This is a genomic window from Streptomyces sp. NPDC004111, assembly GCF_042874215.1.
Taxonomy (GTDB): Bacteria; Actinomycetota; Actinomycetes; order Streptomycetales; family Streptomycetaceae; genus Streptomyces.
Genome location: NZ_JBIAMU010000012.1, coordinates 113160 through 170830 on the forward strand (window position 1 = coordinate 113160; position 57671 = coordinate 170830).

Consider the following 57671-nt stretch of genomic DNA (forward strand, 5'->3'; position numbering starts at 1 on the left):
CGCCGATCACCACAATCCGTGCCATGCAGGTGACCCTATCGGCCCCCGCGGGCCGCCCCGGCAGCTCAGCCCGGAGGGCGCACACCCGCCTCCGCCAGGCGTTTCTCCGCCCGGCGCTCTGCCCGCCGGCGCCAGAACCGGCGGATCCGGCCGGCCAGGAAGAGCAGTATCGCCAGACCCGCCACCAGCAGCACCGCCACGACGACGGCCGCCGCGACCGGATGGAATATGGCGAAGGTGATGACCGCCGCGACGCCCAGGTCCTCCAGGACGCTCACCGCGATGTTGCTGAAGGGTTCGGGCGAGGTGTTCACCGCCATCCGCGTACCGGCCTTGATCAGATGGCTGACCAGCGCGGTCGAGCCGCCCACCGCGCCCGCCGTGATCTCCGGCAGCGACCCGTTCTGCCCCGCCAGCAGCGCGCCGACCACCGCGCCCGCGACCGGCCGGACGACGGTGTGCACGGCGTCCCACACCGAATCCAGGTACGGGATCTTGTCGCTCACCGCCTCGATCAGGAAGAGGACGCCCGCGACGACCATGACGTCGGTGCGCTGCATCGCGGCAGGCACCTCGTCCGAAAGGCCGGTCGCGCCGAATATGCCGAGGAGGAGGACCACCGCGTAGGCGTTGATCCCGCTGGCCCAGCCGCTGGTGAAGACAAGGGGGAGTACGGACACGGACGCGATCGTAACCAGTCGTGTCCTCGCGGGGATGGGGTTGAGCACACAGGTCTGAGTATCCGTACCTAGAAGGAGAGATGAGTAGGTGTGCGGATGGGCCCCACCAGCGCAGACGGAAGAGTGGGGGTCACGGAAGGGGCACCGCGCCGAGACCGCCGACACGGGGCGGCGGAAGCGGCGCGGGACCCCGGACACAACGGGGAGCACGGGGGAAACGCACCGGTGGGGGGGGGGGGGGGGGGGGGGGGCGGCACCCCCCCCCCCCGGGGCGGGGGCGGGGCCGGGGGGGGGGGGGGGCCCGGGCCCCGGCCGGGGCCCGGCGCCCCCGGGCGGGGGGGGCCGCCGGGGGGGGCGCGCGGGGGCCCCCGCCCCGGCGGGGGCCCCGGGCCCCCCCCCCCCCCCCGGGGCCCCGGGGCCCACCCCCCGGGGGGGGGGGGGGGGGGGGGCCCCCCCCCCCCCCCGCACCGGTGTTCCTCATGTCCGGACCGGGGGCCGGAGCCTTCCGGGCCCAGGGCCGGGACCGCGGCCCGCCGGGCCGGGGGCCGCGAGCCCCCGTATCCCGGCCGGGCGTTCAGCGCAGGTCGCCGCCCACCCGTCCGTGCAGCAGCCGCGACAGCGCCGAGTGGACGTCGTCCAGCGAGCGCTCGCTCTGGAAGGCCTGCCAGTCCAGCGCCGCCACCAGCACCATCCCGACCAGTGCCGCCGCGGTCAGCGGGATGTCGATCTCCTCGCTCAGCTCGCCGTCCGCGACGCCCTCCGCGAGGACCGTCTCCACCACCGCGACCGCCTGCTGACGCACCACCAGCAGTGTGGACTGCCACGCCCGGTTGGTGCGCCACAGCTCGGCGACGTACAGCTGGGTGAAGGCCGGGTAGCGGTGGATGAACTGCAGGCCCGCCCTGATCATCGCGTCCAGGGACTCGACCTTGCTGCCGCCGCCGGCCCTGGTGGCGTCCGCCGCCTCCTGGAGGGAGGCGGTCAGCAGGCCGACGCCGTACCGCAGCAGCTCCTCGAAGAGCTCGCTCTTGCTCTTGAAGTTGTAGTACACGGTGCCCTTGGCGACCCCAGCCCGCTCGGCGATCTCCTCCACGGTGGTGGAGGAGAAGCCCTTCTCCGCGATGAGAGTCACGGCCGCCTCGTAGAGCTTCTGCCGGGTGTTGCGGCGCCGCGTGCTGCTGCTGTCCATGGCGTTGATTCTCACAGGCTGAGCTCGGGGTGGAGTCTGTCCAGCGTCCAGACCTGCTTGCGGCGCGCGGACAGCGCGGTGAGGGCCAGCGCCCCGGCGGTGAAGGCGGCCAGCACGACGCTGCCCGTCCAGACCGGTTCCAGACCGCCGCCCGAGATCAGCCTGCGCAGCCCCTCGACGACGTACGTCATGGGCAGGAACGGGTGGATCGCGTTGAAGAACGTCGGCGACGTCTGCACCGGGTACGTGCCGCCCGCCGACGTCAGCTGGAGCATCAGCACCGCCAGCACCAGGATCCGGCCCGCCGCGCCGAACCGCGCGTTCAGCCATTGCACGATCGCCGAGAAGCAGCAGGTCACCAGGGCGAGGAAGGCGATGGTGCCGGCCGGGCGGGCCATCTCCAGCCCCAGGGCGAAGTGCAGTACGGACATCAGTGCCGCGATCTGCAGCAGGCCGAGCGCCGCGACCGGCAGCCAGCCCGCGAAGGCGATCCGCCAGGCGGACGCCCCGGCGGCCAGGGCGCGCCGGTTGAGCGGCTGGATCAGCATGTACGCCACCATCGAACCCACCCACAGGGACAGCGGGATGAAGTACGGGGCGAAGCCGGTGCCGTAGTTGGGCGCCTTGTGCATCGACTGCGAGGCCAGCTTGACCGGGTCGGCCATCACCTCGGTGCGCTTGTCCCGGGAGTCCTTGTCGTAGTCCGGGATCCTGTCCACGCCGTCGTGCAGACCGCCGGCCAGCTTGCCGCTGCCGTCGGCGAGCTTGAACAGCCCGCCGTCCAGGTCGTTGGCGCCGGTCCGCAGCTTGCCGACGCCGTTGTCGAGGTCGCTGGCGCCGGTACGGGCGGAGCCGAGGCCGGTGTGCAGCTTGGCGGCGCCCTGGGAGACCTGCTGGGCGCCGGAGTTCAGCGCGTTGACCTTGGTGACGGCGGCCTTGAGGTCGTCGTCCAGGTGCGGGGCCTCCTTGACGAGGGCCTGCGACTTGGACTGGAGGTCCGCGAGCCGGGTGTCCAGGGTGGCCAGCTCGCCCTTGCTGTCCCTGACCATCGCGTTGACGTCCTCGGCCACCTTCGCGGCGTTCTGCGCGGCGGTGACACCGCGCGCGAGCACGGGGCAGGCGCGCGCCTTGAGGGCCGCCTCGGCGGCGGCCGGGTCCGGTGCGTCCGCGGCGGCCCCGTCGGCGGACGGCGCCTTCGGGGCACTCGCCCCGCCGCCCGCGCTCTCGCAGAACTGCTTGTGCACGGCGGCCAGGTCCTGGGCGCCCTTGCGGGCGTCGGCCGCGGCCACCGGGGCGCCCTTGACCAGGGTGTCCAGGTGGTGGCGGGCCGCCTTGGAGGAGTCCGCGACCAGTTGCGCGGCACGGGCGATCGACTTGCCGTCGTCCTTCAGGTACGGGCGGACCTGACCGGCCACCCCGTTGACCTTCTGCGCGAGCTGCTTCGTACCGTCGGCGACCTTCTTGGAGCCGGCCGCCAGGTCGGCGGCGCCGGTGTCCAGCTTCCGGATGCCGCCGGACAGGTCGCCGCTGCCCTTCTTGGCGTCCTTCAGCCCGTTGGCGAGGTCCTTGGAGCCCTTCTTCGCCTTGCCGATGCCGCCGTCGAGGTCCTTGGCGCCCTTGGCGGCCTTGGCGGTCGCGTCGTGGATGTCGGAGAACGAGATGAAGATCTTGTCGAGGAAGCCGCGCGAGGCGTTCGTGGAGGCCGCGGTGCGCACCTCGGAGAACACCGAGCGGGAGATCTGCCCGACGATGTAGTTGTTGGAGTCGTTGGTGGCCACCTGGAGCGCACCGGTCTCCGGGGAGTCGCCGGAGCTGGAGGCGATCCGCTTGCTGAAGTCGGAGGGCATGGTCAGCGACAGGTAGTAGGCGCCGCTCTCGACACCGTCCTTGGCGTCCTTCGCGTTCACCTCCTGCCAGTCGAAGACCTTGCTGTCGAGCAGCTTCCCGGTGATCTCGTCACCGGCGGTGATCTTCTTGCCCCCGGCGGTCGCCCCCTGGTCCTCGTTGACGAGCGCCACGGGAATCTTGTCGAGCCGCCCGTACGGGTCCCAGAAGGACCACAGGTACAGGGCGCCGTAGAGCAGCGGCAGCAGCAGGAGCGCCACCAGAGCGGCCCGCGGCAGCTTCCCCCTGCCGAACCGCTTGAGCTCAAGCGCGGCCAGTTTCGGCGAGCGCATCGGCCGCCCCCTCCTCGGTCGAGTCCTTCTTGCTGTCCTGCGTCATGTCCTGCTTCGTTTCCGGCCCGCCCGGTACGGGCCCGCCCCCGGGCCCCGTCCCGGTCCCCGGCTTCCCGGCCGCCTCGCGTACGTCGCCCAGGCGGACCCGCAGCGCGTCGGCGGGCGGTTCGCTGCACACCGCGACGACGGTCGTGCCGCCGGCCGCCACCGACCGCAGCAGCTCCCAGGCCAGCTCGCGCTCGGCGTCGGACAGCTTCAGGTCCGCGTCGTCCACGGCCAGCAGCCGGGGCGAACCCATCAGCGCCAGTCCCACCGACAGCCGCAGCCCCTCCAGCCGCTCCAGGTCGCGCACGGAGGTCCGTCCGCCCTTGGGCAGGGTGTCGAGGTCCAGGCCGACCGCCTTCAGCGCGGTGTCGATCCGTGCCCGCGCGGCCGCCCGGCGCGCGGAGGGCCGCTGGAACAGGGAGCGCAGCGGGCCGTCCAGGCGGCGCTGCAGCAGCGCGCGTTCGCGCAGGTGCTCGTTCACGGTGAAGGCGGGGTCCAGTTCGCTGACCGAGGTCACCGGGCCCAGCGCGCTGATCCGGCGCACCCCCGCCATCTTCTTCGGCAGCCGCAGACCGCCCACCCTGGCGTGTCCCTCGGTGGCACGCATGCGTCCGGCCAGGGCGAGCAGCAGGCAGGTGCGGCCCGAGCCGGAGGGGCCCTCGATCGCGACGAACGACCCTGCCGGAGCGGAGAGGTCCACGCCCCGGAAGGCCCAGCCGCGCGGCCCCTTGAGGCCGAAGTTCACGGCGTCGACCGCGGCCCCCTCGGCGGTTGCTGTCCCCGTGTGCGGGCTGTCCACGCACCCTCCCCACTTTTGAACTGACCGGTCAGTTCAAAAGTATGCCCTCCCTTCCCGGGACCAAAGACCCAGCTCAGGGCCGATTGTCAGTGGCGTCCCTCACAGTGGGCACATACGGCCACAGCGCCGTTACCCGACGATCAGGAGGCTCGTCATGACTCGCGCTGGTGTCCACGCCGATGTCCACCCCGTACTGCGCCGCGCCTCGGCGCCGCCCGCGGCCCTCGACCTGCTCGCCCAGGCCCGCGCGGGCCTGGAGGAGGCCGCGGTCACCGAGGCCGCCAACGAGCGGTACGCCACCGCGCACCTGGCCGCGCTGCGCACCGCGGCCGCCGTGCTGGCCGCCCGGGGCCGCCCCGAGACCACCCCGCGCCGCAGGCAGCGGATACGCAGCGCCTGGGAGGTGCTGCCGGAGACCGCGCCCGAACTGACCGAGTGGAGCGCCCTGTTCGCCTCCGGAGCCGAGCGCAGGGCCCGTGCGGAGGCGGGGATACGGGGCGCCGCCAGCGCCCGGGACGCCGACGACCTGGTGCGCGACGCGGCGATGTTCCTCCGGCTGGTCGAGCGGATGCTCGTCCTGCAGCCCGTGCTGCCCAGGGCCCGTGCCGAGGACCCGGCGCCACCCGCCCCGGCGGCGTCCGCGACGCCGTCGCCGGGCCCCGCCGCGACCCCGGCCGCACGCCCCGGGCCGCCGCCGCACGGGGAGGGCGGACCGGGCCCCGCGCAGGCGGGATGACCTGGGCGGGGTCCGGGGGCCATTAGGCTGGGCGGAGCCTTGTCAGCGGGCTCAGGCCCGCACCGTTCCCCGAGGAGTCAATGCCGTGTCGGAACCGATGCGCCCCCGCGCCTCCCTGCGTACCGCCGTGGTCTGGGAGGTCCTCAAGGACGCTCTCGACCAGCGTGCCAAGGAGACCGGCCGCGACACCCTGGACATCCTCGACACCGGGGGCGGCACCGGGAACTTCGCGGTGCCCGTCGCCAGGCTCGGCCACCGGGTCACCGTGGTCGACCCCAGCCCCAACGCCCTCTTCGCGCTGGAGCGCCGGGCGGCCGAGGCCGGGGTCGCCGACCGGGTCAGCGGAGTCCAGGGCGACGCGCTGGGCCTGTTCGACGTGGTCGAGCGCGAGGGGTACGACGCGGTGCTCTGCCACGGCGTCCTGGAGTACGTCGACGACCCCGCCGAGGGACTGGGCAACGTGGTGGCGGCGCTCCGCCCCTCCGGCACCCTCAGCCTGCTCGCGGCCGGCAGCGGCGGCGCCGTGCTCGCCCGCGCCCTGGCCGGCCACTTCAACGAGGCCCGCCAGGCCCTCACCGACCCGGCCGGCCGCTGGGGCGAGGGCGACCCGGTGCCCCGCCGCTTCACCGCCGAGCAGCTCGGCGCCCTCGCCGACGGCGCGGGCGTCGAGGTCGGCGCCGTGCACGGCGTCCGGGTCTTCGCGGACCTGGTCCCCGGCGTCCTGGTGGACACCGAGCCCGGTGCGATGGAGGCCCTGATGAAGCTGGAGGCCGCGGCGGCCGAACTGGCCGCCTTCCACGCGGTGGCCACCCAGCTGCACGTACTGGGCGAGAAGCGGGCCGAGGGCAAGGGCCGCTAGCCCCCCGGCCCGTCCGGAGCAACGGCCGCCGACCGGACCCACGACCCCGCCACGGCGGCTGATCAGGGACGAGGGCGGGTAGGTGAGGGGCAAGGAGTCCGCCGCCGGCCCCCCGATCAGCCTCCGGGCCCCGTATGATCGAGGGACACCGTCGGCATGACGGGTCGGCCGTTGGGGAATGCACGCTTCAACAGCCAAGCCGGCACGGCGGCCCGGATTGGCGAATTGGCGTAGAGGGCGGGTTTCACGGGGGCGATTCCCTGCCTATTCTGAAAGGGCCGCATCCGGTCGCCCCCCGCGACCGACGAGTAGGAGGACTCCGTGCCGCTCTCGGAGCACGAGCAGCGAATGCTCGAGCAAATGGAGCGAGCGCTGTACGCCGAAGATCCCAAATTCGCGACAGCGCTTGAGGGAAGCGGGCTGCGTACGTACACCCGGCGACGGGTCTACCAGGCGGTCGCAGGCTTTCTGGTGGGTATCGCGCTCCTCATGGCCGGCATGGTCGCCCAGGAAATCTGGGTGAGCGTCGTCGGTTTCCTTGTCATGCTCGGTTGCGCCGTCCTCGCGGTCACCGGATGGCGCAAGGCTCCCAAACCGGGTGAGCAGCCCGTTCCCGGCATGGCGCCCGCGGGCCGCCGTCAGCCCAGGCAGCGCCGCTCGGTGATGAACCGCATAGAGGAACGCTGGCAGCGCCGGCGCGACGAACAGGGCGGCCAGTAGCGCGCGAGTGCGCCGACGTCTCACTTTTACGCGCGAGGGGCGACCACCTGAGGGGTGGTCGCCCCTCGCGCGTACGTGGGCGTGTGCGCCGCCGCGGCTTGGAGTGGCGGGCCCTCCTGGGGCGGGTGCGGAGGCGCGGGTGCGTCACGGTTGCTCGCGCGGGTCCCCGCGCCCCTGAATGCGGCCCCCGGGGGCGAACAGCTCCGCGCCCCTGAACGCGGCCCCAGGGGGGGCGAACAACGCACCCCAACCCACCCCCGCCTCACCCCCGCTGGCGCGACACCCGCCTCAGCAGCGGGCCCGACCAGCGCCCCCACTTCCCGCTCCACCGCTCCCGCACCGCCGAGGCGCGGCCGGAAATCGCCCACACCACCCGCACGGCCGAGCGGGGCAGCAGCAGGGCGCGCAGCCTGGTCCGGCCCCTCGCCGCGTCCCGCAGCCCGGCCCGTACCCGGTGCACGTCGTCCACCAGCGAGCCGCTCGCCTGCGGCACCGGTGCGTACAGCACCTGCTCCACCGCAGAGGCGGTCCGGTGCACCGCCTCGGCGGAGGGGCCGTCCAGCGAACCCAGCCGGACGATCCGTGCCGCGGTCCTGCGCGGTGTCTGGGAACCGTCGGGCGCGATGCCCAGGTCCCACGCCGAGTCGTTGATCTCCCGCCAGGCCGCCAGCGTCCGGTCCGCCGCGTCCGACGGCGTACGCCCGCCCGAACCCAGCCGCCGCGCCCGCACCCTGGTCCGCCACAAGAGGGGAAGCAGGGGCAGCACGAGGAGCACCAGCACGCCCGCGGCGACGGCCACGACCGTACCGGTCGGGGTGCCGCGGTCGGTCGGGTCGACCGGACCCGCCTGCGCCTCCCGGCCGCACTCGCCGAGCCTGCGGTCGGCGGCCGAGCACTTGTCGGTCGGCTGCGGGGAGGCGGTCGGCTCGTTCGAGGCACCGGTGGTCGGCTGCGCCGAGTCGCTCGGGTCCTGCGACGGGGTTTCCTGCCGGGTGTAGTCGGGGGTCGAACCACGGGTCGGGGTCGGCTCGAAACGGGTCCAGCCGAGCCCCTCGAAGTACAGCTCGGGCCAGGCGTGCGCGTCCCGCAGACCGACCGACATGGTGCCGTCCGACTTCGCCGTACCCGGGGTGAAGCCCACCGCGACCCGCGCCGGGATGCCCAGCGTGCGGGCCATCGCCGCCATCGAGAAGGAGAAGTGGACGCAGAAGCCCTCCTTGTCCTTCAGGAAGCGGGCGATGGCCTCCGAGCCGGTGCCCGACTTCACCTGGGTGTCGTACGTGAAACCGCCGTCGGTGGAGAACCAGTTCTGGAGCGCGACCGCCCGCTCGTAGTCGTTGGAGGCGTCCTTGGTGACCTCCAGGGCGGTCCGCTTCACCACCGGCGGGAGGTTCGCCGGCACCCGGGTGTACTCCTTGCGGAGGTCGGCGGGTGCGGCCGGGGCCGCCGCCAGCTGCTCCCGCGTCGGCTGGACGGCCAGGCTGCGGACGTCGTAGCGGGCGCCCTTGGTGGTCTGCCCCCGGTCGCCGACCAGGGTGCGGCCCTCCGGCTCGAACCGCCAGCGCCCGCCGATCTTCACCTTGGTCGCGGGGAAGGGCAGCGGCAGCCAGTTCTGCTCGTAGGACCGGTCGGCCAGGATGTTGGTGCTGATCTCGGTGACCGGGACCTCGGGGCTCAGGCCCTTGGGCGGCGGAAGCGGATCGGGGACGTCCCCGATCTTGCGCTCGGACGACTTCCACGCCGTCCCGTCGAACTGGTCCAGCGCCACGATCCGCAGATACAGGTCCTGCGTCTGCTGCGCCGTGGTGCGGTAGCGCAGCACCTCGCGGTCGACCGGCTGGTTCAGGCTCTCCTGGAGCGAGACCAGCGGGTTCACCGCCGAGATGGTGCCGCCCGAGCCGGTGCCGCGCCCGGGGCCGCTGCCGCCGAGCAGACCGCCGTCCAGGGTGGGCAGCAGGGCGGGGACCAGCAGGGCGACGCCCAGCGTGAGCGCGCCGATCCGGCGGCCGGTGCGGACCGGGGCCAGCGGCGCGCTGCCGCCGGTCTCCAGACCGGCGACGCTCTGCCGCAGCCGGTTCGGCGCGGACCCGCCGAACACCCGGCCCCACTGCGACAGCCGGTCCCGGCCCTCGGCCAGGAGCAGCAGCAGGTACCCGGCGGCGGCCAGCAGGAAGTACAGCCAGCTCGCACCGCCCCCGGACAGGCCGGCGGCCACCGAGTACAGGGCGAGCAGCGGCAGCCCGGCGGGTGCCGCGCTGCGGAAGGTCACCGCGAGGGCGTCCACCGCGATGCCGATCATGAGCACACCGCCGACCAGCATCAGCCGGATGCCCTCGGAGGCGGGTGCCGGGATGGCGTACCGGTTGACGTCCGCCGCCCCCGAGCTGAGCAGCCGGCCGAACTCGCCGACCGCGTCGGGCCCCGGCAGGAACCCGAGCACCGCGTGACCCCCGGCGAACATCAGGGTCAGCAGCACCAGCGAGACCACCAGCTGCACGGCCACGGTCAGCGCCCTGGCCAGCGGCACCCGGCGGGCCAGGGCCCCGACCCCGGCCTGCACACCCACCAGGAGGACCGCCTGGAGGAACCAGCCCGCCTCCGTCACCAGCGGAATCAGCGCCGCCGCCGCCATCAGGGTGGCGGCCAGCGCGCAGAGCGTCATCCGCCCGCGCCCGCTCATGACCAGCCCCCCGAAATCCCCGACATCCCCGATGTCCCCGTCTTCGTCCCCGCGGCGTCCCCGCCGCCGCTGCGCTGTGCCTCCGCCTGCCGCCACAGCTCCGCCAGCGGCGTGCCCGGCGGCGCGCACACGACGGTCCAGCCCGCGTCGCGCAGCCCCCGCAGCCGCTCCTCGGCCTGCTCGCGCACGGCCGCCGCGGCCTCCGGCTCACAGGTCCACACCGCACTGTCCACGACGAAGGCGACCGCCCCGCCGGTGCGCTGGCGCATCTGCGCCGCGATGGCCGACTGGGTGCTGTCGAGGTCGCCGAAGAAGGCGACCAGCAGGCCCTCGTTGCCGCCCCGCAGGACGTCGTACGAGGGCGAGAGACCGCCGCCCTCGGAGTGTCCGACGACCGCCAGGGTGTCCATCATCAGTCCCGCCGAGTCCGCGGTCTCCTGGGTGGAACCGGTGAACCCGCCCGCGCCGTCGCCCGGCACCGAGTTGCCGGTGTCGGTCAACAGCCGTACCGAGAAGCCCCGTTCGAGCATGTGCACCAGCACGGAAGCGGCACCCGAGACCGCCCATTCGAAGGCCGAGTCGGGCCCGGCCCCCACGAAGGCGTCCCGCCGGGTGTCCAGCAGCACCGTGCAGCGGGCCCGCTGCGGCTGCTCCTCGCGGCGCACCATCAGCTCGCCGTAGCGCGCGGTGGAGCGCCAGTGCACCCGGCGCAGGTCGTCGCCGTGCCGGTAGCCGCGCGGAATGATGTCGTCCTCGCCGGCCAGCGCGAGCGAGCGCAGCCGTCCGTCGCCGTACCCGTTGGCCTCACCCGTGAGCCGTACCGGAGGCAGCGCCTCCACGCGCGGGACCACGGTCAGGGTGTCGTACGCGCTGAAGGAGCGGCTCAGCTCGCACATCCCGAACGGGTCGGTCAGCCGCAGTTGCAGCGGCCCCAGCGGATAGCGTCCGCGCAGGTCCGAGCGGACCCGGTAGGACACCTCGCGCCGGCCGCCCGGCTCCACCTTGTCCAGCACGAAGCGGGGCCGCGGCCCCAGCACGTACGGCACCCGGTCCTGGAGCATCAGCAGCCCGGTGGGCAGCCGCGAGACGTTGTCCATCCGCAGGTGCACCCGGGCCTCCGACCCGGCGGGCACCCGCGCGGGGGAGAGCCGGCGGCTGCCCGCGACCCGGTAGCGGGTGCGGTAGAGCACGATCACGCACATCAGGGGCAGCACCGCGAGCAGCACCCCGACCCGGAGCAGATCGCCCTGCCCCAGCACGTACGCGCAGACCGCCGCGGCGAGACCGGCCGCCAGGAACGACCGGCCGCGGGTGGTCAGCCCGGCCAGCGCGGCCCGCACCCCGCCCTCCTTCTCCCCGGGCTCGGCCGCGGGCCCCCCGGCCTGCATCACAGCGACCGGGCGCCGGGCGAGCCGTGGTACGGCGGAGCAGGGGTGTTCCCGGTGGGCACCGGGGTCCGCTGGAGGATGTCCAGCACGACCTGTTCGGCGGTCCGCCGGTTGAGCTGCGCCTGCGCGGTCGGCAGCAGCCGGTGCGCGAGCACCGCCACCGCCAGTGCCTGCACGTCGTCGGGCAGCGCGTAGTCCCGGCCGCTGAGCGCGGCGGAGGACTTGGCGGCCCGCAGCAGGTGCAGGGTGGCCCGCGGGGAGGCACCGAGCCGCAGGTCGGGGTGGTTGCGGGTGGCCCCCACCAGCTCGACCGCGTACCGCCGGACCGCGTCGGCGACGTGCACCTTGCGGACGGCGTCGATCAGCTTCACGATGTCGTGCGCGTGCGCCACCGGCTGGAGGTCGTCCAGCGGGGAGAGCCCGCCGTGCACGTCCAGCATCTGGAGCTCCGCCTCCGGCGACGGGTAGCCGATCGACACGCGCGCCATGAAGCGGTCGCGCTGCGCCTCGGGCAGCGGGTAGGTGCCCTCCATCTCGACCGGGTTCTGGGTGGCCACCACCATGAACGGGTTGGGCAGCTCGTAGGTCTGCCCGTCGATGGTGACCTGCCGCTCCTCCATGGACTCCAGGAGCGCCGACTGCGTCTTGGGCGACGCGCGGTTGATCTCGTCGCCGATCACGATCTGGGCGAAGATCGCGCCCGGCTTGAACTCGAAGTCGCGCCGCTGCTGGTCGTAGATCGACACACCGGTGACGTCGGACGGCAGCAGGTCCGGCGTGAACTGGATGCGCCGCACCGAACAGTCGATGGATCTGGCCAGGGCCTTCGCGAGCATCGTCTTGCCGACGCCCGGCACGTCCTCGATGAGCAGATGCCCCTCGGCGAGGAGCACGGTCAGCGAAAGCCGTACGACCTCAGGCTTGCCCTCGATCACGGCCTCCACCGACGCGCGCACCCGCTCCGCCGTGCTGGTCAGATCCGTGAGGCTCGCTCGATCGTCATAGGTCGTCACCCCGGCCCTCCTCGGCCCTTTCGGGCCGGCGTCACGACGACGCATGCGGCCCACCCCGAAACACGGACAGCCCGGCCGGAGGGTTCCCGGCCGGATGTCACACACGCATTCTTGTTGCCGTTACCGCTTCGTGTCACTCGCCTGCGGACAAGTGGATGCGAAATGCCGGAGTTGGTGCTTTTTTGCGCCAGATCCCCGCGGTCGGGCCGCCCCGCTCAGGCGGGGTCGATCTCCCGCAGCAGACCCGTCGTCACATCGAAGACGAAGCCGCGCACGTCCTCGGTGTGCAGCAGGAACGGCGACGTCCGCACCCGCTGCATCGACTGCCGTACGTCCTGGTCCACGTCCCGGAACGCCTCGACGGCCCAGGACGGGCGCTGGCCGACCTCGTCCTCGATCTCGTGCCGGAAGTCCTCGGTGAGGGACTCCAGACCGCAGTTGGTGTGGTGGATGAGTATGACGCTGCGGGTGCCGAGCGCCCGCTGGCTGATGGTGAGCGAACGGATCACGTCGTCGGTCACCACACCGCCCGCGTTGCGGATGGTGTGGCAGTCGCCGAGCGCCAGACCGAGCGCGTCGTGCAGGTCGAGCCGTGCGTCCATGCAGGCGACCACGGCGACCTGGAGAACCGGCCGGGCGTCCATGCCGGGGTCGGTGAAGTCGGCGGCGTACCGCTGGTTGGCCGCGACGAGACGGCTGATGACCGCGGCGTCGCCGGAGGCGTCGGTGCCCTGGGGGCCCTCGGGAAGGGATGCGGAAGTCGACATGACTATGACGGTACTGGTCAGGCCCCGGCCGGGCCTGCTGTGGGAGGGGACAAAGAAGGTCAACAAGTGTTGTTGTGAGCTAATCCACAGGGCCCCCGGCGGATGCCGCCGGCTTGCCTCGTACGGGTGAAAAACCGGCCGCAGGGTCTGTCGCGGGCACGGCACGCGGTGCCCTGCCCGTTGATTGACCGGGAGGACCGGTGGACTAAAGTGACGCGAATCCCGTAGTTCCCCCCGCGCGCGGCAGTTACGTACGGCCCGGCCTCCGCCCGCTCGTCGGCCGGCCCCTGTGGCCGGCTCCCCTTCCCGAGCGGGTGGGGACCGGGCCGTACGTGACTCACGAGAGCACCGCGCGCACCTGCTTCGAGAGGGCGCATGAGCCAGAGTCGACACGTCCCGGTGATGCTCCAGCGGTGCCTGGACATGCTGGCCCCGGCCATCGCCGAGCCGGGGGCGGTCGTCGTCGACTGCACCCTGGGGCTCGGCGGTCACAGCGAGGCCCTGCTCACCCAGTTCCCCGGCGTGCGCCTGATCGGCCTGGACCGTGACAAGGAGGCCCTGCGCCTCTCCGGCGAACGCCTCGCCCCCTTCGGCGACCGGGCCACCCTGGTGCACGCGGTCTACGACGAGCTGCCCGAGGTGCTCGACCGGCTCGGCGTCCCGCGCGTCCAGGGCGTCCTGTTCGACCTCGGCGTCTCCTCCATGCAGCTCGACGAGGCAGACCGGGGCTTCGCCTACGCCCAGGACGCCCCGCTCGACATGCGGATGGACCAGAGTTCCGGCGTCAGCGCCGCCGAGGTCCTCAACACCTACGCCCCCGGCGAGCTGGTGCGCATCCTGCGCCAGTACGGCGAGGAGAAGCAGGCCAAGCGGATCGTCTCGGCGATCGTGCGCGAGCGCGACAAGGAACCCTTCAGCAACAGCGCGCGCCTGGTCGAGCTGATCCGCGACTCGCTGCCGCAGGCCGCCAAGCGCACCGGGGGCAACCCCTCCAAGCGCACCTTCCAGGCCCTGCGCATCGAGGTCAACCGCGAACTGGACAGCGTGGAGGCCGCAATTCCGGCCGCCGTGCGGGCGGTCTCCGTCGGCGGCCGGGTCGTCGTCATGTCGTACCAGTCGCTGGAGGACCGCATCGTCAAGCAGGTCTTCGCGGCGGGCGCGGCCAACACCGCGCCGCCCGGCCTGCCGGTGGTCCCCGAGCGCTACCAACCGCGGCTCAAGCTGCTCACCCGCGGCGCCGAACTGCCCACCGAGGAAGAGGTCGCCGAGAACCGCCGGGCCGCGCCCGCCCGGCTGCGCGGCGCCCAGCGCATCCGGGAGGACGAAGCCGAGTGACGAAGCCGGCCAAGCAGTTGCGGGGGAGGGCGGCACGGCTGTCCCAGCTGTTGCCGCCGGGCCCCGGTCAGGCGGCCCGAACGCCCTTCGTGCTGCTGGTCGTGGTGCTCCTCGGCGGTGGGCTGATCTGCCTGCTGATGCTGAACTCGGCACTCAACGAGGGCTCGTTCCGGCTGAACGACCTCAAGAAGCAGACCACCGAACTCACCGACGAGGAGCAGCAGCTCCAGCGCGACGTCGACGATCGCTCGGCCCCCGGCGCCCTGGAGCGCCGGGCCCGCGAACTCGGCATGGTCCCCGGCGGCTCCCCGGCCTTCCTCGACCCCGACGGCAAGGTCCGCGGCACCCCGAGCGAGGCCGCCCCGCCGCCGGAGCCGGCCCCCGAACCCGTACGGCCGCAGCGGGCCCCCGCCGTGCCCCCGGCCGCCGCCGCGAGCCCGGACGCGGCCGGTCCCGGTCCCAGCGGCGCGCCCCGCGCGCCCGCCGCGAGCCCGTCCCCCGCGGGCCGCCCGCCCGCGCGCACCTCCGCCACGCCTCCGCCCGCGCAGCCGTCCCCGACGACTGGGCCCCCGACGACCTCCGGCAGGTGACGCAGTGCCCCCGAAGGCTGTGCCCCCGAACGAACCGCGCCGCCGGGTCCCGGCCCCCGGCCGGCCGCCCGCCCGCAAGTCCGCCGCACCCGCCCGCAGGCCCGCGGCCCGGTCCGCGAAGGCCAAGCAGCTGCGGCTCGGCAGCCCGCGGCCCCGGCTGCGGCTGGTCGGGCTCGCCCTGACGCTGGTGATGCTGGCCTTCGTCGTACGGCTGTTCCAGGTCCAGGCCGTCGACGCGGCCACGTACACCGACAAGGCCGAGGCGCAGCGGCAGACCAAGCACACCCTGACCGCCGAGCGCGGCGAGATCACCGACCGCAGCGGCATCGCGCTGGCCGCGAGCGTGGACGCGCACGACGTCACCGCCGACCCGTTCCTCTACACCCCCGAGCAGAGCAAGCTCGCGGACGCGCCGCAGCAGGCCGCGGCCGTGCTCGCGCCGATCCTCGGCAGGCCCCCCGCCGAGATCGCCAAGAAGCTGGCCACCCCCAAGACGCGCTACGTGGTCCTCGCCCGCCGCCAGACCCCCCAGATCTGGAAGCAGATCAAGGACCTCAAGAGCGTGTACGGGGACCGGGCCGCCGCCGCGAACCGCAAGAAGCCCGGCTCCGCGACCAACCTGCTGGGCGGCATCCTCCAGGAGCCCAGCAGCACCCGCGTCTACCCCAACGGCGACCTGGCCGCCGGGATACTGGGTTACGTGAACGCCGCAGGACGCGGCGCGGGCGGCCTGGAGGTCAAGCTCGACGAGCAACTCGCGGGCAAGGACGGCGAGATCACCTTCGCCCAGGCGGGCGGACGCCGGGTGCCCACCGCGGGCGCCAACGAGACCCCCGCCGTGCCCGGCTCCGACATCGAGCTGACCATCGACCGCGACATCCAGTGGGCCGCCCAGAGCGCCATCGAGGCGCAGGTGAAGAAGTCCAAGGCGGACCGCGGGTACGTCATAGTGCAGGACACCCGCACCGGCGAGGTCCTCGCGATGGCCAACGCCCCCGGCTTCGACCCCAACGACCTCTCCCAGGCCAACTCCGCGGCCATGGGCAACGCGGCCCTCCAGGACGCCTACGAACCCGGCTCCACGGCCAAGATCATGTCGATGGCCGCGGTGCTGGAGGAGAAGGCGGCCACCCCCGACACCCACGTCGTGGTGCCCAACCGGCTCAAGCGCGGCGACCGCCTCTTCAAGGACGACGTCGACCACGAGACCTGGTACCTCACCCTCAACGGGGTCCTCGCCAAGTCCTCCAACATCGGCACCATCCTGGCCACCGGAGAACTCGGCGACACCCAGCCCGAGGCCAACAAGGTGCTCCACTCCTACCTCACCAAGTTCGGCATCGGACAGCGCAGCGGCCTCGGCTTCCCCGGCGAGACCCCCGGCATCCTGGCGCCGCCGGAGAAGTGGTCCACCTCGCAGCAGTACACGATCCCGTTCGGCCAGGGCCTGTCGCTCAACGCGATGCAGGCGGCCTCCGTGTACTCCACGATCGCCAACGGGGGAGTGCGCATCGAGCCCACCCTCGTACGCGGCACCAAGGGCCCGGACGGCCGCTTCGCCCCCGCGCCCGCGCCGAAGAAGACCCGCGTGGTCAGCGACCGCACGGCGAAGACGCTCGCCCGGATGCTGGAGTCCGTCGTGGACGACGAGGAGGGCACCGGCACCAAGGCGCGCATCCCCGGCTACCGCGTCGGAGGCAAGACCGGCACGTCCAACCGGGTGGACCCGCTCACCGGCCGCTACAAGGGCTACACCGCCTCCTTCGCCGGATTCGCGCCCGCCGACCAGCCGCGGATCACCGTCTACTGCGCCATCCAGAACCCCACCAGGGGCAGCTATTTCGGTGGCCAGATCTGCGGTCCGATCTACAAGCAGGTCATGGAGTTCGCGCTGAAGACCAGGCAGGTCGCACCCACCGGCGGCAAGCCGGCGAACCTCCCGGTCACCTTCGGCACCGGGAGCTGACCGGCCGAAAATCGCCGTCCGCACCGGAAACCCTCCGTACGAACCGGAAACCCTCAGTGACAACCCTCACCAACGACCACCGAAAACGGGTTGCGCGGGCCCCCTGCTTTCGCCCGGAACCCGTCCCGCCGGGTACGCTCACCGCCGTGCCACACGCTGATCAGTCCCAAACCACCCAGAAGGACGCTCCGGTGAACTACCCCGGAGCGCCCAGGCCGGACCGGGTCCGCCCGACGACCCTCGGGGAGCTGGCCGAACGGCTGGGCATCGAGTCCCCAGGACCTGGAGAGACCACCGGAATCACCCACGACTCCCGCGCGGTTCGCCCCGGCGACATCTACGCCGCGCTCCCGGGAGCGCGCCTGCACGGCGCGGACTTCGTCGCGCAGGCCGCCGAACTCGGCGCCGCCGCGGTCCTCACCGACCCGGCGGGCGCCGCCCGCGCCGCCGCGACCGGCCTGCCCGTCCTCGCCGTCGAGAACCCGCGCGCCCACATGGGCCAGCTCGCCGCCGACATCTACGGGAACCCCGGCCGCGACCTGCTCCAGATCGGCATCACCGGAACGTCCGGCAAGACCACCACGGCGTACCTCGTCGAGGGCGGTCTGAAGGCGGCCGGCGACCTGCCCGGCCTCATCGGCACGGTCGAGATGCGGATCGGCGACGAGCGCGTCAAGTCCGAGCGGACCACCCCCGAGGCCACCGACCTCCAGGCGCTCTTCGCCGTCATGCGCGAACGCGGCGTCAAGTCGGTCGCCATGGAGGTTTCCAGCCACGCGCTGGTGCTCGGCCGGGTCGACGCCTGCGTCTTCGACGTCGCGGTCTTCAACAACCTGAGCCCCGAACACATGGAGTTCCACTCCGACATGGAGGACTACTTCCGGGCGAAGGCACAGCTCTTCACCCCGGAGCGGTCCCGGCTCGGTGTGCTCAACTTCGACGACGAGTACGGCCGCAGGCTGGTCACCGAGGCCGGCGTGCCCGTGATCACCTTCTCCGCCGAGGGCCACCCCGACGCCGACTGGCGGGCCGACAAGGTCGAGGTCGGACCGCAGTCCAGCACCTTCACGGTGATCGGCCCCCGGGGCGAGCACGTCAGCGCGACCGCCCCGCTGCCCGGCCCGTTCAACGTCGCCAACACCCTCGCCGCGATCGTCACCCTGGCCGCCGCCGGGTACGACCCGCAGACCGCCGCCGACGGCATCGCCGCCGTCCCCGGCGTCCCGGGCCGCCTGGAGCGCGTCGACGCCGGGCAGGACTACCTCGCCGTCGTCGACTACGCCCACAAGACGGACGCCGTCGAATCGGTGCTGCGCGCCCTGCGCAAGGTCACCGAGGGCGACCTGCACATCGTGCTGGGCTGCGGCGGCGACCGCGACCAGCAGAAGCGGGCCCCGATGGGCGCGGCCGCCGCCCGGCTCGCCGACACCGCCGTACTGACCTCGGACAACCCCCGTTCCGAGGACCCCCTCGCCATCCTCGCGACCATGCTCGCGGGAGCCGCCGAAGTACCCGCCCACGAGCGCGGCGACGTCGCCGTCTTCGAGGACCGGGCCGCCGCCATCGCCGAGGCCGTCGCCCGCGCGAAGAGCGGCGACACCGTCCTCGTGGCGGGCAAGGGCCACGAACAGGGCCAGGACATCGCCGGAGTGGTACGCCCCTTCGACGACCGCAAGGTGCTGCGCGACGCCATCGAGCGCCGCCGGCACGAGATGGGATGAAGCAGTGATCGCCCTCTCCCTCGCCGAGATCGCCGACCTCGTCAGCGGACAGACGCACGACATACCGGACACGAGCCTTCAGGTCACGGGCCCGGTCGTCATCGACTCCCGCCAGGTGCGGCCCGGTTCGCTCTTCGCCGCGTACGCGGGTGAGCGCGTCGACGGACACGACTTCGCTCAGCGCGCGATCGACGCGGGCGCGGCGGCCGTACTGGCCACCCGCCCCGTCGGCGTGCCCGCGATCGTGGTGCCCGACGTCACCGAGGCGCTCGGCGCGCTCTCCCGCAGCGTCGTCGCCCGCCTGGGCGCCGACGTCGTCGCCCTCACCGGCTCCGCGGGCAAGACCTCCACCAAGGACCTGATCGCCCAGCTGCTCGAGCGCAAGGCCCCCACCGTCTACCCCGCGGGCAACCTCAACAACGAGATCGGCCTGCCGCTGACCGCGCTGCGCGCCACCGAGGACACCCGGCACCTGGTCCTCGAAATGGGCGCCCGCTACGTCGGCGACATCCGCTACCTCACCGGGCTCGTCCCGCCGCGCATCGGCCTCGTGCTCAACGTGGGCACCGCGCACGTCGGCGAGTTCGGCAGCCGCGAGAAGATCGCCGAGGCCAAGGGCGAGATGGTCGAGTCGCTGCCGGCCGACGGCGTCGCCGTGCTGAACGCCGACGACAACCTGGTGCGCGCGATGGCCTCGCGCACCAAGGCGCGCGTCGTGTACTTCGGAGAGTCGGACACGGCGGACGTACGGGCCGAGAACGTCCGGCTGACCGAGCAGGGACAGCCCACCTTCACGCTCCACACACCCTCCGGGTGCAGTGACGTGACCATGCGGCTGTACGGTGAGCACCACGTGTCGAACGCGCTCGCCGCGGCCGCCGTCGCCCATGAGCTGGGCATGTCCGTCGACGAGATCGCCGTGGCGCTCTCCGAGGCTGGCACCCTCTCCCGCTGGCGCATGGAGGTCACCGAGCGTCCTGACGGCGTGACGGTTGTCAACGACGCCTACAACGCGAACCCCGAATCCATGCGAGCCGCCCTTCGCGCGCTCGTGTCCATGGGCAAGGGGCGGCGTACGTGGGCGGTGCTCGGTCACATGGCCGAGCTGGGGGACACCTCGCTCGTCGAGCACGACGCGGTCGGACGGCTCGCCGTCCGGCTCAACGTCAGCAAGCTGGTGGCAGTCGGGGGCCGAGAAGCGTCCTGGCTGCAACTGGGCGCCTATAACGAGGGTTCGTGGGGTGAGGAGTCGGTGCACGTGTCCGACACGCAGGCGGCGATCGACCTGTTGCGCGGGGAACTGCGCCCGGGGGACGTCGTGCTGGTGAAGGCATCCAGGTCGGTCGGCCTCGAAGCGGTCGCCCAGGCACTGCTCGATCCCGCCACGGAGGGTGAGGTCGCCGGCTCATGAGCCAGATCCTCTTCGCAGGGGCCATCGGCCTCTTCCTGACGCTCATCGGCACTCCGCTGCTGATCAAGCTGCTGGCCCGCAAGGGCTACGGCCAGTTCATCCGTGACGACGGCCCCCGCGGCCACCACGGCAAGCGCGGTACGCCGACCATGGGCGGCATCGCCTTCATCCTGGCCACGCTCATCGCGTACGCCCTGACGAAGGTGCTCACCTCCAGCCAGCCCAGCCTCTCCGGTGTGCTGGTGCTGTTCCTGATGGCGGGCATGGGCCTGGTCGGCTTCCTCGACGACTACATCAAGATCGTCAAGCAGCGCTCGCTGGGTCTGCGCGCCAAGGCGAAGATGCTCGGCCAGCTGATCGTCGGCATCGCCTTCGCGGTGCTCGCGCTCAACTTCGCCGACAGCCGCGGCCAGACCCCGGCCTCCGACCGGCTCTCCTTCGTCACCGACTTCGGCTGGGCGATCACCCCGGTGCTGTTCGTGGTGTGGGCGCTGTTCATGATCCTGGCGATGTCGAACGGCGTGAACCTCACCGACGGCCTCGACGGACTCGCCACCGGCGCCTCCGTGATGGTCTTCGGCGCGTACACCTTCATCGGTCTGTGGCAGTTCCAGGAGTCCTGCGCCAACGCCACCAGCCTGACCAACCCCAACGCCTGCTTCGAGGTCCGCGACCCGCTCGACCTCGCGGTCGTCGCCTCGGCGCTGATGGGCTCCTGCTTCGGCTTCCTGTGGTGGAACACCTCGCCCGCCAAGATCTTCATGGGCGACACCGGTTCGCTGGCCCTCGGCGGCGCGCTCGCGGGTCTGGCGATCTGCTCCCGCACCGAGCTGCTCCTCGCCATCCTCGGCGGCCTGTTCGTACTGATCACCCTGTCGGTGGTCATCCAGGTCGGCTCGTTCAAGATGACCGGCAAGCGGGTCTTCCGGATGGCCCCGCTCCAGCACCACTTCGAACTCAAGGGGTGGTCCGAAGTCCTTGTCGTGGTCCGCTTCTGGATCATCCAGGGCATGTGCGTGATCGTCGGTCTCGGACTCTTCTACGCAGGATGGGCAGCCGGCAAGTGACCAGCTGGAACGGCCAGAACATCACCGTCGCCGGCCTCGGCGTGAGCGGCCTCAGCGCCGCCCGCGCCCTGGCCGGCCTCGGCGCCCGCATCACCGTCGTCGACGGCGGCGACAGCGCCACGCACCGGGCCCGCGCGGCGGAGCTCGAAGGCGAAGGCATCGCCGTACGTCTCGCGGACGCGGACACCCTCCCCGAAGGCACCGACCTCGTCGTCACCTCGCCCGGCTGGATGCCCTCCAGCCCGCTGTTCGAGGCGGCGGCGAAGGCGGGCGTGGACGTCGTCGGCGACGTCGAGATCGCCTGGCGGCTGCGCGGGCCCGACGCGGCCCCGTGGCTGGCGATCACCGGCACCAACGGCAAGACCACCACCACCCAGATGCTCGCGTCGATCCTGACCGCCGCCGGCCTGCGCACCGCGGCCGTCGGCAACATCGGTACGCCGATCGTCGACGTGGTGCTCCAGGGCGGGGCGTACGACGTCCTGGCCGTCGAGCTCTCCAGCTACCAGCTGCACTGGGCCCCGTCCCTGCGCGCCCACTCCGCCGCCGTGCTCAATCTGGCGCCGGACCACCTCGACTGGCACGGCTCCATGGACGCCTACGCCGCCGACAAGGGCCGCATCTACGAGGGCAACCAGGTCGCCTGTGTCTACAACGTCGCGGACGCGGCCACCGAGCACCTGGTCCGCGAGGCCGACGTCGAGGAGGGCTGCCGCGCCATCGGCTTCACCCTGGGCACGCCCGGCCCCTCCCAGCTCGGCATCGTCGACGGCATCCTCGTCGACCGCGCCTTCGTGACCAACCGGCAGAAGAACGCCCAGGAACTCGCCGAGGTCACCGACGTGACCCCGGCCGCCCCGCACAACCTCGCCAACGCCCTCGCCGCCGCAGCGCTGGCCCGCGCCTACGGCGTCAAGCCCGCGGCCGTACGGGAGGGCCTGCGCGCCTTCCGCCCGGACGCGCACCGCATCGAGCACGTCGCGGACGTCGCCGGGGTCGCGTACGTCGACGACTCCAAGGCCACCAACACGCACGCCACCGAGGCCTCCCTCGCCGCGTACGGGTCCATCGTCTGGATCGCCGGCGGCCTCGCCAAGGGCGCCACCTTCGACGAGCTGGTGAAGAACTCCGCCGAGCGCCTGCGCGGCGTCGTGCTGATCGGCGCCGACCGTGCGCTGATCGGCGAAGCCCTCGCGCGACACGCCCCCCAGGTGCCGGTGGTCGACCTCGACCGGACCGACACTGGGGCGATGTCGGCGGCGGTCCGCGAAGCGGCCGCGCTCGCGGAGCCGGGGGACACGGTGCTGATGGCCCCGGCCTGCGCCTCGATGGACATGTTCGCCAACTACAACAAGCGCGGCGAGGCGTTCGCCGACGCCGTACGCGAACTGATCCCGAACGGGCCGGCCGCGAACGGACCGGCGGGCGGCCGGTAGGCTCCCACTCCCGGCCGCCCGGCCCCGGTTCGCTCATCGGCGCACGAGTTGTTGGAGGGGACCACCGAGATGCCGGCCACGGCCAAGGACAAGCCACGGGTACGCCCCGCAGCCACGGGCGGCCGGACACCGCCCCGCCGCCCGCGCCGCGGTCCCACCAGCCCCCGCAAGCTCTACGAGCAGCTCCGCAGGGCCTGGGACCGCCCGCTGACGGCGTACTACGTCATCCTCGGCAGCGCCCTGCTCATCACCGGCCTCGGCCTCGTGATGGTCTACTCCGCCTCGATGATCCAGGCGCTGCGCTTCGACCTGCCCGGCTCGTACTTCTTCCGCAAGCAGCTGCTCGCCGCCGCCATCGGCGGCGTCCTGCTGCTGGTCGCCTCCCGGGTACCGGTCAAGCTGCACCGTGCACTCTCCTACCCGATGCTGGCCGGCACCGTCTTCCTGATGGCGCTCGTGCAGGTCCCCGGGATAGGGCACGAGGTCAACGGCAACCAGAACTGGATCTCCGTCGGCGGCCCCTTCCAGCTCCAGCCCAGCGAGTTCGGCAAGCTGGCGCTGATCCTGTGGGGCGCCGACCTGCTCGCCCGCAAGCAGGACAAGCACCTGCTGGCCCAGTGGAAGCACATGCTGGTGCCGCTCGTCCCGGTGACCTTCATGCTGCTCGGGCTGATCATGCTCGGCGGCGACATGGGCACCGCGATGATCCTCACCGCGATCCTCTTCGGCCTGCTGTGGCTGGCCGGAGCACCCACCCGGCTGTTCGCCGGAGTGCTCGGCTTCGCGGGCGTCCTCGGCTTCGTACTGATCAAGACGAGTGACAACCGGATGGCGCGGCTCGACTGCATCCTCAGCACGGAGATGGGCCCGGAGGGCCAGTGCCAGCAGGCGGTGCACGGAATCTACGCCCTCGCCTCCGGCGGATGGTTCGGATCCGGCCTCGGTGCGAGTGTGGAAAAATGGGGTCAACTCCCCGAACCCCACAACGACTTCATCTTCGCCATCACCGGTGAGGAACTGGGTCTGGCGGGGACGCTGTCGGTACTCGCCCTGTTCGCGGCCCTAGGCTATGCGGGTATCCGCGTGGCCGGACGCACGGAGGACCCCTTCGTGAGGTACGCCGCGGGAGGTGTGACCACCTGGATCATGGCTCAGGCCGTGGTCAACATCGGTGCGGTGCTCGGCCTGTTGCCGATCGCCGGTGTCCCGCTCCCGCTGTTCTCGTACGGGGGCTCGGCGCTGCTGCCGACCATGTTCGCCGTAGGGTTGTTGATCGCCTTCGCGCGTGACGACCCGGCGGCGCGGGCGGCTCTGGCCATGAGGCGGCCCGGGACGAGATGGAAAACGATGAGACGGCGCGTCACCAAGCGTCCGTCCGGAGAGCGGTGAATTTCGGTGCATGTCGTACTCGCCGGTGGGGGGACCGCCGGCCACATCGAGCCCGCGCTCGCCCTCGCGGACGCCCTGCGCAGGCAGGACCCCACCGTGGGGATCACGGCCCTCGGCACGGAGCGCGGTCTGGAGACCAGACTGGTCCCGGAGCGCGGCTACGAACTCGGCCTGATCCCGGCCGTTCCGCTGCCCCGCAAGCCCACCCCCGAACTGATCACCGTCCCCGGGCGGCTGCGCGGCACCATCAAGGCCGCCGAGCAGATCCTGGAGCGCACCAAGGCCGACTGCGTCGTCGGCTTCGGCGGCTACGTGGCGCTGCCCGGCTACCTGGCGGCCAAGCGCCTCGGGGTGCCGATCATCGTCCACGAGGCCAACGCCAGGCCCGGTCTGGCCAACAAGATCGGTTCGCGGTACGCCGCCGCCGTCGCGGTCTCCACCCCCGACAGCAAGCTGCGCGGCGCCCGTTACGTCGGCATCCCGCTGCGCCGCACCATCGCCACCCTGGACCGCGGGGCCGTGCGCCCGCAGGCGCGCGCCGCGTTCGGGCTCGACCCGAACCTGCCGACGCTGCTGGTCTCCGGCGGCTCGCAGGGCGCCCGCCGCCTCAACGAGGTGGTCCAGCAGGCCGCCCCGTACCTCCAGCGCGCCGGAATCCAGATCCTGCACGCGGTCGGCCCGAAGAACGAGATGCCGCGCGTGGACAACATGCCCGGTATGCCGCCCTACATCCCGGTACCGTACGTGGACCGGATGGACCTGGCGTACGCCGCGGCCGACATGATGCTCTGCCGCGCGGGCGCCATGACCGTCGCCGAACTCTCCGCCGTCGGGCTCCCGGCCGCCTACGTCCCGCTGCCCATCGGCAACGGCGAACAGCGGCTGAACGCCCAGCCGGTGGTCAACGCCGGCGGCGGACTGCTGGTGGACGACGCGGCCCTGACCCCCGAGTGGGTCCAGGGCAACGTGCTGCCGGTGCTCTCCGACCCGCACCGGCTGTACGAGATGTCGCGCGCGGCATCGGAGTTCGGCCGCCGGGACGCCGACGAACTCCTCGTCGGCATGGTCTACCAGGCGATTGCCGCACGCCGGGCCGGCTGACCGGCCCCCGACGCAGGAGGCGACAAGCACGTGGCCGGACCGACGACCCGCGAACGCGGGACCAGAAAGCCCAGCGGTCCGGCCGCTGCCCGGACACCCCGCAAGGGGCGTGTGGGCCGCTTCCCGCGAATTCCCGTGAGCCGCCCGGTCGTTCTCCTGCTCGCCGTCGCCGTCCTGCTGGTCGGCGGCGGCGTCTGGGCGCTGTACGGCTCGAAGTGGCTGCGCGTGGAGCAGGTGCGGGCCACCGGCACCCGGGTGCTGACCCCCGGCGAGGTGGTGGCCGCGGCCGACGTGCCGACCGGGGTTCCGATGATCTCCATCGACTCCGGCGCCATAGAGGACCGGTTGCGCAAGGAACTGCCCCGCATCGACACGATCGACGTGGTCCGTTCGTGGCCGCACGGAATCGGGCTGAAAGTGACCGAGCGAAAGCCGGTCCTGCTCATCGAAAAGGGCGCAAAGTTCATCGAAGTGGACCACCAGGGTGTGCGGTTCGCCACTGTGACGAAAGCTCCCCGCGGGGTACCCAGGCTGGAATTGGCCGCGCAGCGCTCCCCGAGCCTGCGCCGGTTCGGTGAACAACGCCTGCTCGACGAGGCGGTGCGTGTCACCGGTGAACTCGGCGGGGCTTTGGCCCGTAACCTGACGGCGGTGAAAGTGACTTCGTTCGACTCGATCACACTGGAACTGACCAACGGCCGAAGCGTCTTCTGGGGCAGCGGCGAGGACAACGCCGCCAAGTCCCGGGCGCTGGTCGCCCTGATGAAAGCGGCGCCGGACGCGCGGCACTTCGATGTGAGTGCTCCCAGCGCACCTGCCGTCAGGGCGAGTTGACGGACAGTCCAGCAGGTCGGGCCCCTGGTTGGTCAGCGATATGGGTGATCACATAGGGTGAAAAGAAAAACGGGAGGTTCGGCGTGTTCGTTGAACGCGCACCACTTGTCGACTTAGTGTCCTGTTCGGAAGAGTCCAAGGAACAGACACACTGGTAACCCTAAACTTCAGCGTTAGGGTTCGGGTCGGCGTTCGGACCGTCCCAAATCGGCATCAGTCGTCGCGGCGCTGCAAACTCCGTGGCGGCACGTAAATCGAGGCGAGAGGCCTTCGACGTGGCAGCACCGCAGAACTACCTCGCAGTCATCAAGGTCATCGGTGTCGGCGGCGGTGGTGTCAATGCCATCAACCGGATGATCGAGGTCGGTCTCAAGGGCGTCGAGTTCATCGCCATCAACACCGACGCGCAAGCGCTGTTGATGAGCGACGCCGACGTCAAGCTGGACGTCGGCCGTGAACTCACCCGGGGCCTCGGCGCCGGCGCCAACCCCGACGTCGGCCGGAAGGCGGCAGAGGACCACCGCGAGGAGATCGAGGAGGTCCTCAAGGGGGCCGACATGGTCTTCGTGACGGCAGGCGAGGGTGGTGGCACCGGAACCGGTGGCGCGCCCGTGGTCGCCAACATCGCCCGCTCGCTGGGCGCCCTGACGATCGGTGTGGTCACCCGCCCGTTCACCTTCGAGGGCCGGCGGCGCGCGAACCAGGCGGAGGACGGCATCGCCCAGCTCCGCGAAGAGGTCGACACCCTCATCGTCATCCCCAACGACCGGCTCCTGTCGATCAGCGACCGTCAGGTCAGCGTGCTCGACGCCTTCAAGTCGGCCGACCAGGTCCTGCTGTCCGGTGTCCAGGGCATCACCGACCTGATCACCACCCCGGGCCTGATCAACCTCGACTTCGCCGACGTCAAGTCGGTCATGTCCGAGGCCGGCTCCGCGCTCATGGGCATCGGCTCGGCACGCGGCGACGACCGCGCGGTGGCCGCGGCCGAGATGGCGATCTCCTCGCCGCTCCTGGAGGCGTCCATCGACGGCGCCCGCGGTGTCCTGCTGTCCATCTCCGGCGGCTCCGACCTCGGTCTCTTCGAGATCAACGAGGCCGCCCAGCTGGTCAGCGAGGCCGCCCACCCGGAGGCCAACATCATCTTCGGCGCCGTCATCGACGACGCCCTGGGCGACGAGGTACGGGTCACCGTCATCGCCGCCGGATTCGACGGCGGTCAGCCGCCGGCCCGGCGCGAGAACGTGCTCGGCGCGGGAGCGGGCACCAAGCGCGAGGAGAGCGCCCCGGCCTCGCGCCCGGCGCCGCCCGAGCCCGCCCGGCCCACCGGCATCGGTTCGGTCCCCGTGCGCGAGGAGGCCCCGGCTCCGGTCGAGCAGCCCGCGCCGGTCAGCGAGGCCCCGGCCCCGCAGGCCGCCCCGCACGTCCCGCCGGCCCGCCCTTCGTACGCGGACAGCGCGGCCGAGGAGCTGGACGTCCCGGACTTCCTGAAGTAGCCGGACGCGTTACGTGATACAGCGGTACGACGACGAGAGCGGCGCGCACTTCGCCTTCACCGACAGGTGGGGCGGGGTGAGCGCCGTTCCGTACGAGCAGCTCAATCTCGGCGGAGCTGTGGGCGACGACCCCGCGGCCGTCCGGGAGAACCGCCGCCTGGCAGCCGGGGCCCTCGGGCTCGACGCGGCGCGGGTGGTCTGGATGAACCAGGTCCACGGCCGGGACGTCGCGGTGGTGGACGGGCCCTGGCCCACCGGCCCGGCCGCGGGGGCGGACGCCGGAGCCCCGGCGGAAATCCCCGCCGTCGACGCGGTGGTGACCGCCCGTCGGGGGCTGGCCCTCGCGGTGCTCACCGCCGACTGCACCCCCGTACTTCTCGCCGACCCCGTCGCCGGGGTCGTCGCGGCGGCCCACGCCGGGCGGCCGGGGATGCTCGCCGGGGTGGTGCCCGCCGCCGTCGAGGCGATGACGGGGCTCGGCGCGCGGCCCGACCGCGTCAGGGCGTGGACCGGACCCGCGGTGTGCGGGCGTTGTTACGAAGTGCCCGAGCAGATGCGGGCGGACGCCGCCGCGGTCGAACCGGCCTGCTGGGCCGAGACGAGCTGGGGCACCCCGGCCGTCGACGTCACCGCCGGGGTGCACGCCCAGCTGGCGGCGCTCGGGGTGCGGAGCCGGTCGCAGTCGCCGGTGTGCACGCGCGAGTCGGGCGACCACTTCTCCTACCGGCGGGACCGCACCACGGGACGGCTCGCCGGATATGTCTGGTTGGACGGGTAGGACATGACGGACCGTACGCAGGACGCCGGGCCCTCGGCGCGCAAGGACGAACTGGCCTCGAACCTCGCGCGGGTGGAGGAACGTATCTCTTCCGCTTGTGCGGCGGTCGGGCGCGCGCGTGAAGAAGTGACCCTGATCGTGGTCACCAAGACCTACCCGGCGAGCGATGTGCGCATGCTCGCCGAGCTGGGGGTGCGTCATGTCGCCGAGAACCGCGACCAGGACGCCGCCCCCAAGGCGGAACTCTCCGCCGACCTGCCCCTGACCTGGCACTTCGTCGGGCAGCTGCAGACCAACAAGGTGCGTTCGGTGGTCGGGTACGCGGACGAGGTGCAGTCGGTGGACCGGCTGAAGCTGGTGTCCTCGCTGTCCTCGGCCGCGGTGCGGGCCGAACGTGAGATCGGTTGCCTGCTCCAGGTGGCCCTGGACGCCGAGTCCGGCGAAAGGGGCGAAAGGGGTGGGGTTTCCCCCGACGGCGTCGAGGAGTTGGCCGCCGCCGTGGCCGCCGCGCCGGGGCTGCGGCTGGACGGTCTGATGACCGTCGCGCCGCTCGCGGGCCCGTACGCGGGGCGCCAACGGGCGGCCTTCGAGCGGCTGATGGAAATCTCGTCCGGCCTGCGCACCGCACATCCGGCTGCCACCATGGTGTCTGCGGGAATGAGTGCGGACCTTGACGAGGCGGTGGCGGCCGGTGCGACACATGTGCGCGTCGGCACTGCGGTACTCGGCGTCCGTCCTCGCCTCGGGTAACGTCGCGAAGCAAGTCGGACCACAGCAGAAAATATGGTCATCCCCACTATTCAGTGGGCAGGCCCAGTGGATCGCGGGCACTTGGTGACGAGGCCGATCCACCACAGAGCGGAGGACTCAGGAAATGGCCGGCGCTATGCGCAAGATGGCGGTCTACCTCGGCCTCGTGGAGGACGATGGATACGACGGCCGGGGCTTCGACCCCGACGACGACTTCGAACCCGAGCCCGAACCCGAGCGTGACCACCGCCGGCACCAGCCCCCGCACCAGGCGGAGCGGGAGCGGGACGAACCGGTACGAGTCACCCAGCCGCCCGCCCCCCGTGAGCCCGTTCAGCTTCCGGCGGAAAGCGGACGACCCGCACGAATCGCCCCCGTGGCGTCCATCACACCTGAACGTCCGAGCCTGGAGAAGAACGCACCGGTGATCATGCCCAAGGTCGTGTCCGAGCGGGAGCCGTACCGCATCACCACGTTGCACCCCCGGACCTACAACGAGGCCCGTACCATCGGGGAACACTTCCGCGAGGGCACTCCGGTGATCATGAACCTCACGGAGATGGACGACACGGACGCGAAGCGACTTGTCGACTTTGCTGCAGGACTGGTCTTCGGTCTGCATGGCAGCATTGAGCGAGTGACGCAGAAGGTGTTCCTGTTGTCGCCTGCTAACGTCGATGTCACGGCGGAGGACAAGGCCCGTATCGCAGAGGGCGGTTTCTTCAACCAGAGCTGACAGAGCCGAGAGCAGGACAACCGAAACAACCGGCCACGAGGCCGAGCTGAGGCGAGAGCCAGGGGAGAGGGACGCACGGGAATGGGCATCGCACTGGACGTGATCTACATCGCGCTGATGTGCTTCCTGGTCGTGCTGATTTTCCGGCTCGTCATGGACTACGTCTTTCAGTTCGCGCGTTCATGGCAACCCGGCAAGGCGATGGTGGTCGTTCTTGAGGCCACCTACACTGTCACCGATCCACCGCTCAAGCTTCTGCGGCGGTTCATTCCGCCGCTGCGTCTCGGGGGCGTGGCACTCGACCTGTCCTTCTTCGTTCTGATGATCATCGTCTACATCCTGATCAGTGTTGTGAACAACATTGCGAGCAGGGTGTGAGCGATACGGTCTTGCCGACTGCCGACGACTACGTAGAGGTGAAGAAGAGATGCCGCTGACCCCCGAGGACGTGCGGAACAAGCAGTTCACGACCGTCCGCCTTCGAGAAGGCTATGACGAGGACGAGGTTGATGCGTTCCTCGACGAGGTCGAGTCCGAGCTGACCCGTCTGCTCCGCGAGAACGAGGACCTGCGCGCCAAGCTGGCCGCGGCGACCCGTGCCGCGGCGCAGAACCAGCAGCAGCAGGGCATGCGCAAGCCGGAGCCGCAGGACAACCGGCCCGGTGGACCGGGCGCGCCCGTTCCCGCGGCCATATCCGGACCGCCTCAGCAGCAGCAGCCGCCCCAGCAGCAGCAGATGCAGCAGCAGGGCGGACCGCTCCAGCTTCCCGCCGGCCCCGGCGGCCACGGCCCCGGCCCGCAGCAGCAGGGCCAGCACGGTCCCGGCCCGATGGGTCAGGGTCCGATGCAGGGCCAGCACGGTCCCGGCCCGATGGGCCAGGGCCCGATGCAGGGCGGCATGGGCCAGGGCCCGATGGGCGGCCCCATGCAGCAGCCGATGCAGCAGCCGCCGCAGCAGCAGATGCCGCAGCCGGGTGGCGACAGCGCCGCCCGCGTGCTCTCGCTCGCGCAGCAGACCGCCGACCAGGCGATCGCGGAGGCCCGTTCCGAGGCCAACAAGATCGTCGGCGAGGCCCGTTCGCGCGCCGAGGGTCTGGAGCGCGACGCCCGTGCCAAGGCGGACGCCCTGGAGCGGGACGCGCAGGAGAAGCACCGCGTCGCGATGGGCTCGCTGGAGTCCGCCCGCGCCACGCTGGAGCGCAAGGTCGAGGACCTGCGCGGCTTCGAGCGCGAGTACCGCACGCGTCTGAAGTCCTACCTGGAGTCGCAGCTGCGTCAGCTGGAGACCCAGGCCGACGACTCGCTGGCTCCGCCGCGGACCCCGGCCACGGCCTCGCTGCCGCCGGCCCCGCAGATGAGCAGCACCATGGCGCCCGCGGGTGCCGGTTCGATGGGCCACTCCATGGGTGGCAACCCGTCGATGGGCGCGCCGTCCATGGGCGGACAGTCGAACGGTGCTCCGTCGTACGGCGGTCAGCAGCAGATGACTCCGGCGATGACCCAGCCGATGGCGCCGGTGCGGCCGCAGGGGCCGCAGCCGATGCAGCAGGCGCCTTCGCCGATGCGTGGGTTCCTGATCGACGAGGACGACAACTGACGGGCGTTGCGCGCTTTTTGAGCGCGTAGCCGTCGGCAGGCTGAGGGGCGGGCCCCGGGACTTTGGTCCTGGGGCCCGCCCCTTTTTGTGTGCGTGCGGGAGTTGGGGTGGGGGTGGGTGGGGTCGGTGTGGGGGTGGGAGGGGGTGGGGGAGGTGCGGGTCCGGGGTGGGTGCGGCTCCGCCGGGGGGCCGCCCCCTTGCCCGCCCGTTCCGCCCCCGGGGGGCGGCCCCGTCGCCCAAGGGGGCTCGGGGGTGGGGCGGGCTCGTCGTTCAAGGGGGCTCGGGGGCGGGGCGGTCCTGTGGTCCAAAGGGCTTGGGGACAGGGGAGGGCCCGGAGGTGGGGTGTCTCCGGGCCCTCAGTTGTGCGGGGAGCGGTGTCAGATCTTGCGGAGGTGGAAGGTCAGGGCGAGGGGTTCGTCGGTGAAGGGGGCGCCGAAGGTGTCGTCGGGGGTGCCCTCCGTGTAGTCCGTCGCCAGGACCTCGTCGGAGATGAGCGGGGCGTGGGCCGTGAGGGCCTCCGTGGTCTCCGGGGAGGTGGAGGTCCAGCGGACGGCGATGCGGTCGGCGACGTCCAGGCCGCTGTTCTTGCGGGCCTCCTGGATCAGCCGGATCGCGTCACGGGCCAGGCCCGCCTTGCGCAGCTCCGGGGTGATTTCGAGGTCGAGGGCGACCGTCGCACCGGAGTCGGAGGCGACCGACCAGCCCTCGCGGGGGGTCTCGGTGATGATGACCTCCTCGGGGGTGAGGAGGATCGTCTCGCCGTTCACGACGAGGGGGGCCTCGCCGTCGCGCAGGGCCAGGGAGAGGGCCGCCGCGTCGGCTGCCGCGACCGCCTTCGCCACGTCCTGGACGCCCTTGCCGAACCGCTTGCCCAGTGCGCGGAAGTTCGCCTTGGCGGTCGTGTCGACCAGCGAGCCGCCCACCTCGGAGAGGGAGGCCAGCGAGGTGACGTTCAGCTCCTCGGTGATCTGCGCCTGGAGCTCGGGGGAGAGCGCGGCGAAGCCGGAGGCCGCGACCAGTGCGCGGGAGAGCGGCTGCCGGGTCTTGACGCCCGACTCCGCGCGGGTGGCCCGGCCCAGCTCGACCAGGCGGCGTACGAGCGCCATCTGCGTGGAGAGCGTCGGGTCGATGGCCGTCAGGTCCGCCTTCGGCCAGGAGGCGAGGTGGACCGACTCCGGGGCGTCCGGGGCGACGGGGACCACCATGTCCTGCCAGACCCGCTCCGTGATGAAGGGGGTGAGGGGGGCCATGAGGCGGGTGACCGTCTCGACGACGTCGTGCAACGTGCGCAGTGCCGCCTTGTCGCCCTGCCAGAAGCGGCGGCGCGAGCGGCGCACGTACCAGTTGGAGAGGTCGTCGACGAAGGCGGACAGGAGCTTGCCCGCCTTCTGGGTGTCGTACGACTCCATGGCGACGGTGACCTGGTCGACGAGCGCGTTCAGCTCGGAGAGCAGCCAGCGGTCGAGGACCGTGCGGTCGGCCGGGGCCGGATCGGCGGCCGAGGGCGCCCAGTCGGAGGTGCGGGCGTACAGCGCCTGGAAGGCGACCGTGTTCCAGTAGGTGAGGAGGGTCTTGCGGACGACCTCCTGGATGGTGCCGTGGCCGACCCGGCGGGCCGCCCACGGGGAGCCGCCGGCCGCCATGAACCAGCGCACGGCGTCCGCGCCGTGCTGGTCCATCAGCGGGATCGGCTGGAGGATGTTGCCCAGGTGCTTGGACATCTTCCGGCCGTCCTCGGCGAGGATGTGGCCGAGGCAGACCACGTTCTCGTAGGACGACTTGTCGAAGACCAGGGTGCCGATGGCCATCAGCGTGTAGAACCAGCCGCGGGTCTGGTCGATCGCCTCCGAGATGAACTGCGCCGGGTAGCGCTTCTCGAAGATCTCCTTGTTCTTGTACGGGTAGCCCCACTGCGCGAACGGCATCGAACCCGAGTCGTACCAGGCGTCGATGACCTCCGGGACGCGGGTCGCCGTCAGGGTGCAGCCCTCGTGGGTGCAGGTGAAGGTGACGTCGTCGATGTACGGGCGGTGCGGGTCCAGGGCGGAGTGGTCCTGGCCGGACAGCTCGGAGAGCTCGGCGCGGGAGCCGACGCAGGTGAGGTGGTCCTCCTCGCAGCGCCAGATGGGCAGCGGGGTGCCCCAGTAGCGGTTGCGGGACAGCGCCCAGTCGATGTTGTTGTTCAGCCAGTCGCCGAAGCGGCCGTGCTTGACCGAGTCCGGGAACCAGTTGGTCTTCTCGTTCTCTTCGAGGAGACGGTCCTTGACGGCGGTGGTACGGACGTACCAGGACGGCTGCGCGTAGTAGAGGAGCGCGGTGTGGCAGCGCCAGCAGTGCGGATAGCTGTGCTCGTACGGAACGTGACGGAACAGCAGGCCGCGCGCGTCGAGGTCGGCGGTCAGCTTCTCGTCGGCCTTCTTGAAGAACACGCCGCCGACGAGGGGCACCTCCTCCTCGAAGGTGCCGTCGGGGCGGACCGGGTTCACCACCGGCAGGCCGTACGACTTGCAGACCACGAGGTCGTCCGCGCCGAAGGCGGGGGACTGGTGGACGAGGCCGGTGCCGTCCTCGGTGGTGACGTACTCGGCGTTGACGACGAAGTGGGCCTCGGAGGGGAACTCGACGAGGTCGAACGGGCGCCGGTAGGTCCAGCGCTCCATCTCGGCGCCGGTGAAGGTGTCCCCGGTGACCTCCCAGCCCTCGCCGAGGGCCTTCTCCAGGAGGGGCTCGGCGACGACCAGCTTCTCCTCGCCGTTGGTGGCGACGACGTAGCGGACCTCGGGGTGGGCGGCGACCGCGGTGTTGGACACCAGGGTCCAGGGGGTCGTCGTCCAGACCAGGAGGGCGGCCTCGCCCGCGAGGGGGCCGCCGGTCAGCGGGAAGCGGACGAAGACCGAGGGGTCGACGACGGTCTCGTAGCCCTGCGCCAGCTCGTGGTCGGAGAGACCGGTGCCGCAGCGGGGGCACCAGGGGGCGACGCGGTAGTCCTGGGTCAGCAGGCCCTTGTTGAAGATCTCCTTCAGGGACCACCACACGGACTCGACGTACTCCGGGTCCATGGTGCGGTAGGCGTCGTCCAGGTCGACCCAGTAGCCCATGCGCTGCGTCAGCTCGGCGAAGGCGTCGGTGTGGCGGGTGACGGACTCGCGGCACTTGTCGTTGAACGCGGCGATGCCGTAGTTCTCGATGTCCTGCTTGCCGCTGAAGCCGAGTTCCTTCTCGACCGCCAGCTCGACGGGCAGGCCGTGGCAGTCCCAGCCGGCCTTGCGGCCGACGTGGTAGCCCTGCATCGTGCGGAAGCGGGGGAAGACGTCCTTGAAGACGCGGGCCTCGATGTGGTGGGCGCCGGGCATGCCGTTGGCGGTCGGCGGGCCCTCGTAGAAGACCCACTCGGGGCGCCCCTCGGAGGCTTCGAGGGACTTCGCGAAGACCTTCGCCTCGGCCCAGAAGTCGAGCACGGCGTGCTCCAGGGCGGGCAGGTCGACCTGTGCGGGTACCGGGTTGTACTGCGGCTTCGGCGGTGTCGGCGCTGTCATGGGGGTGCTCTTCCTCCGGCGGACGTCGTTCTTCCGTCGGAGGGACGAGAGCTGTGCTCCCGCGGTACCACCCTCCTTGGCCCCGGACGACCTGCGTCCGCGGCCCCCTCATTGGGGTCGCGCTGCCGGGTCTAGTCGCCCGCCGCGGACGCGGGGGCTTTCTTCCGGCGGCTCCGGGGTGATGCTTCGCGCCGTGCTCGCCCCCGGGCTCTCACCGTCCCCGGGTCGCTCATCGCTGCGTGCGGCGCTACTCGGCCCCATCGATGCCTTTCGCTCGGGCCAGTGTACGGGGCGGGGTGCGCGGAGGCGGACCGGTTTTCGGCGGGCCGCGGCGTCGAGCGGCGCCGTGGACGCGGTACGGGCGGGGGTGACCCGAATGGCACACGGCGGCGGGCGGACCTCCGCCACGCGCGCGTGGGGGCGATTACCCGGCGGAGAGCTGGGCACAACGGATGCAGGTCTGTCGCGACACGGCGTGGGGAGGGCGCAGCCGGCGGTGTGCCCCGTTGCCGCGGTGCTTGGGTCGATTTATCGTCCCAGCACGATTCGCGTGCAAGATCACAAAATGTGAAGGGGCCGCGTCCATGGTGGCTGACAAGACCGCCGCAACGAAGAAGACGGCGTCGACGAGAACCACCGGAGCGGCGGCCGGGAAGCAGCCCGCCGAGGAGGAACGGAGCGCGGCCCCGAAGGGGACGACGGCGGCCGACGGTACGGCCGGGAGCGCCGGAGGGAAGGCCGCCGCGAAGAAGACGGCCCCGTCGGAGGCCACCGCGAAGAAGGCGGGCGCCGGAGACACGGCGGCCAAGAAGACGACCGCGAAGAAGACAGCCGCGAAGAAGGCAGCCGCGAAGAAAACGGTCGCCAAGAAAACGGCTGCCAAGAAGACGGCGGCGAAGAAGGCCGCTCCGGCGGTGGACGGGGCCGCGGAGGAGACCGGGTCCGGGAAGGCCGCGGCGGCGGCCGGGCGGACACCGGCGAAGAGGGCGGCGGCCGAACCGGCCGCGGCCGGCAGGACGGCTCCCGAGGCATCCGCCGAGGCTGCCGGAGATCGGGCCGCACCCGCGGCCGACGGGGCGGCCGAGGCCGCACAGACGGGAGCCGAGACGGTGGTTGCGAAGAAGAGTCCGGGCGGGGCCACGACGGCCAGGAAGAAGGCGGTGCCGGCCGCCCGTGCGACGACCGCGGTGGTGCCCGGCGAACTCGCCGTACGGCCCGGGGAGGACCCCTGGACGCCCGACGAGGTCGCCGAGGCGCGGGCCGAACTGGACAGCGAGATCCTGCGGCTGCGGGCCGAGATCGCCTCGCTGGAGGAGGCGCTCAGCGGACTGATGCGCGACTCCGGCAACGGTGCCGGCGACGACGACGCGGACACCGGCAGCAAGAACATCACCCGCGAGCACGAGATGTCCCTGGCCGCCAACGCCCGCGAGATGCTGGAGCAGACCGAGCGTGCCCGCGACCGGCTCGACTCCTGGACGTACGGCATCTGCGAGAACTGCGGCAACCCGATCGGCAAGGCCCGGATGCAGGCCTTCCCGCGCGCCACGCTCTGCGTGGAGTGCAAGCAGAAGCAGGAGCGGCGCTCCTGAGGTGCCGCGCGGACGGCGCGCGCGACGCGGCGCCCGCGTGTGCGGCAGGGGCCACGAGCCCTCGGAGTCCGTACGTGTGTGCCGTACCCTCGTGCTCACCGTGAATTCCCCCCGGGGGGATCCGCGGCAGTCAGGTACGAGGGCGAGGGACTTACGTGGCAGAGGCGGAGCGCATCATCGGTACGCCAGATGTGGAGGGAGCCGGGCCGGAGCAGTCCTCGCGTGACGAGGGCGCTGCGGGTGCGGCTGCCGCGGAGACCGCGGGCAAGGACGCCGGAGCCACCGGCGCGGACGCCGCAGGGGCCGGCGCCGGTGCCCACAGGACCGCCGGGGACGCCGCGGGCGGGGACGCGGAGCAGGGCGCCGGGGAGTCCGGCGGGGCCACGGCCACCGGCCGGGGCAAGCGGAAGCTGGCGATCCTGTTCGTCATCGCGCTGCTCGCCTACGCGCTCGACCTCGGGACCAAGCTGCTCGTGGTGGCCAAGCTGGAGCCCAGCGGCGAGACGATCAACGTGATCGGGGAGCTGCTCCAGTTCCGGGCGATCCGCAACCCGGGTGCCGCCTTCGGCTTCGGCGAGGCGTTCACGATCATCTTCACGATCATCGCGGCCTCGGTGATCGTGGTGATCGCCCGGCTGGCGCGCAAGCTCTACAGCATGCCGTGGGCCATCGCGCTCGGGCTGCTGCTCGGCGGTGCGCTGGGCAACCTCACCGACCGGATCTTCCGTACGCCGGGATTCCTGGAGGGAGCGGTCGTCGACTTCATCGCGCCCGCGAACTTCGCCGTCTTCAACCTCGCCGACTCGGCGATCGTCTGCGGCGGCATCCTGATCGTGATCCTGTCGTTCCGGGGGCTGGACCCGGACGGGACCGTGCACAAGGACTGAGCGCGCACCGGGACCGGCCCGTGCACCGGGACCGGGCCCGAGGGCCCCGCACGGGGCCCCGTGCGGCCTTCCCGGTCGGGGTCTGCCGGTGCGGTCCTGCATACTCGACGGGTGAGTACGATTCCCGAGATCCGCACCCTGCCCGTTCCCGATGGCCTTGAGGGCGAGCGCGTCGACGCCGCCATTTCCCGGATGTTCGGGTTCTCCCGGACCAAGGCGGCCGAGCTCGCCGCTGCCGGAAAGGTCCAGGTCGACGGCTCGGTGGTCGGGAAGTCCGAGCGCGTGCACGGCGGGGCCTGGCTGGAGGTCGAGATGCCCGCCCCGGCCGCGCCCGTACAGATCGTCGCCGAGCCCGTCGAGGGCATGGAGATCATCCACGACGACGACGACATCGTGGTGATCGTGAAGCCGGTCGGCGTGGCCGCGCACCCGAGCCCCGGCTGGACCGGGACGACCGTGATCGGCGGGCTCGCCGCCGCCGGGTACCGGATCTCCACCTCCGGTGCCGCCGAGCGCCAGGGCATCGTGCACCGGCTCGACGTCGGCACCTCCGGCCTGATGGTCGTCGCCAAGTCGGAGCGCGCGTACACCTCGCTCAAGCAGCAGTTCCGCGAGCGCACCGTGGACAAGCGCTACAACGCGCTCGTCCAGGGCCACCCGGACCCGATGAGCGGCACCATCGACGCCCCCATCGGCCGGCACCCGAACCACGACTACAAGTGGGCCGTCGTCGCCGAGGGCAAGCCCTCCGTCACCCACTACGACCTCATCGAGGCCTTCCGCGCGGCCAGCCTGCTCGACATCAAGCTGGAGACCGGGCGCACCCACCAGATCCGCGTGCACATGTCGGCGCACCGCCACCCCTGCGTGGGCGACGTGACCTACGGCGCGGACCCGACGCTGGCCAAGCGGCTGGGGCTGACCCGGCAGTGGCTGCACGCGATGCGGCTCGGCTTCACCCACCCGGGCAGCGGCGACTGGGTCGAGTTCGAGAGCCCCTACCCGGAGGACCTCCAGCACGCGCTGGACGTGATCCGGGCGGAGAGCGAATGACCTCCGGCTCCTACCGGGTGCGGGTCGCCGAGGGGCCCGAGGACCTGGCCGCGTGCTTCGCGGTGCGCAAGGAGGTCTTCGTGGCGGAGCAGGGGGTGCCCGAGTCCCTGGAGTACGACCGTTACGACGGGACCGCGCTGCACGTCCTGGCGGTCGCCGACGACGGCACCCCGCTGGGCACCGGCCGGCTGCTGTACGGCGACGACGCGCTCGGCAAAACCGGCGCGGGCCCGGAGGTCGCCTCCCTGGGCCGTCTCGCGGTGAGCGCGGCGGCCCGCGGGCTGGGCGTCGGGGCCGCCCTGGTGCGGGGCATCGAGGACGCGGCACGGGACCTGGACCGGGGCCTGACGGCGATCGACCTGCACGCGCAGACGCAGGCGCTGGGTTTCTACGAACGGCTGGGGTACGAGGTGTACGGCCCGGTCTTCCTCGACGCGGGGATCGACCACCGGGCGATGCGCCGCGGGCTGTGAGGCGCCGCCCCCTGGTGCGGGGGTACGCGGCGGGGTGAGTCCGTCCGGAGCGGGGCGGCCCCCGGCCGCCGGGCAGGGGTACTCCGAGAGCCGGGCCCGGCGGGACGATTTGTTGGGGTTCGTGGCAGGCTGGGGGTCTTGATCGTTGCCCTTGCGAACCGCCCGGAGTGCACCCCGTGGATCAACTGGCCCTCTTGTTCGTGCTGCTGCTCGGTGCGGTGGTCTCCGTACCGCTCGGGGAGCGGCTGGGGTTGCCCGCGCCGGTGCTGATGACGCTGGCCGGAGTGGTGCTCGCGCTCATCCCGGTCGTACCGAACCCTGACATTCCGCCGGAGTTCATTCTTCCGCTCGTCCTGCCGCCGCTGCTCTACGCGGCGGTGCAACGCACCTCCTGGCGGCAGTTCACCGCCAACTTCCGGCCGATCCTGCTGCTGGCCGTGGCGCTGGTCTTCGTGACGACGGCCGCCGTGGCCGCCGTCGCCAACGCCGTCGTGCCCGGACTCCCGATCGCCGCCGCCGTCGCCCTCGGCGCACTCGTCGCGCCGCCGGACCCGGTCGCCGCGACCGCCGTGGCCGGCTCGCTGGGACTGCCCCGGCGACTGGTGTCGATCCTGGAGGGCGAGGGGCTCTTCAACGACGTCACCGCCATCGTGCTCTACCACGTGGCGATCGGCGCGGCCGTCAGCGGCACCTTCTCCTGGCCGGCCGCGATGGGCGAACTGGTGCTCTCGGCCGTCGTCGCCGTGGTGGTCGGCGGCGGACTGGGCTGGATCAGCAACAAGCTCATGGGCTACCTGGGCGACGCCACGCTCCAGATCGGGCTGACCCTGCTGGTGCCGTTCGTCAGCTACGTACTGGCCGAGGAGTTCCTGGGGTCGGGCGTGCTGGCGGTGCTGACCTCCGCGCTCTACCTCGCCTCGCACGCGGTCGACGCCGACGACGTGATGGGCCGGCTGGCCGGGCAGACCTTCTGGCAGATCGTGGACACGCTCGTCACCGGCGTCGCCTTCGGCCTCATCGGCCTCGAACTCCACTCCGTCTTCGGGCTCGCCGACGGGCGGCTCGTCGAGATGCTGGGCTGGGGCGCGGCGGTGGCGGGCGTGGTCATCGGCGTACGGCTGCTGTGGCTGCTGCCGGCGACCTGGCTGGCGAAGCGGCTGCACAAACGGCGCGACGTGGACGAGGACATCCCGATGAGCTGGCGGGAGACCGTCGTCATGTGGTGGTCGGGGATGCGCGGCGTGGCCTCGGTCGCGCTGGTGCTGGCCATCCCGCTGCAGACGGACGCGGGCGACGACTTCCCGGCGCGCGACGAGATCGTCTTCATCGCCTTCTGCGTGATCATGACGACCCTGGTGCTCCAGGGCCTGACCCTGCCCTGGCTGGTGCGCAAGCTCGGGGTGCGGGCCGACACGGACGCCGAACGGGCACTGGAGCACGAACTCGCCCTGCGGGCCGCGAAGGCGGCGAAGCGGCGGCTGAAGGAGATCGAGGAGGTCGAGGAACTGCCCGAGGAGGTGTCCGAGCGGCTCCAGCGCGGGGCGTTCGACCTCGGCGCGCGGATCAGCCCGGACATCATCGACGACGAACGGCGGGAGGCGTACGCGTCGCGGGCGGTACGGGTGAAGGCCGTGATGCGCATCCAGCGGGAAATGATGTCCGCGGCCCGGCACGAGGTGCTGTCGGCCCGCAACGAGGCCGGGGTGGACCCGGAAGTGGTGGACCGGGTGCTGCACCAGCTGGACCTGAGGAGCATGCGCTGAGGTGCGGCACGGCGGGTCCGACTTCCGGACGGGGCGGGCGGTGACGGCTGCATCGAAGGGTGCAGTGGGGGTTCCTCACTGGTCATGACGCGGTGCCCCCGGTGGCTGGCGACGATGAAGAGGTGGACCAGCCAGGGGAGTTGAGCCGACCATGACCGAAGCGGAGACCGCCGTCACCGCCGCCGGGGACCCGCGGGGCACCGGGGCGCTCGGCCGCCGTGCGGACGCCGGGGGAGGGAGCGGCAAGCGGCTGCCGCTGCTGGACGTGCTGCGCGGGGCCGCCATCCTCGGCACCCTCATGACCAACGTCTGGATCTTCGCCGCGGCCGGGTCCGAGGTCGGCATCCTCCAGGGCGGATTCCGCCCGACGCTCACCGACGGAACGGTCGGCGGACTGGCCGAAGGGCTCTTCCGGCTGCTGGCGGACGGCAAGTTCCTGTCGCTGCTGACGATCCTGTTCGGCGTCGGGCTCGCCATCCAGTTCGGCTCCGCCGAGCGGCGCGGCACACCGTGGCCCGGCCGGTACAAGTGGCGGGCGCTGTTCCTCTTCGCCGAGGGCACCGTGCACTTCGTCCTCGTCTTCGCCTGGGACGTACTGATGGGGTACGCCGTCACCGCCCTCCTGGTCGCCTGGTCGCTGGCGCGCGGCGAGCGCTTCCGCGGGATCCTGATGTGGACGGCCGGCTCCCTGCACCTCGTCCTGATGCTGCTGGGCAGCTGGGCGCTGGCCGCCGGGGACAACGACGGCGGCAAGGGCGTGGACCCGGACGTGGTCGCGCTCTACGCCGACGGCAGCTGGGGCGAGCAGGTGCTCTTCCGGCTCCAGCACGCCCCGCTGCTGCGCATGGAGCCACTGGTCACCTTCGGGCTGCTGGTCTTCCTGTTCCTGCTGGGCGTACGGCTCTTCAGGGCCGGTGCCTTCGGCGACGACGACCGCGGCCGGGCCCTGCGCAAACGGCTGCTGCGCTGGGGCCTGGGCCTAGGCCTGCCGCTCACCCTCGCCGCCGGACTCGCGGGCTCCAGCTTCTTCCTGATCGAGCGGTACGTCGCCGCGCCGGTCGTCGCGCTCGGCCTCATCGGCCTCGTCGGGGCGCTCCTGGACCGCTTCGGCGGCGCCTCGCGGACGGTCGCCGGACTCGGTGCGGTCGGACGGTGCGCACTGTCCTGCTACGTCCTGCAGAACGTGCTGTGCATGTTCCTCTTCTACGGGTTCGGCCTCGGGCTCGCGGCCCGCTGGGCGGATCAGGGGCCCTGGTGGGTGATGGGGGTCTGGGCCGCCGTGGGCGCGCTGCTGATGGCCGTCTCGACACTGTGGCTGCGCCGGTTCGCGCAGGGCCCGCTGGAATCCGTACAGCGCAGGCTGCTGCGGCGGTAGTCGTCCGCGCGGCTCCCGCGCCGCGCGGCGAGGGAAACCGGCGGCCGGACTCCACGGGGGTGGGTCCGGCCGCCGGCGTTTCCCGCCCGTCCGACCCGGCGACCGGAGCCGTTCCCCAAGGCCCGCCCTAGCCCCGCCCGGTGCGCGGCTGTGTCCCGTCCGGGGACATGACCGGGGCGCGCCCGCGGTCGGCGCCGGGCGGCGGGGCGTCGTCGTCGGTGCGGATGTCCGCGTTGTTGGTGTGCAGTTCCTCCGGGCGCGGGGCCCGGCCGTTGGAACCGGCGCGGGAGGGCCACTGGTCGCCCGGCGGCGCCGCCGCCTCCGCGGTGTTGACCTTCGGCAGGGCGTACGGGTGGTGCGCGCACAGCCAGCCGATCAGCTGCTCGCGGACCGCGCACCGCACCGTCCAGATGTCGTCGGCGTCCTTCGCGGTGACCACGACCCGCACCTCCATGGTGTTGGGGGTGGTGCCCGTCACCGCCAGGCTCCAGTCCCGGCCGTCCCAGGAGGGGGTGGCCGCCAGGATCTCCCGGAGCTTCTCGCGCATCGCCGCGACCGGGGCGTGGTGGTCCAGCTGGAGGTAGACCGTGCCGGTCATCTGGGCGCCGCCGCGCGACCAGTTCTCGAACGGCTTGCTGGTGAAGTACGACACCGGCATGGTGATGCGCCGCTCGTCCCAGGTGCGGACCGCCAGGAAGGTCAGGGTGACCTCCTCGACCACACCCCACTCGCCGTCCACCACCACCGTGTCGCCTATCCGCACCATGTCGCCGAACGCGATCTGGAAGCCGGCGAAGAGGTTGCCGAGCGTCGACTGGGCGGCGACACCGGCGACGATTCCGATGATTCCCGCGGACGCCAGCATCGACTTGCCGATGGCCTGCATGTTCGGGAAGGTCATCAGCATGGCTGCCGCCGCGATCACGCCGACGACGGCGGTCACGATCCGCATGATCAGCGTGACCTGGGTGCGGACCCGGCGGACCCGGGCCGCGTCGCGCGACTGCTGCGAGGCGTAGCGCGCGTACGAGGACTCGACGACGGTCGAGGCGACCCGCACGATCAGCCACGCGGTCGCGGCGATCAGCACGAGCGAGAGCACCTGGCCGATGCCTTCGACGTGGTCCTCGACGATCTTCAGGCTGGTCTGGTCGTACGCCCCGCGCAGGAGCGCGGTGAGCAGGACCACCATCAGGGGTGGCCGGCAACGCCGCAGCAGTCCCCACAGCGGGGTCTCGTGGTGACGGGCATCGGCCCGGCGCAACACTACGTCGACAGCCCAGCCGACGAACAACGTGAGTACGACCGAGCCACCCAGGACGATCAACGGGCGCAGTACGTTCTCCATGACTCCGAAGCTAACTGGCAGGATGGGCGGAATGGACATTCTTCTTTTCCACTCCGTCTACGGTCTGCGACCGGCCGTGCACGCCGCTGCGACACGGCTGCGCGCTTCCGGGCACCAGGTGCACGTGCCCGACCTCTTCGAGGGGCAAACGGCCGACAGCGCGGAGGAGGGCCGGGAAATCCTGGAGAAGCTCGGCCGCGACGAGCTTCTGCGGCGGGCCGTGGTGGCCGCCGCCCCCCACTCCGACAAGGGCCTGGTCTACGCCGGCTTCTCCTGGGGCGGCTCGGTCGCCCAGACCCTCGCCCTCGGCGACGCCAGGGCCCGCGGGCTGCTCCTGCTGCACGGCACCTCGGACATCGCCGAGGACGCGTCCGTCGACGACCTGCCCGTACAGCTGCACGTCGCCTCGCCCGACCCCTTCGAGTCCGACGACTGGCTGAACGCCTGGTACCTGCGGATGCAGCGCATCGGCGCCGACGTCGAGGTCCACCGCTACCCGGGCGCCGGCCACCTCTACACCGACCCCGGCCTGCCCGACCACGACGAGCAGGCCGCCGAGCAGACCTGGCGGGTCGCGCTGGGCTTCCTGGAAACCCTCTGACCCCGCCCGGCCCGCCGGCGGCCCCGCCGGGCCGTGCCGGTCAGCGCACCGGCCGGTACACCCGCTCCACCCGCTGGGTGCCCGAGCGGGTGCGGTAGGACCTGCTCCAGGCGCTGGTCGCGTCCTGGCGGGTCTTGTCGGAGACGGCGTAGTAGTCCATCTGCGCATGCTCGGCGGTGACGTCGAGCACGCCGTACCCGTGCGCGTCCATGTCGAGCCACTTCACGTGCCGGTTGGCGGCCTGGACGGCCGTCGCCGCGACCAGCGAGACGGTGTGCGGGGCGACGTGCAGGATGTCGTCGAGGTTGTCCGAGGTCACCGAGGTGACCACGAACTCGACGCCCGCCGAGCCCGAGGCGGGGTAGGTCGCCGCCTTCACCGGCACGTCGTTGGCCCAGGACATGTGGATGTCGCCGGTGAGGAAGACGGTGTTGGAGATGCCGTTGCCCCGAAGGTGGCCGATGAGTTCCTTGCGGTCGTCGGTGTAGCCGTCCCACTGGTCGGTGTTGACCGCCAGGCCCTCCTTGGGGAGCCCCACCAGTTCGGCGATCGGCTCCAGCAGGTGCGCGGGGACCGAGCCGAAGGCGACCGGGGAGATCATCACCGAGGTGCCCACCAGCTTCCAGGACGCGTCGGAGGCGGTGAGTCCGGACTTCAGCCAGTCCAGCTGGGCGCGGCCGGTGAGGGTGCGGTCCGGGTCGTCCACCTTGCCGCTGCCGACCGCCGCCTGCTGGTCGCGGAAGGAGCGCAGGTCCAGCAGGTGCAGATCGGCCAGCCTGCCCCAGCGCAGCCTGCGGTAGACGGTGCCCTCGGTGGAGGCGCGGACCGGCATCCACTCGAAGTAGGCCTGCTTGGCGGCGGCCATCCGGGCCGCCCAGTCGCCCTCGGTGCCCGGGGTGTGGTTGCCCGCGCCGCCCGACCAGGCGTTGTCGGCGAACTCGTGGTCGTCCCAGATCGCGACGACCGGGTGCCGGTGGTGCAGCGCCTGGAGGTCGGGGTCGGTCTTGTACTTGCCGTGCCGGGTGCGGTAGTCGGCGAGCGAGACGATCTCGTGCTTCGGCTCGTGCTGCCGCACGACGTACCGCGGTTCGGGGTAGCCGCCGGTCTCGTACTCGTAGAGGTAGTCGCCGAGGTGCAGCACCGCGTCCAGGTCGCCGCGGGCGGCGAGATGGCGGTACGGGGAGAAGTACCCGGACTCCCAGTTGGCGCAGGACACCACGCCGAGGCGGACGCCCGCGGTGGTGGCGTCGGCGGCCGGAGTGGTGCGGGTGCGGGCGGCGGGGGAGAGGGCGGAGCCGCAGGAGAAGCGGAAGTAGTAGCCGGTCTCCGGTTGCAGGCCCCGGACGTCGGCCTTCACGGTGTGGTCGGTGGCGGCGCGCGCGGTCGTCGTCCCCCGGGCCACGACGCGGGCGAAGTCCTTGTCCTCCGCGACCTCCCAGCCGACCGCGGTGTCCGGCCCGACGCCGGAGCCCGGCAGGGCCTCGGGCACCGGGGTCACGCGGGTCCAGAGCAGGACGCCGTCCGGCAGCGGGTCGCCGGAGGCGACACCGTGCAGGAACGCGGGGGTCCCGGCGGCCCCCGGGGCGGCTGCGGCCGGCAGGGCCGAGGCCCCGACGAGTGCGGGTGCGGCCACGGCGGTGGCGGCCGCGGCCTTGAGGGCGGTGCGGCGGGACGGGGCCGGTGCGGGGGTCCGGGCGGCGCCGGGAGTGACGGACGCGGTGTCCGTGGCAGGTGTGTTTTGACTGGTCACGGGCGATCAGATTACTGATCAGTAGGGTGCATGGGTGGGCGAACGGTGAAAGTTCGCCCACGCGTCGGGTGCCCGTCGCACGGCGGACAGCGGAACGGCGGACGGCGGCCGAAAGGGTCTCGGTCGCCGCCCGCCGTCGCCGTAGGCCGTCCCCGGCCGGGGACGGCCCCTGCCGGAGGGTCAGCCCTTGAGGGCCTTCTCCATCGCCGGGCCGAAGTCCGCCGGAGTCATCGGAGCGCCCTCGGTGCCCTCCTTGACGACCGTCTTGCCGTCCATCTTCAGGGTCGGCGTGCCCTTGATGCCGCTCTTGTCGAACTTCTCGGACATCTTCAGCGCCCACGCGTCGTAGGTGCCGGCCTTCACCGCGTCCTGGAACTTCTTGTTGCCCTTGAGTGCCGGGATCTGGTCGGCGACCTTGATGAGGTAGTTGTCGTCGGCGAACTTGTCGACGCTCTCCTCGGGGTGGTTGGCCTGCGAGTACAGGGCGCCCTTGTAGGCGAGGAAGGCGTCGGGGCTCACGTTCAGCGCGGCGCCCAGGGCGCTCGTCGCGTTCTTGGAGCCCTCGCCGCCGGCCATGTTGTCGATGAAGGTCGCGCCGATGTACTGGACCTTGTACTTGCCCGCGTCGACGTCCTTCTTCACCTGCTCGCCGTTGGCCTGCTCGAAGGCGGCGCAGCTCGGGCAGCGCGGGTCCTCGTACAGCTCCAGGGTCTTCTTGGCGTCGGCCTTGCCGATGACGACGGTGGTGCCGTTGTCGCCCGTGCTGTTGGCGGGCTTGACGACCTCGGCGGTCGAGGCCGCCTCCCAGGCCTTCGGCTTGTTGGCCTGGACGACGAAGTAGCCGACGCCGCCGGCTATCGCGAGGACGGCGACGACGCTACCGGCGACGATGAACTGCCGCTTCGTCTTGTCCTTCTTGGCCTGCCGCTCGCGCTCGGCGCGCAGCCGCTCGCGGGCCGCCTGCTTGTTCGCCTGGCTGTTGCGTGCGCTCATGATCGTTCCAACTCCGTGGGTACTGAACTGCCGTGTGGGGAGTGCCCGGCCGGCGGGTGCGTGGTGACCCGGGGCTCAGGCGGCGGGGACGAACACGGCGGCGGGCGGTCCGCGCCTGCCCACGGAGTGCACCAGCAGCCGGGTGCGCGGCACGGCGGCGGCGCCACGGCGGACCGGCGGAAGGCCGGGGGTCCGTACCGTGTGCAGGCCCGTCACCGAGGCCACCGCGAGTAGCAGCGGCCGGAAGGCGGACAGGGTGCTCGCCCGCAGCAGCCCGGCCAGGGCCGCCTCGCCGCGCCGCAGCCAGGCGGCGGCCAGCAGGCCGACCGCCGTGTGCGCCCCGAGCAGCAGCCAGGGCAGGGCGGGGTCGGGCGAGGCGAGGAGCGCGCCGAGGCGCTCGCCGGGTCCGGTGTGCGCGAAGGGGGCGCCGAGCGGGGGACCGCCGCAGAGCACGTCCACGCCCAGGGCGCGGAGCGCACCGGCGACGGGCCCGCCGGACGGCCCGTAACAGACGTGCTGTCCGGTGGTGAAGAGGGTGTCCGCCGCGAGTTCCAGCGGCACCAGCAGGGCGGCGATGCGGCCGAAGCCGCGCTCCCGTCCGGCCAGCGCGTACGCGAGGAGGAACACGGCGGCGCCGAGGGCGACGACCGTCACCGGCGGCAGGGGGGCTCCGGACAGCAGCACGTGGGAACCCACGGACAGCGTCACGACGAGTGCCGTGAACAGCAGTGCCCGCAGGGTCCGCAGTGGAGTCGTGGATATGCCCATCGGAGTCGAGTCTGCCACGGCGCTGCGTAAGGCCTCTCTAAGGGAGGCGGAATGGGTACGGAGCTGTGACCCGGGGCGCACCAGCGCCCCGGGTCCTGCGGCCCCGGGTCAGAGGCCGGGGATGCGGCCGTTGCGGAACAGGTCGACGAAGATCTGGTGGTCCCGGCGGGCGCGTGCGCCGTAGTCGTGGGCGAAGTCGACCAGCAGGGCGGCGAAGCCGTCCTCGTCGGCGGCGATGGCCGCGTCGATGGCCCGCTCCGTGGAGAAGGGCACCAGCGAGTGCCCGCTCTCGTCGTCGGCGGCGGCGTGCATGGTGGCCGTCGCCCGGCCGAGGTCGGCGATCACCGCCGCGAACTCGTCCGGCTCGTCGATGTCCGACCAGTCCAGGTCCACCGCGTACGGCGAGACCTCGGCGACCAGCTGCCCCTGCCCGTCCAGCTCGGTCCAGCCCAGCCACGGGTCGGCGTTCACCTGGAGGGCGCGCTGCGAGATGACCGTGCGGTGGCCCTCGTGCTGGAAGTAGCCGCGGACGGCGGCGTCGGTGATGTGCCGGGAGACGGCGGGGGTCTGGCCCTGCTTCATGTAGATGACGACGTCGTTCTCCAGGGCGTCGCTGTTGCCCTCCAGCAGGATGTTGTACGAGGGCAGTCCGGCCGAGCCGATCCCGATGCCGCGTCGGCCCACGACGTCCTTCACGCGGTAGGAGTCGGGCCGGGTCAGGGACGACTCGGGCAGCGTCTCCAGGTAGCCGTCGAAGGCGGCCAGGACCTTGTAGCGGGTGGCCGCGTCGAGGTCGATGGAGCCGCCGTCGGAGGTGAAGCGGCGCTCGAAGTCGCGGATCTCGGTCATCGAGTCGAGCAGCGAGAACCGGGTCAGCGAGCGGGCCGAGCGCAGCGCGTCGAGCAGCGGTCCCTCGGCGGTGTCCAGGGTGAAGGGCGGCACCTCGTCGTTCTTGGCGCCGGTCGCCAGCTGGTGGATGCGCTCGCGGTAGGCGGCGGCGTACACCCGCACCAGGTCGCCGATCTGCTCGTCGCCGAGCGCCTTGCGGTAGCCGATCAGGGCGACGGAGGCGGCGAAGCGCTTGAGGTCCCAGAGGAAGGGGCCGACGTAGGCCTCGTCGAAGTCGTTCACGTTGAAGATCAGGCGGCCCTCGGCGTCCATGTACGTGCCGAAGTTCTCGGCGTGCAGGTCGCCGTGGATCCACACCCGGCTGGTCCGCTCGTCCAGGTAGGGGCCGCTGTGCTGCTCGCGCTCCTGGTCGGCGTAGAACAGGCAGGCGGTGCCCCGGTAGAAGGCGAAGGCGGAGGCGGCCATCTTGCGGAACTTCACCCGGAACGCGGCCGGATCGGCGGCGAGCAGCTGCCCGAAAGCGGTGTCGAAGACGGCGAGAATCTGCTCGCCGCGCTGGGCGGCTTCTGTCTGCGGAACCGACATCGCCGGGGCCTCCTGGTGCATGACGTACAAGCGCGTACTGGGCAAATGGGGCAGGTCCGGGACAGGCCTGCGACCTGTCCAACGCCCGACCGTACCCCTGAGTGCCCGGGGCCGGGGGCGTCTCGCCGACCCCGGTTCTGTCGGTCGCGGGAAGTAGACTTCGGGGCTGTCCGACCCGCCCGTGAACAGTCCCCGTCACCGACCGCAGCACCGGAGGCCCCAGCCGTGACCAAGCCGCCCTTTACGCACCTCCACGTCCACACCCAGTACTCGCTGCTGGACGGTGCCGCGCGGCTGAAGGACATGTTCGAGGCGTGCAACGAGATGGGCATGACGCACATCGCGATGTCCGACCACGGCAACCTGCACGGGGCCTACGACTTCTTCCACTCCGCGCAGAAGGCGGGCGTCACGCCGATCATCGGCATCGAGGCGTACGTCGCCCCGGAGTCCCGCAAGCACAAGCGCAAGGTGCAGTGGGGCCAGCCGCACCAGAAGCGCGACGACGTCTCGGGCTCCGGCGGTTACACCCACAAGACGATCTGGGCGGCCAACAGCACCGGCCTGCACAACCTCTTCCGGCTGTCCTCCGACGCGTACGCCGAGGGCTGGCTGCAGAAGTGGCCGCGCATGGACAAGGAGACCATCTCCCAGTGGTCCGAGGGCCTGATCGCCTCGACCGGCTGCCCCTCGGGCGAGCTCCAGACCCGCCTGCGGCTCGGCCAGTACGAGGAGGCCAAGCAGGCCGCCTCCGACTACCAGGACATCTTCGGCAAGGACCGCTACTTCCTGGAGCTGATGGACCACGGCATCGACATCGAGCGCCGGGTCCGCGACGACCTCGTCAGGATCGGCAAGGAACTGGGCATTCCGCCGCTGGTGACGAACGACTCGCACTACACCTACGCGCACGAGGCGACCGCGCACGACGCCCTGCTGTGCATCCAGACCGGCAAGAACCTCTCCGACCCGGACCGCTTCCGCTTCGACGGCACCGGCTACTACCTCAAGACGACCGACGAGATGTACGCCATCGACTCCTCGGACGCCTGGCAGGAGGGCTGCCGCAACACCCTCCTGGTCGCGGAGCAGATCGACACCACGGGGATGTTCGAGAAGCGCGACCTGATGCCGAAGTTCGACATCCCCGAGGGCTTCACCGAGGTCACCTGGTTCCAGGAGGAGGTCCGGGTCGGCATGGAGCGCCGCTACCCGGGCGGCGTCCCCGAGGACCGCCAGAAGCAGGCCGAGTACGAGATGGACACCATCATCGCGATGGGCTTCCCGGGCTACTTCCTCGTGGTCGCCGACTTCATCATGTGGGCCAAGAACCAGGGCATCGCGGTGGGCCCCGGCCGTGGTTCGGCGGCCGGTTCGATCGTCGCGTACGCCATGGGCATCACCGACCTCGACCCGATCACCCACGGCCTGATCTTCGAGCGCTTCCTCAACCCCGAGCGCATCTCCATGCCCGACGTCGACATCGACTTCGACGAGCGCAGGCGCGTCGAGGTGATCCGGTACGTGACGGAGAAGTACGGCTCCGACAAGGTCGCCATGATCGGCACCTACGGAAAGATCAAGGCGAAGAACGCCATCAAGGACTCCGCCCGCGTGCTGGGCTACCCGTACGCGATGGGCGACCGCCTCACCAAGGCCATGCCCGCCGACGTCCTCGGCAAGGGCATCGACCTCTCCGGCATCACCGACCCCAAGCACCCGCGCTACGGCGAGGCCGGCGAGATCCGGGGGATGTACGAGAACGAGCCGGACGTGAAGAAGGTCATCGACACCGCCAAGGGCGTCGAGGGCCTGGTCCGCCAGATGGGTGTGCACGCGGCCGGCGTCATCATGTCCAGCGAGCCGATCGTCGACCACGCCCCGATCTGGGTGCGGCACACCGACGGCGTCACCATCACGCAGTGGGACTACCCGCAGTGCGAGTCGCTCGGCCTGCTCAAGATGGACTTCCTGGGCCTGCGGAACCTGACCATCATGGACGACGCCGTCAAGATGGTGAAGGCCAACAAGGGCATCGACCTGGAGATGCTCGCGCTGCCGCTGGACGACCCGAAGACCTTCGAACTGCTCTGCCGGGGCGACACGCTCGGCGTCTTCCAGTTCGACGGCGGCCCCATGCGCTCGCTGCTGCGCCAGATGCAGCCCGACAACTTCGAGGACATCTCCGCCGTCTCGGCCCTGTACCGGCCGGGCCCGATGGGCATGAACTCGCACACCAACTACGCGGAGCGCAAGAACGGCCGCCAGGAGATCACGCCGATCCACCCGGAGCTCGAAGAGCCCCTGAAGGAGACGCTCGGCCTCACCTACGGCCTCATCGTGTACCAGGAGCAGGTGCAGAAGGCCGCCCAGATCATCGCCGGGTACTCGCTCGGCGAGGCCGACATCCTGCGCCGCGTGATGGGCAAGAAGAAGCCCGAGGAACTGGCGAAGAACTTCGTCCTCTTCCAGGAGGGCGCCAAGAAGAACGGCTACAGCGACCAGGCCATCCAGGCGCTGTGGGACGTGCTGGTGCCGTTCGCCGGATACGCGTTCAACAAGGCGCACTCCTCCGCGTACGGCCTGGTCACCTACTGGACCGCCTACCTCAAGGCCAACTACCCGGCCGAGTACATGGCGGCCCTGCTCACCTCGGTGAAGGACGACAAGGACAAGTCGGCCGTCTACCTCAACGAGTGCCGCCGCATGGGCATCAAGGTGCTCCCGCCGAACGTGAACGAGTCGGAGTCCAACTTCGCCGCCCAGGGCGACGACGTGATCCTCTTCGGCCTCACCGCCGTGCGCAACGTCGGCCAGAACGTGGTGGACTCGATCATCCGGATGCGCAAGGCGAAGGGGAAGTACACCTCCTTCCCCGACTTCCTCGACAAGGTCGAGGCCGTCGTCTGCAACAAGCGCACCGTCGAGTCCCTGATCAAGGCCGGCGCCTTCGACGAGATGGGGCACACCCGCAAGGGGCTGGTCGCCCACCACGAGCCGATGATCGACAACGTGGTGCAGGTCAAGCGCAAGGAGGCCGAGGGACAGTTCGACCTGTTCGGCGGCGGCGAGGAGGACAGCAGCGAGCCCGGCTTCGGGCTGGACGTCGAGTTCTCCGACCTCGAATGGGAGAAGTCCTACCTGCTCGCGCAGGAGCGGGAGATGCTCGGGCTTTACGTGTCCGACCACCCGCTCTTCGGTCTGGAGCACGTCCTGTCCGACAAGGCGGACGCGGCCATCGCCCAGCTCATGGGCGGCGAGCACTCCGACGGCGCGGTCATCACGGTCGGCGGCATCATCTCCGGCCTCCAGCGCAAGATGACCAAGCAGGGCAACGCCTGGGCCATCGCCACCGTGGAGGACCTGGCGGGCTCCATCGAGTGCATGTTCTTCCCCGCCACCTACCAGCTGGTCTCCACCCAGCTGGTGGAGGACACGGTGGTCTTCGTCAAGGGCCGCCTCGACAAGCGCGAGGACGTGCCCCGGCTGGTCGCCATGGAGCTCCAGGTCCCCGACCTGTCCAACGCCGGGACCAACGCCCCCGTCGTGCTGACCATCCCGACCGTCAAGGTCACCCCGCCGATGATCAGCAAGCTCGGCGAGATCCTCTCCCACCACCGGGGCAACACCGAGGTCCGCATCAAGCTGCTCGGTGCCCGCAAGACGACCGTGCTGCGGCTCGACCGGCACCGGGTGACCGCCGACCCGGCCCTCTTCGGCGACCTGAAGGTGCTGCTCGGCCCGAGCTGCCTGGCCGGCTGAGATCCGGCGGACCGGCCGGCGCCCCCGTACCAAGAGGCCCGGCCGGCGCCCCCGTACAAGAAGGCGCGCTCCCTGTGCACGGGGAGCGCGCCTTCACGTATGTCACAAGTGATCAGTTGTGCCCGAAACGACGCTGGTGCTTGCGGGCCACGTCGGCGGGGCTGCCCTGCGCCGGGGACTGCGGCTGTGTCTGCGCCTCGAAGGAACTGCTCTTCTCGGCCTGCTGCGAAGCACGGTCCTGCGGCGAGGACTGCTTGCGGTTGTTCTTGTTCTTGGCCATGGAATGCCTCCTGAAAGGTCTCGGTGCCAGGGCCGCGACCAGACAAACACAGCGGGGCATTGCTCGCATTTTGGATCATTGCCGTACGTAGTCACGGGCGCGGGAATGTCATCGGGGGGCCACTGGGGCGCCATCGGGGGTAACTTCCGGGGCAACTTCGTTCGCCGCCACGCCGATGATCGAGTTCCGGCCGTTAAGCCTCGCGAGGTCGGGCAGACTCGAGAGAAACCCGTATGCCTGCCGACCCTTGTCCGTTGTATTCGAGCGATGCGAACGATTCGCACCGCCTCGCACAATTTCCGAGGTTCCAGAAAGAGGGTGGAACACGTGGACCGCTGCGTCGTCCTGGTGGACGCCGGCTATCTGCTGGGCGCCGCCGCGAGTCTGCTGGCCGGGGAGCCGGCCCGCTCGCGCATCACCGTCGATCACGCCGCCCTCATCCAGGGCCTGCGCGAACGCGCCGAGGCCGATACGCAGCAGCCGCTGCTGCGCATCTACTGGTTCGACGGTGCCCCCGACCGGGTCCCCCAGCCGGAACACCGCAGGCTGCGCGTGATGCCCCGGGTGACCGTCCGGCTCGGTGCCCTGACCAGGAGCGACGGCCGCTGGGCGCAGAAGGGCGTGGACGCGGCCATGCACGCGGAACTCACCGAGCTGGCCAGAAATCGCGCCTGCTCCGACATCGTGCTGGTCACCGGGGACGGTGATCTGCTACCCGGGCTGATGTCCGCGAAGGAGCACGGGGTCGCGGTCCACCTGTGGGCGGTGCAGGCCGCCGACGGCGACTACAACCAGTCGGAGGACCTGGTCGCGGAGGCCGACGAGCGCAGGGTGCTGGACCGGGAGTGGATCACCCGCGCGGTCCGGGCCAAGGAGTACGGCGGCATCTGCGCCCCGCCGCCGGCGCCCCGCCCCGAGATCGCCGCCATCCTCTCCGCCCCGCTGCCCGAGTCCGCGCTGGCCGCCCAGGCGGAGGCACAGGCCAGGGTGGAGGCGCAGGCCCGCGTCGAGGCACAGGCCGCCGCGGCCTCCCGCAACGGCGGCGCCAACGGCTCCGGCCCCGCCAGGACCCCCGCCCGCAACGGCACCGAGGCGCCCGCCGTCCACACCGCCAGAGGAGTGCCGACACCCAAGGACCTGGCCGGGCTGCGCGGCCCCGGCACCCAGCCCGCCCACCACCCGCAGCACCCCCAGCCACAGCCCGCCAACGCGACGCTGCGCTGGTCCTCCGACAAGGGCTGGGCGGAGCGGGCCGGCGGCCCCGCGCTGGGCGAACCGCCCGAAACGGCCTCGCTGCCCACCCTCGCCCAGCTCACCAGCGCCGAACAGCGGTGGGCGGACCGCGAGGAGGACATCACCACGGTCGGCGGCGACCCCTTCGAGGTGGGCCAGGTCTTCGCCCGCCGCTGGATGGAACGGCTGCCCGAACCGGGACACACCCAGAAACTGTCCACCATGTACCCCCGGATCCCGCACCGCATCGACGGCGAGCTGCTGCGGTACGCGGCCCGGTTCGGGCTCCTCGCGCACAAGGACGACCAGATCGACGAACACGACCGGTACGCGATCCGGGCCGGGTTCTGGCGGGAGATCGACGTACGGGCGGCGGCGGAACACGCCGCGGTCCCCGAGTAGCGCGCCGGGCCCCGTGCGCCGGGCGCCGCACGGGGCCGCGCGGGGTTCCGGGGCGGCCGTACGGGGGTGTCCCGCCCCGCGCCCCGCCGCGCACCGCCACCCCGGGGGCGATTTGGGACTTTGGTACCGCGTAGGCTCGTGGCTCGTGAGTGAGGGCGTAGCAGGGGCGACAGCGGCGGCGACGGAGCCGCCACACGGGCGGGCCGCCGTGTGCGTGGTCGAGGACCTGGTCAAGGTCTATCCCGCGGCACGCGCCCGGCGCGGCGCGCCCGCGGTGCCCGAGGTGCGGGCCAGCGACGGGGTCTCGCTGACCGTCCGGCGCGGCGAGATCTTCGGGCTGCTCGGGCCCAACGGGGCCGGCAAGACCACCCTGGTGCGGCAGCTGACCGGGCTGATGCGGCCGGACTCCGGCCGGGTCGACGTGCTCGGCCACGACCTCGTGCGGCACCCCGAGCGGGCCTCCCGGCTGCTGGCCTACCTCGGGCAGGAGAGCACCGCGCTCGACGAGCTGACGGTGTCGCTGGCCGTGGAGACCACGGGACGGCTGCGCGGGCTCTCCGCCGGGCAGGCGCGCGCCGAGCGCGACGCCGTCCTGGAGGAACTCGCGCTGACCCCGATCGCGGGCAAGCCCCTGAAGAAGCTCTCCGGCGGACAGCGGCGGCTGGCCTGCTTCGCGACCGTGCTGGTCGGCGAGCGGCCGGTGCTCGTCCTCGACGAACCCACCACCGGCATGGACCCGGTGGCCCGGCGCGCGGTGTGGGCGGCCGTCGACCGGCGGCGCGCCGAGCACGGCACGACCGTGCTGCTGGTCACCCACAACGTCATCGAGGCGGAGACCGTCCTGGACCGGGTCGCGGTGCTGGAGGGCGGGCGGGTCATCGCCTGCGACACCCCGGCCGGGCTCAAGGCACGGGTCGCCGACGAGGTGCGGGTGGAACTGGTGTGGCGGGAGCGGGCCCCGCTGGAGGTGCCCGAGGTGGCCGCGCTGCGCGGCCTCGGGGACGGCAAGGTGCAGGAGTCGGGGCGCCGCTGGGTGCTGCGGCTGGCGCCGGACGAGGCACGGGCCGCGGTCGCCGCGGTGACCTCGGGCGCCGCCTTCGCCTCCCTCGACGACTTCACGCTGGCCACCCCGAGCCTGGAGGACGTCTACCTCGCGCTCGGCGGCGGGCGTACGGAAGGGCTGGTCAAAGCGTGAGTACGGTGTCGGGCTTCGAGGCTGGTGCGGGGGCCGTGGGCCCGTCCGCGCCCAGTGGGGCCAAGGGTGCGGCGGCCAGGAGCGCCGCCGGGGACGTGCCGGCCGGCGCGGGCGGTGCGGCGGCCGAGCTGGCGCCGCGGGCGCGCTTCCTGCCGTCGCTGGCCGCCGTGTACCGGGCGCAGCTGTCCCGGGCGCGGGTGGCCCGGATTCCGCTGCTCTTCGTGGCGACCTTCCAGTCCGTCGGGATCATGATCCTGATGCGCGGGGTGGTGGACGGCGGCAGCGAGGCGCGTGCCGTGGTGGCCGGCTCCAGTGTGCTGGTCGTCGCCTTCGTCGCGCTGAACCTGCTGGCCCAGTACTTCGGCCAGCTGCGGGCCACCGGCGGCCTCGACCACTACGCGACGCTGCCGGTGCCGCCCGCGGCCGTGGTGCTGGGGGCGGCCGGCGCGTACGCCTCCTTCACCGTTCCCGGCACGCTCGTCACGGCGGGCATCGGCTGCGCGCTCTTCGGGCTGCCGGTCGGGCACCTGTGGGTACTGGCCGCGGTGATCCCGCTCGCCGGTGCGGCCCTCTCCGGACTCGGAGCGGCCCTGGGACTGCTCGCGCCACGGCCCGAACTGGCCACGCTGCTGGGGCAGTTGGGAATGTCGGCGGCGCTGCTGCTCGGCGTGCTGCCCGCCGAGCGGATGCCCGCCGTGATCTCCTACGCCCGCGACCTGCTGCCTTCGACGTACGGCGTGGAGGCCTTCGCCCGTACCTTCGACGCGCACCCCGACTGGGCGGCGGTCGGGCTGGACCTCGCGGTGTGCGCGGGGGTCGGTGTGCTGTCGCTGGCGGTGGCCACCTGGGCCTACCGGCGGGCCGCGGTGCGCTGAGCGGGAGGGCTCGGGGTACCGAGTCCGGCCGCGCCGGGTGCTGAGCGCGGGGGCGCGGTGTGCCGGGGTGGGGGTGGCGGCCGTGTGGGGGCGTCCGGTGAGGCGCTCCCCGAGGGTGTTTGACACGATGTCCGGGTGACCGCACCTCTGACACCGCCTCACCAGCCCTCGCCCCACGACCCCTGGCAGACGCCGGCCGGGTACGGGGAGCCGTACGACAAGTCCGGCTTTGGCCCCGGTCCCGGCGACGATCCCGGCGACCCCGGTCTGCCGACCGAGATCCGGCGGGCCGTCGTGGTGATGGTGGTCATGGCGGTGGCCGGGCTGCTGCTGGGGCTGCTGTGGGCGTGGCTGGCGCCGAAGGTGCCGCTGGTCTCCACCGACAAGGCCGTCTTCCTCAAGGACACCGAGGGGGAGGAGGCAGCCGGGGCGGACGGCACGTTCGCGCTGCTGAGCATGGCGTTCGGCCTGGTCAGCGCGGTGGTGGTGTTCTGGCTGTACCGGCGCGGCGGGATTCCGCTGGTGATCGCGCTGCTGGTGGGCGGGCTGATGGGGGCCTGGCTGGGGTGGCTGACGGGGGAGTGGTTCGGCCCGGCGTCGGACGTGGTCGCGCGGGCCAAGGAGGTGGGCGTCGGAGTGGCCTTCGACGCGCCGCTGAAGCTGGGGGCGAAGGGGGTGCTGCTGGTCTGGCCCTTCGTGGGGGTCCTGGTGCATCTGGGGCTCACGGCGGCTTGGGGGGTTCGGGATCCGGAGCCGGAGTTCGAGTGGGGGGCGTATTACGGGGCTCCGGGCTCGGCCCAGGCGTCGGCCCCGGCCTCGGGTTCGGGCCAGCCCTCGGGCTCGGCCCAGGCGCCGGGTTCGGCCCAGGCCCAGGCTCCTGCTTCCGCGTCGGGGCAGGGGGCGGAGGCGGGGCCGTCGGACGAGGAGCGGCGGTAGCGGGGCTCGGCGGGGCATCTCCGGGGTGGGCCCGGAGCGAGGGGGCCGCCCCCTTGCCCGCCCGTTCCGCCCCCTTGGGGCGGCCCCGTCGCCCAAGGGGGCGGGGCGGGGGCGGTGGGGGTGGTTAGGCGGGGCGTTTGCCGTGGTTGGACTTG

The 57671-nt window shown here is 72.0% G+C and carries 47 protein-coding genes (1 of these 47 only partly in view); 31 read left to right on the forward strand and 16 right to left on the reverse strand.

What is annotated here, in order from left to right:
- The 5 genes from ACFYVL_RS23585 to ACFYVL_RS23605 form a co-directional block, all read right to left on the reverse strand.
- Positions 1 to 25 carry the 5' portion of a phytoene desaturase family protein gene (locus ACFYVL_RS23585; protein WP_389247881.1) on the reverse strand. Its footprint begins 1526 nt before the window's first position, so only the first 25 of its 1551 coding nucleotides appear in the window; it begins with the start codon at positions 23 to 25; its stop codon lies off the left edge, out of view.
- 40 nt (positions 26 to 65) lie between these two features.
- Positions 66 to 680, reverse strand: coding sequence for a DUF4126 domain-containing protein (locus ACFYVL_RS23590; protein ID WP_389247883.1), 615 nt, complete (start codon positions 678 to 680; stop codon positions 66 to 68).
- A 574-nt stretch (positions 681 to 1254) separates the two neighbouring features.
- The gene (locus ACFYVL_RS23595) at positions 1255 to 1869 is read right to left on the reverse strand and encodes a TetR/AcrR family transcriptional regulator (protein ID WP_389247885.1); all 615 of its coding nucleotides are present in this window, start codon (positions 1867 to 1869) and stop codon (positions 1255 to 1257) included.
- An 11-nt stretch (positions 1870 to 1880) separates the two neighbouring features.
- Complete coding sequence (locus ACFYVL_RS23600; protein ID WP_389247887.1) at positions 1881 to 4046, reverse strand: YhgE/Pip family protein; 2166 nt, start codon at positions 4044 to 4046, stop codon at positions 1881 to 1883.
- On the reverse strand, positions 4018 to 4890 hold the full coding sequence (locus ACFYVL_RS23605; protein WP_389247889.1) for an ATP-binding cassette domain-containing protein: 873 nt from the start codon (positions 4888 to 4890) through the stop codon (positions 4018 to 4020). Before ACFYVL_RS23605 ends, ACFYVL_RS23600 begins: the two co-directional genes overlap by 29 nt.
- 154 nt (positions 4891 to 5044) lie before the next feature.
- Here ACFYVL_RS23605 and ACFYVL_RS23610 point away from each other — a divergent pair, with 154 nt between their 5' ends.
- The 3 genes from ACFYVL_RS23610 to ACFYVL_RS23620 all read left to right on the forward strand — a co-directional run bounded on the left by ACFYVL_RS23610 (position 5045) and on the right by ACFYVL_RS23620 (position 7205).
- Positions 5045 to 5626 carry an SAV_6107 family HEPN domain-containing protein gene (locus ACFYVL_RS23610; protein ID WP_389247891.1) on the forward strand — a complete coding sequence of 194 codons (582 nt, stop codon included), beginning with the start codon at positions 5045 to 5047 and terminating at the stop codon, positions 5624 to 5626.
- 85 nt (positions 5627 to 5711) lie between these two features.
- Complete coding sequence (locus ACFYVL_RS23615) at positions 5712 to 6485, forward strand: methyltransferase (RefSeq protein ID WP_389247892.1); 774 nt, start codon at positions 5712 to 5714, stop codon at positions 6483 to 6485.
- Between the two features lie 321 nt (positions 6486 to 6806).
- Complete coding sequence (locus tag ACFYVL_RS23620) at positions 6807 to 7205, forward strand: DUF3040 domain-containing protein (protein ID WP_389247894.1); 399 nt, start codon at positions 6807 to 6809, stop codon at positions 7203 to 7205.
- Between the two features lie 262 nt (positions 7206 to 7467).
- Here the strand turns inward: ACFYVL_RS23620 and ACFYVL_RS23625 are convergent, their stop codons facing one another.
- From ACFYVL_RS23625 to ACFYVL_RS23640, 4 genes are all read right to left on the reverse strand, one after another.
- Positions 7468 to 9885, reverse strand: coding sequence for a transglutaminaseTgpA domain-containing protein (locus tag ACFYVL_RS23625; RefSeq protein WP_389247896.1), 2418 nt, complete (start codon positions 9883 to 9885; stop codon positions 7468 to 7470).
- On the reverse strand, positions 9882 to 11273 hold the full coding sequence (locus ACFYVL_RS23630) for a DUF58 domain-containing protein (RefSeq protein WP_389247898.1): 1392 nt from the start codon (positions 11271 to 11273) through the stop codon (positions 9882 to 9884). Before ACFYVL_RS23630 ends, ACFYVL_RS23625 begins: the two co-directional genes overlap by 4 nt.
- Positions 11273 to 12286, reverse strand: a complete 1014-nt coding sequence (locus ACFYVL_RS23635) for an AAA family ATPase (RefSeq protein WP_389247900.1) — start codon at positions 12284 to 12286, stop codon at positions 11273 to 11275. Before ACFYVL_RS23635 ends, ACFYVL_RS23630 begins: the two co-directional genes overlap by 1 nt.
- A gap of 215 nt (positions 12287 to 12501) precedes the next feature.
- Positions 12502 to 13116, reverse strand: a complete 615-nt coding sequence (locus tag ACFYVL_RS23640; RefSeq protein WP_389247902.1) for a beta-class carbonic anhydrase — start codon at positions 13114 to 13116, stop codon at positions 12502 to 12504.
- A gap of 312 nt (positions 13117 to 13428) precedes the next feature.
- Here ACFYVL_RS23640 and rsmH point away from each other — a divergent pair, with 312 nt between their 5' ends.
- The 16 genes from rsmH (at position 13429) to ACFYVL_RS23720 (ending at position 31260) form a co-directional block, all read left to right on the forward strand.
- Positions 13429 to 14388 (forward strand): 16S rRNA (cytosine(1402)-N(4))-methyltransferase RsmH, encoded by a 960-nt coding sequence (gene rsmH, locus ACFYVL_RS23645; RefSeq protein ID WP_389247904.1) that lies wholly within the window; start codon positions 13429 to 13431, stop codon positions 14386 to 14388.
- On the forward strand, positions 14385 to 14978 hold the full coding sequence (locus tag ACFYVL_RS23650) for a septum formation initiator family protein (RefSeq protein ID WP_389247906.1): 594 nt from the start codon (positions 14385 to 14387) through the stop codon (positions 14976 to 14978). Before rsmH ends, ACFYVL_RS23650 begins: the two co-directional genes overlap by 4 nt.
- A 19-nt stretch (positions 14979 to 14997) precedes the next feature.
- Entirely contained in the window at positions 14998 to 16944 is a 1947-nt protein-coding gene (locus ACFYVL_RS23655; protein WP_389248230.1) for a peptidoglycan D,D-transpeptidase FtsI family protein, read from the forward strand.
- Positions 16945 to 17000: 56 nt separating this feature from the next.
- Positions 17001 to 18665 carry a UDP-N-acetylmuramoyl-L-alanyl-D-glutamate--2,6-diaminopimelate ligase gene (locus ACFYVL_RS23660; RefSeq protein WP_389247908.1) on the forward strand — a complete coding sequence of 555 codons (1665 nt, stop codon included), beginning with the start codon at positions 17001 to 17003 and terminating at the stop codon, positions 18663 to 18665.
- Between the two features lie 4 nt (positions 18666 to 18669).
- Positions 18670 to 20076 carry a UDP-N-acetylmuramoyl-tripeptide--D-alanyl-D-alanine ligase gene (murF, locus tag ACFYVL_RS23665; protein WP_389247910.1) on the forward strand — a complete coding sequence of 469 codons (1407 nt, stop codon included), beginning with the start codon at positions 18670 to 18672 and terminating at the stop codon, positions 20074 to 20076.
- The gene (gene mraY / locus ACFYVL_RS23670) at positions 20073 to 21143 is read left to right on the forward strand and encodes a phospho-N-acetylmuramoyl-pentapeptide-transferase (protein WP_389247912.1); all 1071 of its coding nucleotides are present in this window, start codon (positions 20073 to 20075) and stop codon (positions 21141 to 21143) included. Before murF ends, mraY begins: the two co-directional genes overlap by 4 nt.
- The gene (gene murD, locus ACFYVL_RS23675) at positions 21125 to 22579 is read left to right on the forward strand and encodes a UDP-N-acetylmuramoyl-L-alanine--D-glutamate ligase (RefSeq protein ID WP_389247914.1); all 1455 of its coding nucleotides are present in this window, start codon (positions 21125 to 21127) and stop codon (positions 22577 to 22579) included. Before mraY ends, murD begins: the two co-directional genes overlap by 19 nt.
- Positions 22580 to 22648: 69 nt before the next feature.
- Positions 22649 to 23968: a putative lipid II flippase FtsW gene (ftsW, locus tag ACFYVL_RS23680; RefSeq protein ID WP_389247916.1), complete on the forward strand. Its 1320-nt coding sequence runs from the start codon at positions 22649 to 22651 to the stop codon at positions 23966 to 23968.
- A 6-nt stretch (positions 23969 to 23974) separates the two neighbouring features.
- On the forward strand, positions 23975 to 25069 hold the full coding sequence (gene murG / locus ACFYVL_RS23685; RefSeq protein ID WP_389247918.1) for an undecaprenyldiphospho-muramoylpentapeptide beta-N-acetylglucosaminyltransferase: 1095 nt from the start codon (positions 23975 to 23977) through the stop codon (positions 25067 to 25069).
- Positions 25070 to 25099: 30 nt separating this feature from the next.
- Entirely contained in the window at positions 25100 to 25903 is an 804-nt protein-coding gene (locus tag ACFYVL_RS23690) for a cell division protein FtsQ/DivIB (RefSeq protein WP_389247920.1), read from the forward strand.
- Positions 25904 to 26178: 275 nt separating this feature from the next.
- The gene (gene ftsZ / locus ACFYVL_RS23695; protein ID WP_389247922.1) at positions 26179 to 27399 is read left to right on the forward strand and encodes a cell division protein FtsZ; all 1221 of its coding nucleotides are present in this window, start codon (positions 26179 to 26181) and stop codon (positions 27397 to 27399) included.
- A gap of 13 nt (positions 27400 to 27412) precedes the next feature.
- Positions 27413 to 28177 carry a peptidoglycan editing factor PgeF gene (gene pgeF / locus ACFYVL_RS23700; protein WP_389247924.1) on the forward strand — a complete coding sequence of 255 codons (765 nt, stop codon included), beginning with the start codon at positions 27413 to 27415 and terminating at the stop codon, positions 28175 to 28177.
- A gap of 3 nt (positions 28178 to 28180) precedes the next feature.
- Entirely contained in the window at positions 28181 to 28927 is a 747-nt protein-coding gene (locus tag ACFYVL_RS23705) for a YggS family pyridoxal phosphate-dependent enzyme (RefSeq protein ID WP_389247926.1), read from the forward strand.
- A gap of 124 nt (positions 28928 to 29051) precedes the next feature.
- Positions 29052 to 29663, forward strand: a complete 612-nt coding sequence (locus ACFYVL_RS23710; RefSeq protein ID WP_389247928.1) for a cell division protein SepF — start codon at positions 29052 to 29054, stop codon at positions 29661 to 29663.
- Positions 29664 to 29744: 81 nt separating this feature from the next.
- Complete coding sequence (locus ACFYVL_RS23715) at positions 29745 to 30041, forward strand: YggT family protein (protein WP_389247929.1); 297 nt, start codon at positions 29745 to 29747, stop codon at positions 30039 to 30041.
- 49 nt (positions 30042 to 30090) lie between these two features.
- Positions 30091 to 31260 (forward strand): DivIVA domain-containing protein, encoded by a 1170-nt coding sequence (locus ACFYVL_RS23720; RefSeq protein WP_389247931.1) that lies wholly within the window; start codon positions 30091 to 30093, stop codon positions 31258 to 31260.
- Between the two features lie 377 nt (positions 31261 to 31637).
- On the opposite strand, the gene ileS is transcribed toward ACFYVL_RS23720, so the two are convergent.
- Positions 31638 to 34796, reverse strand: coding sequence for an isoleucine--tRNA ligase (gene ileS / locus ACFYVL_RS23725; RefSeq protein ID WP_389247933.1), 3159 nt, complete (start codon positions 34794 to 34796; stop codon positions 31638 to 31640).
- Between the two features lie 584 nt (positions 34797 to 35380).
- Here ileS and ACFYVL_RS23730 point away from each other — a divergent pair.
- From ACFYVL_RS23730 to ACFYVL_RS23755, 6 genes are all read left to right on the forward strand, one after another.
- On the forward strand, positions 35381 to 36388 hold the full coding sequence (locus ACFYVL_RS23730; RefSeq protein WP_389247935.1) for a TraR/DksA family transcriptional regulator: 1008 nt from the start codon (positions 35381 to 35383) through the stop codon (positions 36386 to 36388).
- 155 nt (positions 36389 to 36543) lie between these two features.
- The gene (lspA, locus tag ACFYVL_RS23735) at positions 36544 to 37275 is read left to right on the forward strand and encodes a signal peptidase II (protein WP_389247937.1); all 732 of its coding nucleotides are present in this window, start codon (positions 36544 to 36546) and stop codon (positions 37273 to 37275) included.
- A 111-nt stretch (positions 37276 to 37386) separates the two neighbouring features.
- Positions 37387 to 38328 (forward strand): RluA family pseudouridine synthase, encoded by a 942-nt coding sequence (locus tag ACFYVL_RS23740; RefSeq protein WP_389247939.1) that lies wholly within the window; start codon positions 37387 to 37389, stop codon positions 38326 to 38328.
- Positions 38325 to 38801 (forward strand): GNAT family N-acetyltransferase, encoded by a 477-nt coding sequence (locus ACFYVL_RS23745; protein WP_389247940.1) that lies wholly within the window; start codon positions 38325 to 38327, stop codon positions 38799 to 38801. The genes ACFYVL_RS23740 and ACFYVL_RS23745 overlap by 4 nt, the downstream gene beginning before the upstream one ends.
- 176 nt (positions 38802 to 38977) lie before the next feature.
- Positions 38978 to 40564, forward strand: a complete 1587-nt coding sequence (locus ACFYVL_RS23750) for a Na+/H+ antiporter (protein ID WP_389247942.1) — start codon at positions 38978 to 38980, stop codon at positions 40562 to 40564.
- 151 nt (positions 40565 to 40715) lie between these two features.
- Positions 40716 to 41939 (forward strand): DUF418 domain-containing protein, encoded by a 1224-nt coding sequence (locus tag ACFYVL_RS23755; protein ID WP_389247944.1) that lies wholly within the window; start codon positions 40716 to 40718, stop codon positions 41937 to 41939.
- A gap of 127 nt (positions 41940 to 42066) precedes the next feature.
- Here ACFYVL_RS23755 and ACFYVL_RS23760 read toward each other — a convergent pair whose 3' ends face one another.
- On the reverse strand, positions 42067 to 43287 hold the full coding sequence (locus ACFYVL_RS23760) for a mechanosensitive ion channel family protein (protein ID WP_389247945.1): 1221 nt from the start codon (positions 43285 to 43287) through the stop codon (positions 42067 to 42069).
- Between the two features lie 22 nt (positions 43288 to 43309).
- Here ACFYVL_RS23760 and ACFYVL_RS23765 point away from each other — a divergent pair, with 22 nt between their 5' ends.
- The gene (locus ACFYVL_RS23765) at positions 43310 to 43888 is read left to right on the forward strand and encodes a dienelactone hydrolase family protein (protein WP_389247947.1); all 579 of its coding nucleotides are present in this window, start codon (positions 43310 to 43312) and stop codon (positions 43886 to 43888) included.
- Positions 43889 to 43928: 40 nt separating this feature from the next.
- On the opposite strand, the gene ACFYVL_RS23770 is transcribed toward ACFYVL_RS23765, so the two are convergent.
- From ACFYVL_RS23770 to ACFYVL_RS23785, 4 genes are all read right to left on the reverse strand, one after another.
- Positions 43929 to 45638, reverse strand: a complete 1710-nt coding sequence (locus tag ACFYVL_RS23770; protein ID WP_389247948.1) for an alkaline phosphatase D family protein — start codon at positions 45636 to 45638, stop codon at positions 43929 to 43931.
- Between the two features lie 180 nt (positions 45639 to 45818).
- Entirely contained in the window at positions 45819 to 46631 is an 813-nt protein-coding gene (locus ACFYVL_RS23775; protein ID WP_389247950.1) for a thioredoxin domain-containing protein, read from the reverse strand.
- A 75-nt stretch (positions 46632 to 46706) separates the two neighbouring features.
- Complete coding sequence (locus ACFYVL_RS23780) at positions 46707 to 47399, reverse strand: hypothetical protein (protein WP_389247952.1); 693 nt, start codon at positions 47397 to 47399, stop codon at positions 46707 to 46709.
- A gap of 108 nt (positions 47400 to 47507) precedes the next feature.
- The gene (locus ACFYVL_RS23785) at positions 47508 to 48833 is read right to left on the reverse strand and encodes a DUF2252 domain-containing protein (RefSeq protein WP_389247954.1); all 1326 of its coding nucleotides are present in this window, start codon (positions 48831 to 48833) and stop codon (positions 47508 to 47510) included.
- Between the two features lie 225 nt (positions 48834 to 49058).
- Here ACFYVL_RS23785 and dnaE point away from each other — a divergent pair, with 225 nt between their 5' ends.
- Complete coding sequence (dnaE, locus tag ACFYVL_RS23790; RefSeq protein ID WP_389247956.1) at positions 49059 to 52595, forward strand: DNA polymerase III subunit alpha; 3537 nt, start codon at positions 49059 to 49061, stop codon at positions 52593 to 52595.
- A gap of 112 nt (positions 52596 to 52707) precedes the next feature.
- On the opposite strand, the gene ACFYVL_RS23795 is transcribed toward dnaE, so the two are convergent.
- Positions 52708 to 52875, reverse strand: a complete 168-nt coding sequence (locus ACFYVL_RS23795; RefSeq protein ID WP_389247957.1) for a hypothetical protein — start codon at positions 52873 to 52875, stop codon at positions 52708 to 52710.
- Positions 52876 to 53193: 318 nt separating this feature from the next.
- Here ACFYVL_RS23795 and ACFYVL_RS23800 point away from each other — a divergent pair, with 318 nt between their 5' ends.
- The 4 genes from ACFYVL_RS23800 (at position 53194) to ACFYVL_RS23815 (ending at position 57516) form a co-directional block, all read left to right on the forward strand.
- On the forward strand, positions 53194 to 54510 hold the full coding sequence (locus ACFYVL_RS23800) for an NYN domain-containing protein (RefSeq protein ID WP_389247959.1): 1317 nt from the start codon (positions 53194 to 53196) through the stop codon (positions 54508 to 54510).
- A gap of 208 nt (positions 54511 to 54718) precedes the next feature.
- Positions 54719 to 55705: an ABC transporter ATP-binding protein gene (locus ACFYVL_RS23805; RefSeq protein ID WP_389248232.1), complete on the forward strand. Its 987-nt coding sequence runs from the start codon at positions 54719 to 54721 to the stop codon at positions 55703 to 55705.
- Positions 55706 to 55800: 95 nt separating this feature from the next.
- Positions 55801 to 56580, forward strand: a complete 780-nt coding sequence (locus ACFYVL_RS23810; RefSeq protein ID WP_389248234.1) for an ABC transporter permease — start codon at positions 55801 to 55803, stop codon at positions 56578 to 56580.
- Positions 56581 to 56715: 135 nt separating this feature from the next.
- The gene (locus ACFYVL_RS23815) at positions 56716 to 57516 is read left to right on the forward strand and encodes an ABC transporter permease (protein ID WP_389247961.1); all 801 of its coding nucleotides are present in this window, start codon (positions 56716 to 56718) and stop codon (positions 57514 to 57516) included.
- The last annotated feature ends 155 nt before the right edge of the window (positions 57517 to 57671 follow it).

Excerpts from the sequence above, each read along its gene's own strand:
- ACFYVL_RS23595 (WP_389247885.1), bottom strand. The coding sequence starts at position 1,869 with ATGGACAGCAGCAGCACGCGGCGCCGCAACACCCGGCAGAAGCTCTAC.
- ACFYVL_RS23600 (WP_389247887.1), bottom strand. The coding sequence starts at position 4,046 with ATGCGCTCGCCGAAACTGGCCGCGCTTGAGCTCAAGCGGTTCGGCAGG.
- ACFYVL_RS23610 (WP_389247891.1), top strand. The coding sequence starts at position 5,045 with ATGACTCGCGCTGGTGTCCACGCCGATGTCCACCCCGTACTGCGCCGC.
- ACFYVL_RS23625 (WP_389247896.1), bottom strand. The coding sequence starts at position 9,885 with ATGAGCGGGCGCGGGCGGATGACGCTCTGCGCGCTGGCCGCCACCCTG.
- ACFYVL_RS23630 (WP_389247898.1), bottom strand. The coding sequence starts at position 11,273 with ATGCAGGCCGGGGGGCCCGCGGCCGAGCCCGGGGAGAAGGAGGGCGGG.
- rsmH (WP_389247904.1), top strand. The coding sequence starts at position 13,429 with ATGAGCCAGAGTCGACACGTCCCGGTGATGCTCCAGCGGTGCCTGGAC.
- mraY (WP_389247912.1), top strand. The coding sequence starts at position 20,073 with ATGAGCCAGATCCTCTTCGCAGGGGCCATCGGCCTCTTCCTGACGCTC.
- murD (WP_389247914.1), top strand. The coding sequence starts at position 21,125 with ATGGGCAGCCGGCAAGTGACCAGCTGGAACGGCCAGAACATCACCGTC.
- ftsW (WP_389247916.1), top strand. The coding sequence starts at position 22,649 with ATGCCGGCCACGGCCAAGGACAAGCCACGGGTACGCCCCGCAGCCACG.
- ACFYVL_RS23705 (WP_389247926.1), top strand. The coding sequence starts at position 28,181 with ATGACGGACCGTACGCAGGACGCCGGGCCCTCGGCGCGCAAGGACGAA.
- ACFYVL_RS23710 (WP_389247928.1), top strand. The coding sequence starts at position 29,052 with ATGGCCGGCGCTATGCGCAAGATGGCGGTCTACCTCGGCCTCGTGGAG.
- ACFYVL_RS23715 (WP_389247929.1), top strand. The coding sequence starts at position 29,745 with ATGGGCATCGCACTGGACGTGATCTACATCGCGCTGATGTGCTTCCTG.
- ACFYVL_RS23720 (WP_389247931.1), top strand. The coding sequence starts at position 30,091 with ATGCCGCTGACCCCCGAGGACGTGCGGAACAAGCAGTTCACGACCGTC.
- ileS (WP_389247933.1), bottom strand. The coding sequence starts at position 34,796 with ATGACAGCGCCGACACCGCCGAAGCCGCAGTACAACCCGGTACCCGCA.
- ACFYVL_RS23730 (WP_389247935.1), top strand. The coding sequence starts at position 35,381 with ATGGTGGCTGACAAGACCGCCGCAACGAAGAAGACGGCGTCGACGAGA.
- ACFYVL_RS23745 (WP_389247940.1), top strand. The coding sequence starts at position 38,325 with ATGACCTCCGGCTCCTACCGGGTGCGGGTCGCCGAGGGGCCCGAGGAC.
- ACFYVL_RS23755 (WP_389247944.1), top strand. The coding sequence starts at position 40,716 with ATGACCGAAGCGGAGACCGCCGTCACCGCCGCCGGGGACCCGCGGGGC.
- ACFYVL_RS23760 (WP_389247945.1), bottom strand. The coding sequence starts at position 43,287 with ATGGAGAACGTACTGCGCCCGTTGATCGTCCTGGGTGGCTCGGTCGTA.
- ACFYVL_RS23765 (WP_389247947.1), top strand. The coding sequence starts at position 43,310 with ATGGGCGGAATGGACATTCTTCTTTTCCACTCCGTCTACGGTCTGCGA.
- ACFYVL_RS23775 (WP_389247950.1), bottom strand. The coding sequence starts at position 46,631 with ATGAGCGCACGCAACAGCCAGGCGAACAAGCAGGCGGCCCGCGAGCGG.
- ACFYVL_RS23780 (WP_389247952.1), bottom strand. The coding sequence starts at position 47,399 with ATGGGCATATCCACGACTCCACTGCGGACCCTGCGGGCACTGCTGTTC.
- ACFYVL_RS23785 (WP_389247954.1), bottom strand. The coding sequence starts at position 48,833 with ATGTCGGTTCCGCAGACAGAAGCCGCCCAGCGCGGCGAGCAGATTCTC.
- ACFYVL_RS23795 (WP_389247957.1), bottom strand. The coding sequence starts at position 52,875 with ATGGCCAAGAACAAGAACAACCGCAAGCAGTCCTCGCCGCAGGACCGT.